This is a genomic window from Xanthobacter versatilis, from assembly GCF_043193975.1.
In the GTDB taxonomy this organism is placed as follows: Bacteria; Pseudomonadota; Alphaproteobacteria; order Rhizobiales; family Xanthobacteraceae; genus Xanthobacter; species Xanthobacter autotrophicus_E.
In genome coordinates, this window is record NZ_JBAFVB010000002.1 from 455,959 (window position 1) to 511,453 (window position 55,495).

Consider the following 55,495-nt stretch of genomic DNA (forward strand, 5'->3'; position numbering starts at 1 on the left):
CCGAAATATCGGCCTGTGCCTGCGCGCGTACCGCGCCGGCGGGGAGGAGGACAGCCAGAAGAAGGGCGAGAAGGGGAAGCGCGAGGATCCGCGCGAGGGCCGGCGGAACGGGAGGGCGCATCATGAAGGTATCCGCTCCAGCGCAGCCGGGCGGTGCCGGCAGCTCGCGACGGGAAGAGCGAGGCTCCCCCTCCCCGTTGCCGGGGAGAGGGAGGAGCGCCCCTTACGGGACGGTACGAGAGGCGTTCGAGATCAAAATGTTCAAAAAATCCACGCCCGCCCGGACGCAAAGCTCACGCGGATGCGCTCACTTGGCCGCCGAGAGGCAGACGTTCTTGACGGTGTCGAAGTTACCGCAGTTCAGCTTCACCCAATCGGCCACCAGGCTCTTGGAGCCTTCGAGGTAGCGCGACCAGGCTTCGCCGGGGATGAGGTCCTTGGTCTTCCACACCACGTCGAACTGGCCGTTGCCCTCGATCTCACCGATGAAGACGGGCTTGGTGATGTGGTGGTTGGGAAGCATCTCCGAGACGCCGCCGGTGAGGTTGGCCTGCTTGATGCCCGGCAGCGCGGCGATGACCTTGTCCTGGTCGGTCGTGCCGGCCTTCTCCACCGCCTTCACCCACATGTTGAAGCCGATATAGTGGGCCTCCATGGGATCATTGGTGACGCGCTTGGGATCCTTGGTGAAGGCGTGCCACTTGGCGATGAACTCCTTGTTCTCCGGCGTGTCGATGGACATGAAGTAGTTCCATGCCGCAAGGTGGCCGGCGAGGGGCTTGGTGTCGATGCCCGCCAGCTCTTCCTCGCCCACCGAGAAGGCGACGACCGGAATGTCCTTGGCGCTGATGCCCTGGTTGGACAGCTCCTTGTAGAACGGCACGTTGGCGTCACCGTTGATGGTGGAGACCACTGCCGTCTTCTTTCCCGCCGAGCCGAACTTCTTGATATCGGACACGATGGTCTGCCAGTCGGAATGGCCGAACGGCGTGTAGTTGATCATGATGTCCTCGGCCTTCACGCCGCGGGACTTCAGGTAGGCTTCCAGGATCTTGTTGGTGGTGCGGGGATAGACATAGTCGGTGCCCGCGAGCACCCAGCGCTCCACCTTCTCCTCGTTGGCGAGGTAGTCAACCGCAGGAATGGCCTGCTGGTTCGGTGCAGCACCGGTATAGAAGACGTTGCGCTCGCTCTCCTCGCCCTCATACTGCACCGGGTAGAAGAGGATGTTGTTGAGTTCCTTGAACACCGGCAGCACCGACTTGCGGCTGACCGAGGTCCAGCAGCCGAACACGGCAGCGACCTTGTCCTTGGTGATCAGCTCGCGCGCCTTTTCGGCGAACAGCGGCCAGTTGGAAGCGGGATCCACCACGACGGCCTCGAGCTTCTTGCCCAGGATGCCGCCCTTCTTGTTCTGCTCTTCGATGAGCATGAGCATCGCGTCCTTCAGCGTAGTCTCGCTGATGGCCATGGTGCCCGACAATGAATGCAGGATGCCGACTTTGATGGTCTCCTGCGCCTTCGCCACGCCCATTCCCATCGTACCGACGATGGCGGCGGCGGCGGCGAGCGCCCCGAAACCCTTGGTCGCCTGTCCCAGCAAACCGAGCATGCGCTCTCTCCCCTGTTGCGACGGCCCATCGGGCCTGCCAGGGGATCTGTCAGCAAGGCGCGTGCCAAGGCTTCTACGGTCTCGCGATCTGCCAGTTGCCTACGCGTCCGAGCGACGGAATCATGACCAAAGCTGGCGGGGCAGCCTCGAAAGAGGCGATACGTCCATAAACTAGGCACAGAACGATTGTGGCCCTGCATTCAATCTAGGCAAAAGCCGCATGACGGGTCCGGCCCGGCGCCAGATTCGACTCCGCCGCGACGCCGCACTCCGCAAAATTACGGAGTGCGCCACCGCACACAATCCATTTGATTTGCCTATTTTGAGGGCAGACATGAGCGCTCGGACCGCCCGGGCTTGGCGGCGCGGGTCCCGCGTTTCGTCAATGCGCTTCGCCCCCGCACCGTCATCCCACCCGTCACAGGAAGTGAAACAGGTAAAGCAGGATGATGACTGAAACAGGAACACCCATGATCCAAAGCAAGATCCCGCGCATGACCTTTCCCCTTCGTTAAGATCGACTTCGTGATCAAGTAACGTGGCTGCGGCATTTCGGGTTCCACGGGCTGGATGGAGGCCTTCATCAACCCCGGCACAGGGCGCCCCGATACCGGTCCCGTGACAGGCCTGCCGCAGCGGCGGACGGGGAGAGGCAATTTGGCGGGCTTGACTCGGCCGTCGCGCTCAGACTTCCGTGCCCTGAGCAGACTGGACGGGAGAGCGCGCGTGGATGATCTGATCTCGGGCTACAGGAGATTCCGTGAAGTGGCATGGCCGGAGCGCAAGCAGCTCTTCGAGCGGCTCGCGGCGCGGGGCCAGAAACCCGAGACCCTTGTCATTGCCTGTTCGGACAGCCGCGTCGATCCGCAGATGATCTTCGACGCCGGGCCGGGCCAGATGTTCGTGGTCCGCAACGTCGCCAATCTGGTGCCGCCGTTCCTGCCGGACACCAATTACCACGGCACGTCGGCGGCCATCGAATTCGCGGTGCGCGTGCTCAAGGTGCGGGACGTGATCGTGATGGGCCACGCCCAGTGCGGCGGCGTCCACGCCCTGCTGGAGGGTGCCCCGCCCGGCGCCGAGGACTTCGTGGCCGGCTGGATGAAGATCGCCGAGCCCGCCCGCCTCATGGCCGAGGATGCCAGCCTTCCCATCGACCAGCGCCAGCGCTTCTGCGAGCAGTGCTGCGTCAAGCTCTCCCTGGCGAACCTCGCCGGCTTTCCGTGGGTCGCGGAGCGCATCAGCGCCGGCGAGCTGCAGCTGCACGGCGCCTATTTCGGCGTTGCCACCGGCCAGCTGGAGCTGCTCGACGACGACGGCACCTTCAAGGCCGTCTGACCCGTCCACAAGCGAGTCGGGCTCGCGTCCGCGCGACGCCCAAGGAGGCTCGATGGACGCCCATATGTCATTTCGTTGAAGGACAGGTTCGCTACGTGGGCACGGACCCGGTCGAGGCGAGCGCCACCGGAACCGCAGCTGGGGCGGAGAGGCACGTATGAACATCGTCGCGACGCAGGATCTGGACAAGGCCACCATTGCAGCCCGCCTCGGGCATGAACATGTGGCCGACATCGTTGAATTCCTGAACGGCAAGACCGCCGAGGAAGCCACCGAGCTGGTCGGCCACATGCCCCTGCAATGGGCGGTGGAGGTGCTGGACCAGCCCCAGTTCCAGGACGCCTGCGAAGTCATCGAAGCGTTGCCTCAGGACAAGGCCGTCGCGCTGCTGGAAGGCATGTCCGCCGACCGCGCCTCCGATGTGCTGCGCTGGATCGAGGAGCCGTCCAAGAGCCGTCTGCGCGAAGCCCTGACGCCGGAAACCCGTCGCGGCATCGACCACCTGCTCACCTATCCCGATGGCTCCGCCGGCGCGCTCATGACCACCGAGTTCGTCAGCGTGCCCTCGAACTGGACCGTGGGGCAGACGCTGGCCCACATCCGCGAGGTGGAGCACAGCCGCGAGACCGTCTACGCCATCTATGTCCTGACCCCGGATACCAAACGTCTGGTCAACACCGTCTCTCTGCGCCGCCTGATTTTCGGCGCGCCGGAGGCGCCCATCGGGTCGGTGGCCAATCCCTACGCGCCGATCACCGTTCCTCCCACCATGGCGCAGGAGGAGGTTGCGCGGATCATCTCCAAGTACGACTTCCTTGCGGTACCGGTGGTCGACTCCACCGGCCACGTGCTCGGCATCGTGACGGTGGACGACGTGATCGACGCCATGATCGAGGAGCAGACCGAGGACGTGCAGCGCATGGGCGGCATGGAGGCCATCGACGCGCCCTATCTCGACATCTCCTTCTTCGAGATGATCAAGAAGCGCGGCGGCTGGCTGTGCGTGCTGTTCCTGTCGGAGATGCTCACCACCAGCGCCATGCAGGTCTATGCGGACGAGCTGGAGAAGGCCATCGTGCTCGCCCTGTTCATCCCACTCGTGATGAGCTCGGGCGGCAATTCCGGCTCGCAGGCCACCTCCCTCATCATCCGCGCGCTGGCCCTGCACGAGGTGCGCCTGCGGGACTGGTGGCGGGTGGCGCTGCGCGAGTTCCCCACCGGCCTCGTCCTCGGCGCCATCCTCGGCGTCATCGGCATCGTGCGCATCGTGGTCTGGCAGGAAGCCGGCATCTTCGATTATGGCGAGCACTGGAAGCTGCTTGCCGTCACCATCGGCGCCGCGCTGGTCGGCATCGTCACCTTTGGCTCCATGGCCGGCTCGCTGCTGCCGTTCGCCTTGAAACGGCTGGGTTTCGATCCGGCCTCGGCCTCGGCGCCGTTCATCGCCACCCTGGTGGATGTGACCGGCATCGTCATCTATTTCTCGGTGGCGTGGCTGTTCCTGCACGGCACCATCCTGTGACGACGGCGCTCAGTTTCGGCGCATGAACTCCATGAGCGCGCCGTAGCCGCCCTCCTCACCATCCGCGGCGGGTGCCTCATCGGGCTCCGCCGCCGCATCCGCCAGGTCCGAGGCCGTTACCTCGAAACCGCGCGAGGCGAGGAAGCCCACCGCATCCGCCGGATTGGAAAACCTGCCGACCGCGTCGGCCAGGACCGCACTCAGCGCGGTGTTGCCCGATGCATCGGCCTTCAGGCGATCCATGTGGGGATTGGTCATTTTAGTCTCCGTGTCCGCGGGGTCTCGAAGGCCAACCGTCCAGGTGCCCCGAGGGTTCCGAGCGCATCCTCACCCCCTGCCCGCGCGGCTGTCGCCGGATGCGGCCCATCCCTCTGCATCGCTCCCTCCTGTGCCGCCTCTTGCATCGGCGGGAGCGACGGCCCCATGGTGCCTGCCTGACCTTGGGTTGTCCTTCGTCTGGGCGGGAGTGGAAGCGCTTTCTTTCAGGCGGGAATCACCTTCTCCTTTTCGATGCGAACGTGTCGCGCCCCGGGCCGGTTCAGCCCGGGATTTTCTCCTGAGTGAAGCCCGTCCTTCATGGTCCAGCTTGCGTTCATCCTGGTGGGAGCCCGAGCCCTGCGTGACCGCTGGTGGGTGCTGCTGGTGCTCGCCCTCACCTTCATCGGTGTCGCCTGCCTGATCCTGCTGGATGCCATGGACGGCACCATGTCGGTGGCGACGCAGGTATTCGGCGGCGTGTTCGTGCTGGAGGGCCTGCTCAGCCTGCTCGCCGTCTTCGCCCTGCGCGGGGCGCAGAGCCGGGCGCTGTGCCTCGCACGCGCCGGCGCCCTTGTCTTCGTGGGCGTCTTCATCCTGGATTATCCGGACCGCAACGGCATGGCGCTGTCGCTGCTGTTCGGCGCTGCCTTCCTGATCGACGGCGTGGCGCGCATCGCCACCGCCCTGGTGGTGCGCTTCCGCCTGTGGCGGGCGACGGTTGCGGTGGGCGTCGTGGAGATCATGCTGGCGGCGATCATCGCCAGCCACTGGCCATTGTCCCACGAGATCAAGGTGCCGCTGTGCATCGCCCTCCTGCTGCTCATGTCCGGCTGGATCCTGATGCGCGCGAGCCTGATGCTGCGTGCCCATCTCGCCGAGGTGGCGATCCTCGCCCTGCCGCTGTTCGGCGGGCGCAACTGGTATGACAACGCGCCGGTGATCGTGGACGAGAACGGCCCGCTGCCGCCGTCCGACGGCCCCATGACGGTGCATGTCTGGACCCCCGTGGGCTCGGCGGACGTGCCCGGCCACCGGCCCCTCATCGACCGCTACATCGCCGCCGTGGACCGCACCGGCGCCATCTCCACCGGCCATACCGCGCTGGAGCTGAAGCCGGACCTCTATATCAGCCACTATCCGGCGGACGAGATCGAGCACCCGCCGGAGGAGTTCGCCCGCATCCTGCGCGCCACCGCCGAGAACGACGTGAAGGGCCGCTTCCAGCCCTCCTACGCCTATGAGGCGGCGAGCTGGTGCGAAGCCGACGCGCGGGTGGAATTCACCCGCTTCGACGCCCGGCGCCTGCGCGCCTTCTGGGCCGGCTACCGGCAGGACGACACCTATAACCTCACCAACCGCAACTGCTCGGTGGTGGTGGCGGCGGCCCTCGATTCCGCGCTCGAAGGCGTGCTCGCCTCGCGCATGCCGTGGCTGCGGGTCGCGACGCTTTTGGCCAATCCGGACGTATGGGCGGGTGCCTATATCCGCTCGCGCGCCGAGGCCATGAGTTGGACCCCGGGCCTGGTGCTCGACTACGCCAGCACCCTGAAGCGCATCATCGAGCCGGCCCCACCGCCGTTCGCGGCGCGGCTGAGGGACTTCGTGAAGCGCTTCAGCCGCCCCCATCCCGCCCCGGCCGGCACCGCCGCCGCGCGGACGAGCGTGAGCGAACCATGAGCGAGCAGGTCGCCCCGTCCACCACCACGGAAGCCCTCGCCGAGGGCCGGGCCAGCGTGCTCGCCCGCGGCGCGGTCATTGCCACCGCCATGGTGTTCGGCCTCACTTATTCGCTCACGGCGCCGCTCATCGCCTTCGACCTTGCCGCCCGCGGCCTCAGCGAAGGCATCATCGGGGCCAATGCGGCCATGCATGCGGTGGGCGTCCTGGTCACCGCCGTGGTGCTGCCCCGGCTGGTGGCGATGCTGGGGCCGCGCAAGCTCATCTTCCTCTCCATCGCCATTTCGGCGGTGGCGCTCATCGCCTTTCCGCTGCTGCCCATGCTGGCCGCGTGGTTCGTGCTGCGCCTGTTCCTCGGCATGGCGGCGGAAGCGCTGTTCGTGACCTCCGAGACCTGGATCAACGCCCTCTCCACCGAGGGCACCCGCGCCCGCTCCATGGCGGCCTATACCGCCGCGCTCTCGGTGGGGCTGGCGCTGGGGCCCATCATCCTCTCGCTGGTGGGCACGGCTGGGGCCCTGCCCTATGTGACCGGGGCCGGCATCGCGCTGCTCGCCGCGCTGTTCGTCGCCTCGCCACGCGTGGTCGCGCCCCATTTCGACGAGCCGACGGTGGGCAATCCTGTGCGCTTCGTGCGCCTCGCCCCGCTGGCCCTGAGCGCGACCCTGCTGAACGCCGCCATCGAGACCGCCGGCCTCTCCTTCCTCGCGCTCTACGCCGTGAGCCTGGGCTGGGGCGAGGAGCATGCCACCCGCCTCATGTCGGTGATGATGATCGGGGCCATCGTGCTCCAGCTGCCCATCGGCTGGCTGGGCGACAAGATGGACCGGCGCCACCTCGTCATAACGCTGGCGGCGCTTTCTGCTGTGGGCGCGGCAGTGTGGCCGCTCGCCCTTGGCAGTACGGTCGCCACCTATGCTTTGCTGTTCGCGTGGGGCGGCGCCTTCGTGGGCATCTACACCATCATGATCACGCTGGTGGGCAGCCGCTTCAAGGGCGGCGACCTGGTCGGCATCTATGCGGTGTCGGGCCTGTTCTGGGGACTGGGCGCGCTGGTGGGGCCGCTGGGTGCCGGCTTCGCCATGCAGGCCCACCCCCACGGCCTCGCCATCTTTGCAACGCTGGCCTGCGCCGGATTTGCCCTTGCCGCGTGGCGGCTGAAGGGGACGACCTGAGCCCTATCTCTTGGATTTCGTTTTTGTTTTCGTCGCGCTGGCGAAGGTCTCCACGAGGTCATTGAAGCCGAACCGCCCGCCGCTGCGCCCAACGGCGATGCCAGCTTTGCGGAAGATCTGGTTCCAGCCCCGGCGTGAGCCGAGGTCATTGTGGTCGCGACAGGCCGGCACCCGCGCGGTGATCAGCCAGGGACGCGGGCGCACGGGCTCATAATCCAGCAACAGCAGAAGCGGGGCACAGGCAAGGCGTGACAACGCCGCGTAAAGCCCATCGACGGCCTCCTCCAGCGCCTCGCCCTGCGGATCGTGCCCCGGCAGGCATTGGCGCACGAACAAAGTGGTGCCCTGCGCCGCCTCTCGCTCCATGCGCCCATGCAAGGCGTCGTATTTCGGCACAAGGCGGGCGGCGATCTCCGCTTCATCCAGCGCGAGAATGTCGGTTCCGGCGGGAAATTCGTGCAGATGCACGGTGCCGCTCAGACGGGAATAGAGTGCCGGCGCGCCATCGTAGTCGGCGACCTTGACGATCCGCTCCCGCGCGAACACCGCCCCCGCACCGGCCTCGAGCACCGGCGCTACGGCCGCGAGCGGGGTGATCCACCAATCAAACGGATAGGCCCGATCCGACCGCGCGAGACGCCGGAGCTGGAAGGCGGCCTCGCACAGGGCGCCCAGGCTGACGAGGCGATCCACACGAAACTTCGCCACACGAAACTTCAACTCGGGCCGGCTGAAGAGGCTCCACATGTGCGCGATCCTAAGGCCACTTCGCCAAACGCGGGGGGCACACCCGGCCGAAGGTCCCTTGTCCGGTCCACAGGGCAAGCGTGATTCGCATGATCGCGCAAGGCATCAGCGCGATTGGATTGAGGCGGCGAGGATCGATCGATGGGATGCGTGCGGATAAATCCCCTCCGGGACCGATTCGCGTGTCGCCCGCGTGATTCCTTGAACCGAAAAGGCTCACCCCCACCGAAGCGGCGGCTCAACGCGAAATCTAAGGGGGGATGACGTGGGTTGAACGACGGCGGAACCAGTGTTCCGAGCCAGTCGATCAGCTGGTCGGAGTGGCAGGATTTGAACCTGCGACCCCCACGTCCCGAACGTGGTGCGCTACCAGACTGCGCTACACTCCGATCCAGAGGCGCTGCGTATAGCGCCCCCTATTGCGCGGCGCAAGAGGCAGAGTGCGCCGGCCTCGCTTGAACGGTGGATGGCCCCATGCCATAGGAAGCGCGCCCCATGGAGCGTGCCTTTGCCCGCGCCATGGGGCATCAATGGCTTGAAGCATGTGGAGTTGGGTCAATGGCGACGGACGGTTTCGCGAGCGGTCTCCTGAAGGGCAAGCGCGGGCTGATTCTCGGTGTCGCCAATAATCGATCCATCGCCTACGGCATCGCCAAGTCCGCCCGTGCCCACGGCGCCGAGCTCGCCCTCACCTATCAGGGCGAAGCGTTGAAGAAGCGGGTGGAGCCGCTGGCGGCCGAGCTGGGCGGCCATCTGGTCGGCCATTGTGACGTGACCGAGCCGGAGACCCTGGACGCCGTCTTCGCCGAGACCGAACGGCTCTTCGGCACGCTGGATTTCGTGGTCCACTGCATCGCCTTCTCCAACAAGGACGAGCTGGACGGCCGCTATGTGGACACCTCGGCTGACAATTTCACCAAGACCATGTTCATCTCCTGCTACTCCTTCACCGCCGTGGCCCAGCGGGCGGAGAAGCTGATGACCAATGGCGGCTCCCTGCTCACCCTCACCTATTACGGTGCGGAAAAGTGGATGCCGCACTACAACGTCATGGGCGTTGCCAAGGCGGCGCTGGAGGCGAGCGTGCGCTACCTGGCCGCCGACCTCGGCCCCAAGGCGATCCGCGTCAACGCCATCTCCGCCGGCCCCATCAAGACGCTGGCGGCCTCGGGGATCGGTGATTTCCGCTACATCCTCAAGTGGAACGAGCTGAATTCCCCGCTGCGCCGCACCGTCACCACCGACGAGGTGGGCGACACCGGCGTCTATCTCGTGTCCGATTTGTCGCGCGGTGTGACCGGCGAAGTGCACCATGTGGACGCCGGATATCATATCGTCGGCATGAAGCACCCGGACGCGCCCGACCTCGCCCTCGTCCGCGAGTGAGATCGCAAACCCGCGCACCCGCGCGCCATCAGGAGAACCCCATGCCGGCGATCGTCCTTCGCGCCGCCCTGTCCGCCCTGGCGGTTTCGGCCGGCCTTGTGGCCTTCTCCGGCGAGGGTTTCGCGCAGAGCCCGCCGACGCTGCAGGAATACCCGCTTCGGGACCGCATCTTCGGCCCCGGCGGCGCGGTCTTCCCCGATTATGTGACGCCCAGCGAGTACGGCACCGCCTTCCTGGTCGGCGGCTCCGGCACCCGCAGCGCCCTGTTTGCGGCCGGCACGGCGGATTTCAACTGCCAGCAGACCCAGGTGCCCACCATCAGGGTGCTGTCGGCCCCGCCCGGCGGGCAGGTGTTTATCCGCTACGGCAGCTTCACCGCGCGCGCCATCGACGGCGGCGCCACCACGCTCTGCCTCGGCCGGCCGGCAAAGGGGCTGGTGGTCAGCTTCAAGGGCAAGGCCACGCCGGGATCGCAGATCGCGCTCCGGGTGACCTATCCCCCGCGCGGCGCCTGGTATGACCACGTCATTGCGGTACCCCCGCGGTGACCATCTTCAGGGCGGCGCGTCGACTTTTCGGTCCCAGCCGCGCGCCGGTACGCCTCCCATGAGCACCAACCGACGCTTCTTCCTGGTGCGCCACGGCGAGACCGACTGGAACGTGGTCGGTCGCCTGCAGGGCCGCCGCGACGTGCCCCTCAACGCCCTTGGCCGCATCCAGGCCGGACGTGTCGGCCGCGTGCTGCCCCAGCTCGCCGGCGACCCCAGGGCGTTGGCCTATGTCTCCAGCCCGCTGTCGCGGGCGGTGGAGACCATGCGCATCCTGCGCACCTGCCTCGATCTGCCCGCAAGCGAATTCCCCACCGACCCGCGCCTTGCCGAAATCTCGTTCGGCCAGTGGGAAGGCCAGACCTGGCCCGAACTGCGCCGCCGCGACCAGCTCAACGTGCGCAAGCGCGACCTCGACCCGTGGAATTTCACCCCGCCCGGCGGCGAAAGCTACGGCGACCTGTGCGAGCGGGTGAACGCGGCCTGTGACGAGATCGCGGATGACGCGGTCATCGTCACCCACGGCGGTGTCATCCGGGCGCTGCTGCACGTGAAGGCCGGCATGCCGGAAGGCGAGGCCGCCATCCTGCCGGTGCGCCAGGGCGCGATTTACGTGGTCACCCCCGGCGGCTTCGAAGTGGCGGACTAAAAGCTCCGCACGCACGGCTCCAGGCCCCCTCTCCTTTGGCATTTTTCTTGCTGCGTCAAACCGGTACGCCCGGCGGCGTTGTCGTGAACGCGACGCTCCCGCCTTTCCTTCATGCCTTTTTGACCCGAGCCCCGGGGGACCCTTTCATGACCGACATGGCCGAACTGCAAAAGCGGAAGATGCCGCTCAACCTCGCCATCGTGCACGTGGACCCCGACGCCTTCATCGCCAACTACATGGGCTGGCTCGAAATCACCAAGTTCATCACCGACCTGCGCGCCGGCGAGACCACCGTTCCGGCCGACGGCAAGACCCCCGCCCTGACCCCCGCCCAGCTCGCCAATGGCGGCGTGCACAATGTGGCCAACGACGCGGTCTTCGCCTTCTGCATGACGGCGGCGCTGAAAGGCGACAAAGCCGCTGTGGACAAGGTGGAAGCCGCCCTCATCGACATGATGGGCAAGGAATATCCGGGCAATTTCGCGCTCTGGCACTTCCGCACCCAGATCGACACGCCGATCACGCTGGAAGACTTCGTCGGCCAGGCCGGCAAGAAGATGCTTTTGGGCGACATCCCGCCGCCGCCGCTGCGCGCCAAGGAGAACTGGAGCGCGGGCCTGCGCTTCTTCGAGAAGGCGCGTAAGTCCAACTTCGTCCACGAGATCATGTACCCGCTGGCGATCTGGCATCGCGCCAAGTGGAACGAGACCCTGGAGAAGGGCATCGCCTTCCTCAAGCACATCGAGGACACCGTGCCGGTGCTGCGCGAGACCCTGGAAGAGAAGCGCAACGACCAGCCCTTCATCGCCAACATCCTGCTGAAGAATGCGTTCGGCGTGGATATGGAGCTGACCGAGGAATACGAGGGCTTCCTGCGCTCCCTCGCCCGGCGCGACTGAGGTCGCCTGCGCTGCCCTCGCCCCGGGCGGGCGAGGGTCGCTTTGGCGAGGGTCGTCAGGCTTCCCCGGCGGCCTTCTGCCGGTGGAGAACGTGGGGACGGGACACCAGCAGCTTGTCGATGCGCCGGCCGTCCATGTCCACGATCTCGAAGCGCCAGCCCAGCGCGGTGAACACGGCGCCTTCCTGTGGCAGTTCCTTGATGTGCGAGAGGGCGAAGCCCGCCACCGTGTGGTAGCCGTCGTCCACCGGGAAGCCCACGTCGAGCAGGTCGCGCAGTTCGTCGATGGGCGTTTCGCCGGCCACCAGATAGCTGCCGTCCTGCCGCTCGACCACGTTGCGGGCCTCGTTGTACTCGGGCGCATCCACCGAGCCGGTGATGGCGAGGAGCAGGTCGTAGCCGGTGACGACGCCGGCCATGTCGCCATACTCGTCCACCACGATGCCCATGGGCACCTCGGCGCCGCGCAGGATGCGCATGGCTTCCAGCGCTCCCACGTTCTCCACGATGAACGGCACCTGCTGGACGAACTGGCGGGGATCGGGCCGCTCGCCCTTCAGATAGGCATCCAGCACGCGCTTGGCCTGGATGACGCCGATGGTCTCCTCCGGCGAACCCTCGCAGGCGGGCAGGCGCGAATGGGGGGTGTCGAGGAGCACCTGGCGTACCTCTTCCGCATCCTTGGAAATGTCCACCCATTCCACGTCGGGACGCGGCGTCATGATGGCGGTGACGGGCCGGTCGGCGAGACGCATCACGCCGGCGATCATGCGCCGCTCGGCGGGATCGATGACACCGGCGGTCTCGGCCTCGGTGATGATGGCGCGGATCTCCTCATCGGTGACCGCGCTGGAGCTGGAGCCGCGCTCGCCCAGCAGCCGCAGCACCAGCCGCGTCGACTTGTCGAGCAGCCACACCGCCGGCAGCGACACCTTGGAGAGGGTGACCATCAGCGGCGCCAGGATGCAGGCCAGCGGCTCCGGATTCTGCAGGGCCAGCCGCTTCGGGATGAGCTCGCCGATCACCAGCGACACATAGGTAATGGCGGCCACCACCACCGTATAGCCGATGGGCTGGGCGAAGCTGTCCGGCATGCCGGAGTCGCGCAGGAATCCGCTGAAGGCTTCACCCAGGCTCGCACCGGAAAAGGCGCCGGCGAGAATACCGATAAGTGTAATGCCGATCTGGACCGTCGAGAGGAAGCGGCCGGGATCTTCCCCCAGCCTCAGCGCGGCAATCGCCCCGCGGCGGCCCTTGTCGGCGAAGGTCTTCAGCCGCGCCGGGCGCGACGAGACGATGGACAATTCCGCTGCGGCGAGAACGGCATTGAGCAACACCAGGAAAAGGACGATCAGGATTTCGAGCAAAGGCATGGCGGGGTAGAAAATTCTCCGTCGGCGCTCCTCATAGCACATCTGCGCATGCCTGTGTGACAGGCTGGCCACATTTGACGCCACGATTTCGCAAACACGGTTGTCCTGCGCCCTAAAGCAGGTTCCGCGCCGAACTTGGGCCGGACGGTGGACGCGATGAACCGAGACTTGAGTTTCCTCTCGCGTGATCCTCGTTTATTGAGCCGGGACGAGTGAGGGGTTTTGTCGCGTCATGTCGTTCAACACGTTCGGGCATCTGTTTCGGGTCACCACCTTCGGCGAAAGCCACGGGGCGGCCATCGGCTGCGTGGTGGACGGCTGCCCGCCCAACCTGCGCTTCACCCTTGAGGATGTGCAGGCCGCCCTCGACCGGCGGCGGCCCGGCCAGTCGCGCTTCACCACGCAGCGGCGCGAGCCGGACCAGGTGAAGGTGCTCTCCGGCACGCTGGAGCATCCCGAAGGCGGCCTCGTCACCACCGGCACGCCCATCGCGCTGCTGATCGAGAACGTGGACCAGCGCTCCAAGGATTATGCCGACATCGCCGGTGCCTACCGGCCGGGGCATGCGGATTTCACCTACGACATCAAGTACGGCATCCGCGACCATCGCGGCGGCGGGCGCTCCTCGGCACGGGAGACGGCGACGCGGGTCGCTGCCGGCGCCATCGCCGCCAAGGTTCTGCCGGGCGTCACCGTGCGCGGGGCAGTGGTGCGCATCGGCGAGATCGAGATCGACCGCAGCCGCTGGGACTGGAACGAGGTCCCCAACAACCCGTTCTTCTGCCCTGACCCCAAGACGGTGCCACTCTGGGAAGAGTATCTGGATGCAGTCCGCAAGGCCGGCTCCTCCATCGGCGCGGTGGTGGAACTGGTGGCGGAAGGCGTTCCGGCGGGCCTCGGCGCGCCGCTCTACGGCAAGCTCGACGCCGACCTCGCCAGCGCCCTGCTCGGCATCAACGCGGCCAAGGGTGTGGAGATCGGCGAGGGCTTCAACGCCGCCCAGCTCACCGGCGAGGAGAATGCCGACGAGATGCGCCTCGGCAACGAGGGCCGTCCGCAATTCCTCTCCAACCATGCCGGCGGCATCCTCGGCGGCATCGCCACCGGGGCGCCCATCGTGGCCCGGTTCGCGCTGAAGCCCACCTCCTCCATCCTCACCCCCCGCCAGACCGTGGACCGCACCGGCCAGGAGACGGAGATCTTCACCAAGGGCCGTCACGACCCCTGCGTCGGCATCCGCGCGGTGCCGGTGGGCGAGGCCATGATGTGGTGCGTGCTCGCCGACCATTTCCTGCGCCACCGCGGGCAGGTGGGCGAAAGCGTGGCCTGGCCATTCAAGGGGTGAGCGGCACCCTGTGCTGAAGCATGACTGTATAGGCCTTCAGACAGGTAGTATTTTCGGGGCGTGGGAACGTAATGGGCGCCCCTGCGTTCGGTCTGCATATGTCTTCTTTCGGGAGGTTAGGCGAATGCAGACCAACGTGCAGAACCCCAACATCAAGGAAACCTCCAGCCTCGTCGCCAGCGACATGGTGGTGGGGACCTCTGTCTACGATCCGCAGGACCAGAAGATCGGTTCGGTCGAGCGGCTGATTCTGGAAAAGAGCAGCGGCCGGGTGTCCTACGCCGTGCTCAGCTTCGGCGGCTTCCTCGGCATCGGCGAGGATTATTATCCCGTGCCGTGGCAGACCCTGACCTATGACGAAGCGGTCGGCGGCTTCCGGGTGAACCTCTCGCGCGAGCAGATCGAAAACGCGCCGAAATACAATCCGTCCGACGAATACGACTGGAGCCCGGACAACGGGCGGCGGGTGTCGGATTATTATGGCGTACCGCCCTTCAGCACGACCGCCATGTGATTACCCATCACTCAACGAGACGGAAAGGCTGCCTCCCCGGCAGCCTTTTTGCCAACCGCAAAATTCAGCGAACGTGAATGCTGAAATTTTTTCATTGTCACTGAATTTTCCCGCGTTATGCTGCCGGCATGAAGCTCGCGGAATGGCTTTCAGCGACCGGAACGAAGCGTAGCGCCTTTGCGAAGCAGGTGGGCATGTCGCCTGCCAGCGTCACGGCCCTGTGCAACGACGACCGCGCCTGGATTTCCCGCGAGACCGCCGAGAAGATCGCGCAGGCCACGGGACACGAGGTCACGCCGAACGATTTCCTCGGGCTTCCCGCGCCCAGTATCCGAGGTTTAGCCGTGACCGATAATACCCAGGCCCGCGTCCAGTCCGCCATCGAAGCGTTCGCGCGGGGAGAGATCGTGGTCGTCACCGACGACGATGATCGCGAGAACGAAGGCGATCTCATCCTCGCCGCTTCCCTCGCCACGCCGGAGAAGATGGCTTTCGTCATCCGCAACACCTCCGGCATCGTCTGCACGCCCCTGCCCCCGTCCGAGGCCAAGCGGCTGCGGCTCGATCCCATGGTGTCGAACAACGATGCGCCCATGGGCACCGCCTTCACCATCTCTATTGACGTGAAGCACGGCACCACCACAGGCATCTCGGCGGAAGAGCGCACCAACACCGTGCGGGCGCTGGCCAATCCCAACATGGGCGCGGCCGATTTCGTGCGGCCGGGCCACGTGTTCCCGCTCATTGCCAAGGAAGGCGGCGTGCTCATGCGCTCGGGCCACACCGAGGCGGCCGTGGACCTGTGCCGGCTCGCGGGCGTGCCGCCGGTGGGCGTCATCGCCGAGCTGGTGAACGACGACGGCACCGTGCAGCGCGGCCCGCAGGTCACCGCCTTTTCCGAGAAGCACGGCCTCACCCGCATCTCGGTGGCGGACCTCATCTCCTACCGGCAGGCCCGCGAGAAGCTGGTGACGCGTGCGGCGGAATTTCCCGTGCCCACCTGCGTCGGCGAGCTGCAGGGCTTTTCCTATGTGACGCCGTTTGATCCGGTGAACCACCTGGCGCTGGTCAAGGGCCGCATCGGCGACGGCGAGAAGGTGCTGGTGCGCCTGCACCGCGCCGATCCCATCGCCGACGCCTTCGGGGGCGGCAAGACCATCCAGCGGGCGCTGGAGCGCATCGAGGCGGAAGGCCGCGGCGTGCTGGTCTATCTGCGCGACGGCACCGCCGGCGTGCCCGCCGTCGCCATGGGCCATGGCGGGGAAAAGTCGTCCAGCGAGATCGAGCGTGACCGCCACTGGCGTGAGGTCGGCCTCGGCGCCCAGATCCTGCGCGACCTCGGCATCGTCTCGATTCGCCTGCTGGCCTCCAAGTCCCGCACCTATGTGGGCCTCGCCGGCTTCGGCATCGAGATTGTGGACACCGAGCCCCTCGACGCCTGAGTGCATGCGCCAATTTTGTGCAGCGCAGGTGCCGCTAAGCTGTTGTGACAGAACAACGACAGTTTTGCCTTGCGGGTGGAAGCGAGCAATCGCAACGCTTCCGCCCTAAATCGTGAGCGAAAAACAGGCGGCTAAACTCTTTTCGACCCCGATGGAAGGTGTCAGCATCCGTGTGACGTGATGCCGCGCTTTCCCATCGGGAGAGAAAACCATGTTTTCGCGCCGCTTCTGGTCCCGGTCCCCGGCTTCAGGCAGCCTCGTTCTGGGTCTCGCGTTTCTCGTCCTTGCCGGCATCGCGTCGGCCCGCGCCGGCAACAGCGGTATGGACGTGGATCTCGAACTCGTCCTCGCCGTGGACGTTTCCTATTCCATGGATACGGAAGAGCAGGCCCTCCAGCGCGAGGGCTATGCTTCGGCGGTAGTTTCCCGCGAATTCCTCGATGCCCTGCGCCTCGGCCCTTCGGGTCGCATCGCGGTGGAATACGTGGAATGGGCCGGCGACGGCGAGCAGAAGGTGGTGGTGGACTGGCGCATCATCGACGGCCCGCAGACCGCCAAGGCCTTCGCCGACGCGGTGCTGGGCGCGCCGCTGCGGCGGGTGTACCGAACCTCCATATCGAGCGCCCTTCTGTTCAGCGCCGACCAGTTCGACCTCAACGGCTACAAGGGCTTGCGGCGCGTCATCGACGTGTCCGGCGACGGCGTGAACAATCAGGGTCCGCCGGTGGCCCTGGCGCGCGATGCCGTGGTGCAGCGGGGCATCACCGTGAACGGCCTGCCGTTGCTGCTGAAGCGCGGCGCCTCCTCCGCCCTCGATGTGCCGGAGCTGGATGCCTATTATGAGGATTGCGTCATCGGCGGCCCGGGCGCTTTCGTCATTCCGGTGCAGCATACGGAAGAGTTTGCCCGCGCAATCAAGACCAAGCTGGTGATGGAGGTGGCCGGCGTGGTGCCGCCGCCCGGCCCCGGCCTCGTCCAGCGCGCGGCCGCGAAGGAACCACGGGTCTCGTGCACCATCGGCGAGAAGATCTGGATGGATCACTGGGCCAATTGAAAATGTTCAATCCATCGTGGCGAGCGGCACACGGCGCAGCGCGTCAAGGTCCGCCGCCCCGGTGGCGAAGCAGGCGATGCGCAGTTGGTCCGCCATCTGCGAAAAATGCTCCACCACCGCCTCGGTTGAGGTGATGGCAGCCTTGAGGGTGCCCGCCGCCTGACCCACGAGGTCGGCGCCGAGCCGGATGGCCTTGGCTGCATCCACCCCGTGCCGCACGCCACCGGAGGCGATGAGGGGAAGGTCCGGGCAGGCCGCCCGCACCTCGACTACCGCCTGGGCGGTGGGAATGCCCCAGTCGGCGAAGGCGGTGGCGACGGCGCGGCTGCGCCCGGTGCCGCGCTCGCCCTCCACCAGCGCCCAATTGGTGCCCCCCGCCCCGGCCACGTCCAGCGCCGCAACGCCGCAGTCCGCCAGCCGCCGCGCCACGGCGCCGGACAGGCCGAAGCCCACCTCCTTCACCACTACCGGCGCGGACAGGCTGGCGCAGAGCGAGCCGATGCGGTCAAGCACGCCGCGCCAGTCCCGGTCGCCGCCCTGCTGGATCGCCTCCTGCAACGGGTTGAGATGGATGACGAGGGCATCCGCCCCGATCATCTCCACCGCGCGACGAGCGGCATCCAGCCCCCCCGCGGCCAGAAGCTGGGCGGCACCGAGATTGGCGAACAGCGCGATGTCCGGCGCCCGCCGCCGCAGGTCCGCACCGAGGCCTCCGGCCGAACCGTCCTCGATTGCGATGCGCTGGGAGCCGACGCCCAGCGCGATGCCCAGCGCCTGCGCGGCCTCGGCCAGATGGGCATTGATGGATTCCGCCCGCGCCGGCCCACCGGTCATGGCGGAGATGAGGAAGGGCGCCTTCAGGGGGCGGCCGAGGAAGCGCGTCGAAAGGTCGATGGCGTCGAGGTCGAGTTCCGGCAACGCGCAATGGACGAAGCGCACCCGGTCGAAGCCCGCATCCAAGCGCGAGGCCACACGCCCGCCCGCGAGCACGATGTCGATATGGTCTTCCTTGCGCCGACCCGCGCCGCTTTCGTCCATCGACCCTCGCCGGCACCCGCCTTCAAAACCAGAACGCGTTTTGCCTGAAGCCGCGGCGGTGACGCCACACGCCGGCAGAATCTGTCGCGCGGCGTGCCGCGCGCTCTGGCATCCTTCCTTAAGGGGTGATCTAAAGTCGTTCAAGGCAACGTATTTTGGCAACCTATCTTGCCAGCAGGGGTACGCCCCAGCAGCACAGCTTAAGATGAGGGGCGTGGATGGGGCAGAAGGGCGGACGGGACCGGCGGACCTCGGAAGGTTCGCACGACGCGCTGCGGCCAGGCTCGTCCCACGGCGCGTCGCAAGGTGGTTCCACCCTGGTGCTGGCCGTGGCGGAGCCGGAGACCCGGGCACCGGAAGGTCGCGTGCAGGAGCTGGAAGAGCCGGCAACCGCCGCGTTCCCGCCGCGCTCGCGCGACCTATCCTTCCTGCGGGCGGTGATCGATCGCCGGCTCGGCCTGCTGGTGCCGCCGGCGGCCTCCCACCCGGCCGTGCTGCATGCCGCCATGCGGCACATCCTGCTCTCGCCCGGCAAACGGCTGCGACCCCTTCTCACCCTTGCCGCCGCGATCCAGCTCAATGCCTCCGAGCATGCGGTGCTGGATTTCGGCTGCGCGCTGGAGATGATCCACGCCTCCTCGCTGATCGTGGACGACCTGCCGTGCATGGACGACGCCGCCATGCGCCGCGCCCAGCCCACCACCCATGTGCAGTACGGCGAGGATGTCGCGGTGCTGGCCTCCATTGGCCTTTTGTCGCGCGCCTTCGGGGTGGCGGCGGCAGCGCCGGGGGTGAGCGAGCGTGCGCGCCTGGAAGCGGTCGCCATCCTCTCCATGGCGGTGGGCTCGCTGGGCCTGTGCGGCGGCCAGTATGACGACCTGCGCCCGAGCCCCGGCCGCAGCCTGTCCGCCACCGAGGACGTGAACCGCCGCAAGACCGGCGTGCTGTTCTCGGCCGCGGTGGAGATCGCCGGCCATGTGGCGGCGGCCGACGAGACTCAGATGGGTCACCTGAAGGCTCTGGCCGGCCATGTGGGGCGCGCCTACCAGATTCTCGACGATATCCTCGACGCCTCCGCCTCCTCCGCCAGCCTCGGCAAGGATGTGGGCAAGGACGCCCACAAGGCTACCGTCATCGCCTCCCTCGGTGCGCCGCGCGCGCGCAAGCTCCTGTCCGAGCACCTGGCCGGCGCCCTCGCCGCCTCCCAGGAGCTGGGCCCCAATACGGACGGTCAGGAACCCCTGCGGGATTTCATGACCGCCGCCTTCGGCGAACTGATGGGGCCGCTGGCGCCGTGAGCGCCGCGCCGCGATACGACCTCGAGGTGGTAGACCCGGCCCCGGCCCCCTCACCGGCCCCGCCCCTCGCCATCTCGGGCCTTCACGTGGGCTATGGCGCACGCGCGGTGCTGGCGGGCGTCGATCTGGTCGTGCCCGAAGGTACGGTGACGGCGCTGACCGGCCCCAATGGCGCGGGCAAGACCACCCTGGTGCGCGCGATTTGCGGCCGCATCGCACCCCGCGCCGGGACGGTGACGGTGTGCGGCGTTGCGGCGGCGGAAGGTGCCGCGCGCGCCCGCATCGGCCTCGCCCCGCAGGATATCGCGCTCTATCGCAGCCTGACCATTTCCGAAAATCTGGAGGTGTTTGCCAGCCTCGCCGGCGTGCCGGGGGCCGCTGTGCCCAGTTGCGTCGCCAACGTGATGGTGCGCACCGGCGTCGCCGATCGCCGCAACGAGCGCATCGACCGCTTGTCCGGCGGCTGGCAGCGCCGGGCGAACGTCGCCGCCGCCTTGGTGGGCGACCCGCGCCTGCTGGTGCTCGACGAGCCCACCGTGGGGGTGGACGCCCCCGCCCGTGCGGAACTGGCGGCTCTGGTGCGCAGCCTTGCGGGGGAAGGGCTCGGCATCCTCCTCGTCACCCACGATTTCACCTTCGCCGAGGACGTAGCCGACCGCGTCGCCATCCTGAAGGACGGGCGGGTGGCCTTGGAAGGCGAGCTCGGCGCGCTGGTCGCCGCGCACTTTCCCAACCAGCGCCGGGTGGAGGCGACCTTCGCCGCCCCGCCCACGCTTGCCGGCCGGCAGGTGCTCGCCGCCCATGGCCTTCACCCCTCGCCGGACGAAACCGCCTTCAGCGGCGTGGTGGCGGACACGCCGGCCGCGGCGGGCGATCTCATCGCGGCCCTGAAGGGGGCAGGGCTGGTGCCCCGCACCCTGTCGCTCCAGGCCGCCGGGCTCGATGCGCTCTACGCCTCCGTCACCCGGAAACCGTCCCCATGATGATCGCCATCGTCCGGGCCATGGTGCTGACACTGATGCGCGACCGCGGCGCTCTGCTGATGACCTTCGTTCTGCCGCCGGTGCTGTTCGTGTTGTTCGCGGCGGTGTTCGCCGGCACCGGCGGTGAGGCGTCCAGTATCAAGTTGGCGGCGGCGCGGACCACGGACGCCCCCGCAGCCCGGATGCTGCTCGATGCCCTCGCCCGCGCACCGGATGTCCACCTGACACCGGTGGCCCCCGAAGATGTGGCCTTGCGCGTGGCGGACGGGCGCGCCGACGTGGGCCTGATCGTACGCGGGGACGTAGCCGCCGCCACCGACAAGCCGCCGCTGGTGATCATCACCGACGCCGGCCGCAACGTGGCGGCAGCGCTGCTCGCCGCCCGCGTCCAGCGCGTATTCACCGAGGAATTGCCAGGCCTCGCCATGCGGCGGGTGGCAGGGCAGATGGAGGTGCTGGTGGGGCCGTTCTCCGCCGAGCAGAAAGCGCGGCTCGACGATTCGGTGTCGCGCGCACCGGAGCTGGTGGCCCAGGGCGGCGCCGATCTGATGGAGCGCCAGCCCCTCGCCAGCCGCCGGGCAGAGCCGGGGGTGAGCTATTATGCCGGCGCCATCGCCATGCTGTTCCTGCTGTTCGCGGCGGTGCAGGGGGCCGCGAGCCTGGTGGATGAACGCCGCTCGGGCGTGTTCGATCGCATCGTTATGAGCCGCGGCGGCGTACTGGCGCTGGTGGGCGGCAAGCTGTTCTTCCTGATCCTGCAGGGGCTGGCGCTCGCCGCCGTGCTGTTCGCGGTGGCGCAGATCGTCTACGGGGTGCACGTCATCCAGCATCTGGGCACCGTCGCGCTGGTGGCAACGGCGGCCTCGGCGGCGGCGGCGGGCATCGCCTTGCCGCTGGCGGCCGTGGCGCGCACCCGCCATCAGGCACAGACCCTCTCCACCTTCGCAGTGCTGCTGCTCTCAGCGGTTGGTGGCAGCATGGTGCCCCGCTTCCTGATGCCGGAATGGCTCCAGAACCTCGGCGTGCTGACGCCCACCGCCTGGGGCATCGAGGCGTTCCAGGGCGCGCTGTGGCGCGGCGACGGCCTCGGCGATCTCGCCTTGTCCCTCGCCATCCTGCTCGCCTATGGCGCGGTCGGGGCGGGCTTCACCCTGTGGCTGATCCGCCGGCAGGTGCGTCTGGCCTGACCCTCCGGGCCCAACCGCCCCCCTGCGACACGAAATCCTGAACGGCGAGAGCGCTTCCCTCCGGCGCGCGGGCGCTTTAGAACCGCGCCATGGCGATCCTCGACCTTGCCAACCCGGTCCGCTTCATGAGCCTGTCCGCCCGCATCCTGCCGTGGATCGCGGGGGCGGCGGTGGTGACGCTCGCCGTCGGTTTCTTCCTCGCCTTCCGCGCCCCGCCCGATTACCAGCAGGGCGAGACGGTGCGCATCATGTACATCCACGTGCCGTTCGCGTGGCTTGGCCTGTTCGGCTATTCCATGATGGCGGCCTCCTCCATCGGCATCCTGGTCTGGCGCCATCCGCTGGCGGACGTGGCCCACAAGGCCGCAGCGCCCGTGGGCGCCACCTTCACCGCTTTGTGCCTCGTCACCGGTGCGCTCTGGGGCCGGCCCATGTGGGGCACCTATTGGGTGTGGGACGCGCGCCTCACATCCATGCTGGTGCTGCTGCTGCTCTATCTGGGCCTGATGGCCCTGCGCGCTGCCATCGACGACCCCAACCGCGCCGGGCGCGCGGCGGCGGTGCTGACTTTGGTGGGCTTCATCAACGTGCCCATCGTGAAGTTCTCGGTGGACTGGTGGAACACCCTGCACCAGCCGGCCTCGGTGTTCCGCATGGGCGGCTCCACCATCGAATCGAGCCTGCTGTGGCCGTTGCTGGTCTGCGCCATCGGCTTCACTCTGCTGTTCGTGGCGCTGCACATGCTGGGCATGCGCACGGAAATTCTCCACCGCCGGGTGCAGGCGCTGGAAGCCCGCGCCGCCGCCGAGGCCATGGCCTGAGCCGGCGGGATGAGCGATCCGAAATGAGCCACTTCGTCTTCATCGCCGCCTCTTATGGCGTCACCACGCTGGGCCTCGGCCTGCTCGCCGCCTGGCTCCTCGCCGACTACGGCCGCCAGCGCCGGACGCTCGCCGATCTGGAGGCGCGCGGTATCGGCAAGAGGTCCCGCCGCGGGACGGGGGATGCGCCGGGAGACGCACCATGAGCACCCCCGACGAGATGCCCGCCCCGACGCGGCCCCGCCGTCGACTTTGGCTGGTGGCCCTGCCGCTGGTGCTGTTTTTGGCGCTGGCCGGCCTGTTCTTCTCGCGGCTCGAAACCGGAGGCGACCCCTCGCGCATCCCGTCCGCCCTGGTGGGCAAGGCGGCGCCCCGGATCGCGCTGCCACCGCTCGACGGCCTCAAGGGCCCCGGCGGCACGCCTTTGCCGGGCATTGATCTTGCGGCGCTTGCCGGCAAGCCGACACTGGTGAATGTCTGGGCCTCCTGGTGCGGCCCCTGCCGGGACGAGCATCCCGTGCTGATGCAGCTCGCCAAGGACGGCCGCTTCAACCTCGTGGGCATCAACTACAAGGACGCGCCGGAGAATGCCCGCCGCTTCCTCGGCCAATATGGCCTGCCCTATCAGGCGGTGGGCGTGGACCCCAAGGGCCGCGCCGCCATCGACTGGGGCGTCTATGGTGTGCCGGAGACCTTCGTGGTCGCCAGGGACGGCACCATCGCGCACAAATTCGTCGGCCCGCTGACGACCGAGGCGGTGAACACCACCCTCCTGCCGCTGATCGCCCGCCTGTCGGGAAACTGAGCGACAGCCACAAGGGTGACGCCGGCGGCTACTGGATTTAAGGATTCCGCCATGGCCTTTTCCCCCGACGAGATCGAACGCTACGCCCGCCACATCGTGCTGCACGACGTGGGCGGCCCCGGGCAGCAGAAGCTGAAGGCGGCCACCGTGCTGGTGGTGGGCGCAGGCGGCCTCGGCGCGCCGGTGCTGCTCTATCTGGCCGCGGCGGGGGTGGGGCGGCTGATCCTGGTCGAGGACGACGTGGTCTCCCTCTCCAACCTCCAGCGGCAAGTCATCCACCGCACCCAGGACGTGGGCCGGCCCAAGACCGACAGTGCCAGCGACGCCATCGCCGCCCTCAACCCCCATGTGGAACTGGTGACCCACGCCGTAAGGCTCGACGCCGGCAACGCCCTGGACCTCATCGCCCAGGCGGACGTGGTGGTGGACGGCTCGGACAATTTCGCCACCCGCTATCTGGTGTCGGACGCCTGCGTGCTGGCGAAAAAACCGCTGGTGACGGCGGCGCTCGGCGCCTTCGACGCTACGGTGACCACCCTGCGCGCCCACGAAACGGCGCCGGACGGCACCCCCAACCCCACCTATCGCTGCCTGTTTCCCGAGCCGCCGCCGGCGGGCACGGTGCCGGCCTGCGCGGAAGCGGGTGTGCTGGGAGCACTGGCCGGGATCGCCGGATCACTGGCCGCGCTGGAGGCAATCCGCGCCGTGGTCGGCTTCGGCGAGGGGCTGGTGGGGCGCCTGCTGATGATCGACGCCCGCGCCATGCGCTTCGAGACCCTGAGCTATGGGTGGGACCCGGATAACCCCCTGACCGGTACCGGCGAGCGCATCACCAACCTGTCGGCGCATGTGCGGACCCGTTAAGGGGGAGCCTCGCCCGCCATGAACGCACTCTACATCAGCTCTCGTATTTTATGAGCCATACGCTCCATTAGGCTCGACCAGTCTCCTGCTATCTGCTGCCGGAACAGACGGAGGCTCGGAAAGAAGACGGTTTCCTCGCCCTCACATCCCCACCGCCAATCGGGTATGGCCCGCAGGGCGACGAAGGTGAGAAGGCCGCAGGCGCCCGCCAGATTCGCGAGCGCGGTGTCTGTGGTGACGACCAGGTCGAGGGTCTGCATCAGGCCGACCGTGTCGATAAAGATGCCGTCCGCGTTAAAGCCCGCGTCAGGCCGCACGATCGCGCCTGCAAATGGCACCTGGTCCAACTGCTCGCTGCCTGCTCCGTGCTGAAGCGACACAAGGCTCACGCCCGGAATCTCGGCCAGCGGGGCGAAATGCGCCAGGGGCATCGAGCGTCCCACATCCACGTTACGCGACGGATTGCCCTGCCAGTTGATGCCTATGTTGAAAGCGCCATCGCGGCGCAGGTGGCGCCATCTGGAAACCCGGTCCTGCGGCGCGGTGAGATAGGGTGCGGAGGGCCACTGGGCCGGGTCGGGGGACACAAGATGCGGCAGGCTGCCGATGGGAGCCCAGCGCAGGCCCTGCATCGACTGGTCTATTCCCGATAGATCGGAGACGACCGGCACCCGGCCGTCGAGGGCTCGAAGCAAGGGGACGAGACCCGGCCTCGTGAGCAGGACGGTGCTGATCCCGCGATCCGCCAGAAGGCGCAGAAGGCGGCCGAAGAAGATCACGTCCCCTATCCCCTGCTCGCCCAGTACAACCAGCATTTCCGGCGTTTCCCGTCCGTCCCAGCGCGTGAAGGGAAGCGGGTTGAAGGGCGGCGGCAGTATCCCTTCGCGATGCTCGTATCCCGCCCAGCCCTCCAGCCACTGTTCCTGGGCAAGTTTTTCCTGCGCATTCGCATACAAGACATAGGACGGACGAGGATCGACTTCCAAGGCACGCCCGAGGGCCTTGCGCATGTCTGCCCGGCGGCCGTCATCCGCCATCAGACGGGCGCGCGACACGTGCGCGGATGCCAGTCGCGGATCGAGCGCGAGCGCAGCTTCCACATCGGCCATGGCACCGGAAGCATCGTCCTGCGCCCGGCGAATTTCCGCGCGAAGCTGGAAAAGCAGCGCTGATTTCGGGTCGAGAACAACGGCGCGGTCGCAGGCGCTGCGCGCTGCGGGCAGGTCCTCAAGAAGATGCAGGACGGAAATCAGGCGCACGTGGAATGCGGTGTTCTGAGGCGCGAGGTCGACAGCCTTCTCCAGGCTGACACGCGCCTCGGCCCACTTGCCCAGTCCCAGCAGCGCCTGCCCGCGCAGATATTCGGCATCCGCAAGCCCGGGGGCCAGGCGAAGCGCGGCATCGGCCGCGGCTATGACATCCCTGGGGCGCTCAAGTTCCAGCAAGGTCCCCGCCAGGTTGACGAGATGCAGCGGCTGCCAGGGCTGCAGGGCGACAAGCGCTTCGCTGTCGCGCAGCGCCTCCTCCAGCCGGCTGAGGCGCGCAAGGGCGCCGGCACGGTTGGAGAGCGCTTCGATGGACCGGACATCCGCCGCCAGGACGGCGTCGTAGCAGGCCACGCCCTCCGCATATCGGCCGAGGGCGCACAACGCGTTGCCAGCGAGGAAGTGGGCCTCCAGGGGCGCGCCCTCAAGGCTGAGAGCAACCTGGAAGGCGGCAAGCGCCTTCTCCCAGTTGCCCAGGCCCTGGTGGCTGGCACCAAGCAGGATCGCCGCATGGGGATTGCGCGGGTGAGCGTCCCGAAGGCGACGCGCCGCAATCACGGCCTCCTTGGGCCGTCCCACTTGCAGCAGCTCGAAAATCAACAGGCGCTGGATATCGAATGAGGCGGAATGCGCTTTCGCAAGCCGGCGATAGATCGCGAGCGCCTGTTCGAAATGCCCCATCCGGTGCAGGTCGGCCGCGCGAGCGAGCGCGCTTGAGACTTCGGGAGACATGCGATGACAGACCCTCCCTCAACGTGAGATGAGATCCATGGTCACTTGTCCTGATTCACCCCGATGCCCGGTCTCCGCGACCGCACAACTGAGCTGTCGGCGCGTGTGCGGACAGTGGGGGTGTGATCAGCCCGCCAGCTGATGGACGAGCAGGGTGTTGTAATTGCTGATCCAACCCGGGATCAGGAGGGCATAAACAAGTGCCCAGATACCTACAAAGGCCAGCAGAATAAAGCCCACGCCCACCACAGACAGGGCGGCACCGGAGATCGTGAGAAGCAAAATGGCAACGGCTGAGCCGGTGCGCTTGTATAAAACCGATGACCGCCGAGACCGCCCAGAAAAAACCATAGCAAATAGGCGATTACGGCTGACTTCTTGTTGGCTTCATAAAGCATCAACGCGCGCGCATCACTGCCGCGCGACGCAAATCGGACGGGGTCCATAAAACGCCTCCCCCAATACAGCTCAAGGTAGAGCGGGAAGAGGCGCCGTGTCCAGACCTTGTCTCCTAGATCCAAGAACTTCGTTCAGGGACCCCAGAGGGGGCACACTAATCGCGGGTATGGGCTTAACCGCACCCCAATCAGGCGCCCCCGCCCTCACAGCATGGCGGGAAGCACGCGGTCCGGCGGGCGGTGGCCATCCATGAAGGTCTTGATGTTGACGATGACCTTCTCACCCATGTCCACGCGGCCTTCCAGCGTGGCGGAGCCCAGGTGCGGCAGCAGCACCACCTTGCCCTGCTTGGCGAGGCGGATGAGCTTCGGATTCACCGCCGGCTCATGCTCGAACACGTCGAGGCCGGCACCGGCCAGCTCGCCTGCCTCAAGCTGGCGGGTCAGGGCGTTCTCGTCGATCACCTCGCCGCGGGCGGTGTTCACAACATAGGCCTCGGGCTTGAGCAGCTTGAGCCGCCGCGCCGAGAGCAGATGGTAGGTGGCCGGCGTGTGCGGGCAGTTGATGGACACGATGTCCATGCGCGCCAGCATCTGGTCGAGGCTGTCCCAATAGGTGGCGTCCAGCATCTCCTCGATGCCGGTGGGGAGGCGGCGGCGGTTGTGGTAGTGGATCTGCAGGCCGAAGGCCTTGGCGCGGCGCGCGACCGCCTGGCCGATGCGGCCCATGCCGATGATGCCGAGGCGCTTGCCCCAGATGCGCCGGCCCAGCATCCATGTGGGCGACCAGCCGAGCCATTCGTCCTTGTCCGCGATCACCGCCTGCGCACCCTCGGCCAACCGGCGAGGCACGGCGAGGATCAGCGCCATGGTCATGTCGGCCGTGTCCTCGGTGAGGACGCCCGGCGTGTTGGTGACCGTGATGCCGCGATTGAGCGCGCTCGCCACGTCGATGTGATCGACGCCGTTGGAGAAGGAGGCAATCAGCCGCAGGTTTTCCCCAGCCTGCGACAGGACCGCCGAATCGATGCGGTCGGTCAGGGTGGGAACCAGCACGTCGGCAATCCGGACGGCCTCCACGAGCGCGGCCTGATCCATGGGCACGTCGTCGAGGTTCAATTGCGCGTCGAACAACTCGCGCATCCGGGTTTCAACCGAGTCCGGCAGCTTGCGCGTGACGACGACGAGGGGTTTGCGACGCACCATCGTTACTCCCCATTCCCCATTTCTTAACGCTTCTGGTCCCGTCTATCAGACAGACAGGGAAACACAAGGCGCCCTGCACCGCGTGCCCTTGACGCGCCCGGTAGAGCGGCGCACTCCCCCGTTTCGAGAGCAATACGAAAGGACGAGCCCGTCATGCGCACGATGCGACCTCATCTGATGCGAAGCCTCAAGGCCCTTGCATTGGCGCTGGCGGTCACCGGGGGCGCCGGGCTCCAGCCCATCACTGCGCGGCCCGCCATGGCCGCCGAGGATGGCACCTCCGGTCTGCCGGTGCCGCGCTTCGTCTCGCTCAAGGCGGACAAGGTAAATGTGCGCAACGGCCCCAACAAGGACCACGACGTGTCGTGGGTGTTCAACCGCGCCGGCCTGCCGGTGGAAGTGACCGCCGAGTTCGAGACCTGGCGCCGCATCCGCGATGCTGATGGAGCGGAAGGCTGGGTCTACCATTCCATGCTGTCGCTGCGCCGCACCGCCCTGGTTGCGCCCTGGCTGAAGGGCGAGACCGTGCCCATGCGCGATGCCCCCAATACCGACGCCAAGGTGGTGGCGCGGCTGGAGCCCAGCGTGCTCGGCGTGGTGAAGACCTGCGACGGCAAGTTCTGCCGGCTCATCGGCGACGGCTTCGACGGCTATGTGCAGCAGTCGCAGCTGTTCGGCATCTACCCCAACGAAAAGGTGGAGTGACACCAGCGCGGCCCGGTAGCGCCGGACCGCACTTGGCATGAAGCCAGCGTGGCGCCTGAGCCCCCTCGGCACCAGTCCAAGACCGGTGCCCGTGCGATCAGCCCTGGGTCTCAGGGATGTTCAGGACCAGCCCGTCCAGCGCCGCCGTCAGCTTGATCTGGCAGGACAGGCGGGAGCTCGGCCGCACGTCGGTGGCGAAATCCAGCATGCCTTCCTCCATCTCGGAGGGCTCGCCGACCTTGTCCGCCCAGGCCTCGTCCACATAGACATGGCAGGTGGCGCAGGCGCAGGCGCCGCCGCACTCGGCGACGATGCCCGGCACGCCGTTGCGCACCGCTGTCTCCATGGCGGTGGCGCCCTCGGGGCCCTCGACCTGATGGGCCGTGCCGTTGTATTCGATGAAGGTGATGGCAACCATGAATGAGCCGCTTGCTGCTCGCCTGCCGGAACCGGCCGTGGCGGAATGAGGACGTCGCGTGGTGACGCGATGCCTATAGCTGCAAGCGCGGGGCCACACCAGCTTTGCCCGGTCCCCATGGCCGCTCGGACGTGGCGTTAACGATATCTTCATTATTGTGGCCGGGCCGGTTCAATCCGCAGCGCACCATAGCTAGGATAAGGAACGGTAAACCATTTCCGTCCGGCCCCGTCGGATAGAAAGGGTGTGTGTACTGGACACGGCGCCGCGGCGGGAACACCCCGCGCGCGCCGTCGAAGGCAGAGGCGACAGCGACATGAAGCAACCCAAGAAGATCCAGGACCCGACCGAGGCGGCTCTGTCGGCTATCCAGGAAGCTCTGACGCTGGAGCTCGACAATGCCGAAGCGGGCCCCCTGACCAAGGGACCTGAAAGGGGATCCGAGCCCGCCTTTCCCCAGGATCGCTCCGTCGGGGAGCGCGCCGCCGCGGGTGAGCGGGGGCTACCGCCCGCGCCGCCCCGCGACGGCCGGCCGATCAACCGCAGGCCCCGGCCGCCGGAAGGCGAAGCCATGCGGCCCGACGCTCCCCGCCCCGAGGGTCGGCGCGACGGCCCGCAGCGCGCGCGCATCGACGCCGAGCGGCGCGCCGCCAACGACGACCGCCAGACCATCGGCCAGCTGCTGGGCCAGCTCCAGAAGCGCTCGGCGGCCACGCCCTACTACTGGGCGGCCGGCGCCTCGGCCTTGTGGATCATCGCCGGCATCGCCTTCGCCTTCGCCTACCACCGTGCCCTGGTGGCCAGCTCCAACGGCGTGGAATCGCTGTTCGGCTCCCCGGCCCTGCTCGGCATCTTCGCCAGCATCCTTCTGCCGCCGCTGGCCTTCTTCGGCCTTGCAAGCGTGTTGCGCCGGTCGCTGGAGCTGCAGGGCATCGCCCGTTCCATGACCGAGGTGGCCCTGCGCCTCGCCCAGCCGGAATCCATCGCCACAGAGACGGTGGTCACCGTGGGCCAGGCGGTGCGCCGCGAGGTGGCGGCCATGGGTGACGGCGTCGATCGCGCCATTTCCCGCGCCGGCGAGCTGGAAGCCATGGTGCGCGCGGAGGTGTCCATCCTCGAGCGCGCCTATGAGGAGAACGAGGCTCGCATCCGCTCCCTCATCGACGAGCTGCGGAACGAGCGCCACAACATCCAGATCGAGACCGAGCGCCTGCGTGAGGGCATCGTGAGCGCCGAGGCGGTGCTGTCCAACGAAGTGAAGGACGTGGCCTCGCGCATCCACGGCACCATGATGGAGGCCAGCGAGCAGGTCACCGAGATCCTGGGCCAGAAGGGCGAGCACATCACCGCCGCCCTCGCCCGCGTCGGCGACAGCATGATCGACGGCCTCACCGCCAAGGGCGGCGAGCTGATCGACCGGCTCCAGCTCACCGGCTCCGACATCCGCCAGGACCTGTCGGAATCCGGCGACCTGCTGGTGCACACCCTGAAGTCCCGCACCGACGACCTCTCCACCAACCTGTTGTCCACCACCTCCGACGTGGCCCAGCTCATCGACCGGTGGGGCGAGGACATCACCGCCAACATCGACCGCCTGAAGCACGGCATCGGCGAGACGCTGGCCGACAACTCGAACCGCTTCGCCGAAGACATCGACCAGCGCGTGTCGCAGGTGAATACCGCCCTGCGCGCCACCAGCGAAAACGCGGTGCAGGACTTCTCCATCCGCGGCGGCGAGCTGATCAAGAAGTTCGAGGAGACCGGCGAGCGCGTGGCCCAGACCCTCTCCGTGCGCGGCACCGACCTGGCCGACCGCATCGAGACCACCGGCAACCGCATCTATGACGCCGTGGCCGTGCGCGGCGAGGACCTGCAGCAGCGCCTCGCTGAGACCGGCGAACGCATCACCGCGTCCCTCGACCGGTCCAGCACCCAGGTGGTGGCTGCCTTCGTCGACAAGGGCAACGAGATCAGCTCCTCGCTCAACATCGCCGGCTCGGACATGACCGAGCGCCTGTCCCGCGTCGCCGGCGAGGTGACGCAGGCCATCGGCGCGCGCGGCTCCAAGGTCAACGAGGCCTTCCGCGAGACCGCCGACATGCTGGTCGCCACCATCGGGGTCAAGGGCGACGCCATCAAGGAGATGCTCACCGCCCGCCTCAAGGCGATCGAGGAGACCATCACGGTGGGCGGCGCCGACCTCGCCGAGCGCCTGCACCACGACGGCTCGGCCATCGCCCGGACCATGCAGGAAGGCGTGCGCGCCTTCGACACCACCATGAAGGTGCACGCGCCCGAGCTGGTGGAGCAGATCGCCCACCGCGTCGCCGCGGTGAACGAGAACCTCAAGCACGCCACCTCCACCCTGGACGAGCGCCTGTCGGCCACCACCGACAACGTCGCCACCATCATGGACCAGCGCATCTCGCGCATCGAGCAGACCCTGGACCAGCGCTCCCAGAGCCTCACCGAGACCCTGGCCACGCGCACGGTCACCTTCGCCCGCACCATCGCCGAGGGCACCAAGTCCGCCACCGAATCCCTCGACAAGTCGGTGGAGACGCTGGAGACCTTCTTCGCCTCGCGGTCCAAGGCGCTGGGCGACGTGCTCACCGAGCGCGCCGAAGTGGTCAACCGCAACATCGGCACCCGGGCCTCGGAGATCGCCTCGGTGCTCGACGGCCGCGTCCACCGCATCGAGGAACTGGTGCTCGGCCGCCTGGACGGCGTCGCCACCTCTCTCGAAGTGCGCGGCGGCGCCCTCGCCGACACCCTGGTCGGCCGCATCGAGACCGTCTCCGGCACCCTGCGCGCCGAGGCCTCCGAGGTGGAGCGCTCGCTCTCGTCCCTGTCCCAGAACGTCAGCCGCACCCTCACCGAGCACTCGGAGAAGGTGGCCGACGCCCTCGGCACCCGCCTCACCGAGATCGCCCATCTCATTGACGATAAGAACGGCACCTTCCTGTCGGCGCTGGAGCGCACCAGCCAGCGCGCGGTGGCGGAAATCACCGCCACCAACACCTCGCTCAAGAGCGACGTGGGTTCCATCATCGAGCGCCTGGCCGAGGCCAACGCCACCTTCCATGGCGCCATGTCCACGGCGGTGAACAACCTCGACGCCTTCTCCGGTTCGTTCGCCCGCCAGGTGGAGGGCTTCGGCGCCACCGTGGACGGCATCAGCCAGAACGCCGATGCCACCGCCTACCGCTTCCAGGGCCAGGTCGATGCCCTGCGCGAGGTGTCCAACGGCGCCCTGGCGCAGATGGCCTCGCTCGCGGAGCGGCTGGAGCAGAACCGCCAGCTCATGGACGAGGCCGCCCGCACCCTCGGCACCGCCCAGGACCAGGTGGACTCCACCCTCGCCGCCCGCCGTGGCGACATGGACCAGCTGTCCCAGTCCCTGGTGCAGCGCATCGCCGACGTGGACGCCCGTGTCAGCGCCTTCCATGCCATGCTGGACCAGACCTTCAGCGCGGCGCAGGAGCGCGCCCGCCAGATCGCCAGCGTGGTCTCGGAAGCCACCTCCGGCTCCACCCAGGCGGTGGAGAACCAGCTCTCGCTGGTGCGCACCGCCGCCGACCAGGAACGCGAGCGCACCGCCGCCGCCCTGCGCGAGACCTATGCCGCCGCCCTCGCCGACGTGCAGACCCTGTTCGGCGAGACCGGCAACCGCTTCACCGAGGTGGCCGGCGACCTCAAGCGCGTGGCCGAGGACGTGCAGCAGGCCATCACCCTCGCCCGCGAGGAGATGAAGCGCGGCATCCTGGAGCTGCCCGCCGAGACCGAGGCGAGCGCCGCCACCATGCGCCGTGCCGTGGCCGAGCAGATCAAGGCTTTGGCCGAGCTGAACGAGATCGTGGCCCGCCAGGGCCAGGCCCTCGACGTGGTGGAGACCTCCGCCCGCACCGCGACGCAGGACGCCGCCCGCGCCTCCGCCGTCCGCGAGGCGTCCCGCGAGACCTCCCGCAGCCGCTCCGAAGGCGGCCTGCTGCAGAGCGAGCTGCGCCGCTCGGCGCCGCCCGCCGCGCCCCGCCGTGCCGAGCCGGTGGAGCGGCCCGCGCCGCGCCCTGCACCGGTCCGCGAGAGCGTGTCCCGCGAGACCCAGGGCGAGGAGCAGGAAGGCTGGCTCACCGAGCTGCTCGCCCGCGCCTCCGACAGCCTGAACGACGAGGACCGGCCCGCCGCCCGCGCGCCCCAGGCCCCGGCCGCGAACACGGTCTCCCTCGACACCCTCTCCGCGGACATCGCCCGCATGGTGGACCACCAGGCGGCCGGCGAAATGTGGGATCGCCATAACAAGGGCGAGAACCACGTGTTCTCGCGCCGCCTCTACACGGCCCAGGGCCAGCAGGCGTTCGACACCTTGAAGCGCCGTTACCGCGCAGATGCGGAATTCCGTGAGACCGTGGACCGCTACGTGACCGAGTTCGAGCGGCTGCTCGAGCAGGTCTCCGGCGACGACCGCGGCAGTGCCCTCGCCAAGACCTACCTCACGTCCGACACGGGCAAGGTCTACACCATGCTCGCCCACGCCGCGGGCCGGCTGGACTGAAAATGATGCGGTGCAGCACGCCGGGGCTTCCCTCCGGCGTGCTGCACCGCTATCCATCGGGTCCCGGCCTCCCTGTGCGGGAGCCATCCCTCGGCCAGACACTGTTTCGGTCGGGTTGTGATGCAACCGGATCGGCAAGACTGTCTTTTCGCCCATAGAGAGCGGGGTCAGCACGGGGGACATGAGCCCGGGCTGATCGCGCGCCAGCGACCGGAGCCTGTGCCATGAAGACCTATATCTGTGCGGCCTACGCCGGCGGACAGGGCAAGACCACGCTCGCGCAAATGGTGTTTTCCGCGCTCAGGAAGCGCGACCTCGCCTACAAGCTGGTGGCCGCCGACTTCACTGACGGCACGGGCCATTCCAAGATCGGCAAGTTCTTCCCGTCCAAGGTGCTGGAGCTGGGCATCGGCTCGGCCCTGGGGTCCAGCAAGTCCGAGAACGACGCCAACGCCCCGCTGCGCTACTGGGACCGTTTCGGCGGCCTGCTGCTGACCGGCGGCGCGGTGCTGGACCTCGGCGCCAACGTGGTGCCGCAGCTGGTGCAGTGGGCACACCACCGGCGCGTCACCCACATTATGCAGCAGCGCAACTCGCCGGAGATCGACCTCATCGTCATCACCAAGCCGGAGACGCACTCCATCGAGAACGTCTCCACCCTCATCGAGGACGTGGTGGTGGGCGGCGCCCTGCCTGTCGCCAATATCATCGTGGTGAAGAACGAGGTGGGCGGCTCCTTCGAGGGGCAGAGCCTCTCCCGCATCGAGAAGGCCGCCGCCGGGCGCAGCCTGAGCTTCGTCAGCATCCCGCGCTGCACCTCGGAACTGTGGCCCCACCTGGAGCGCACCTTCACCCCCGTGGAGGAGGCGCTGGCCGCCACCGAGAACGACCTCGCCGAGAAGTTCGGCATCGAGATCTGGTCCGCCTATGCCGGCCTCATGGACCTTAAGACCTGGTCCGACGAGGTCTATGCCCAGCTCGGCCGGGTCGGCATCTGAGCCCCCGGCACCGGCTGAAAGCCTGAGGGTGCGCAACCTCATCACCGACGTGCCCGGCCTCCGCGTCGGCAATGCCACCGATCCGCACATCGGCACCGGCGTCACGGTGGTGCTGTGCGACGCGCCGGCGGTGGCGGCGGTGGACGTGCGCGGCGGCGGACCGGGCACGCGGGAAACCGATCTGCTGGATCCCGCCGCAACGGTGGAGCGGGTGGATGCCATCACCCTGTCCGGCGGCTCCGCCTTCGGGCTCGATGCCGCCTCCGGGGTCATGGCGGGACTTGCCGCGCGCGGCCGGGGCTTTGCCGTGGGCACGGCCAAGGTGCCCATCGTGCCGGGCGCCATCCTGTTCGACCTGCTGAACGGCGGCGACAAGGGCTGGGAAGCCCACCCACCCTACACCCAGCTCGGCCGCGACGCACTGGAGGCGGTGGACCTCGACTTCACCCTCGGCTCCGTGGGTGCCGGCACCGGCTGCACCACTGCCACGGTGAAAGGCGGGCTCGGCTCGGCGTCGGCCGTTGCCGCGTCCGGCCATGTGGTGGGCGCCGTGGTGGCGGTGAACGCGGCGGGCAGCCCCCTGTTCGGCGACGGCCCGCAGTTTCGCGCCGCGCCCTATGAGCGGAACGGTGAATTCGGCGGCCTCGGCCTGCCCCCAGCCCTGTCGCAGGCGCTGGCGGACGAGGTGACCCATCCGCACCTGAAGGGCGGCATCTCGCGCTTTTCCACCACCATCGCCGTGGTGGCTACCGACGCGACCCTCACCACGGTGCAGGCCCGCCGGCTCGCCATCATGGCGCAGAACGGGCTGGCGCTGTCGCTGTATCCGGTGCACACGCCGCTGGACGGCGACGTGGTGTTCGCGCTCTCCACCGAGAAGCGCCCGCTGGAGGTCCCCCTGCCCGATCTCGCACGGCTGGGCGCGCTGGCCTCGGTGGTGCTGGCACGGGCGGTGGCTCGGGCGATCTTCGCCGCCACGCGCCTGCCCTTCCCCGATTGCCAGAAGACGTGGCACGATCATTTCGCGCCCTAGAGCCTTTCCCCGTTTCATCGAATCGGGAAGACACTCCAGGCTATAGAGTTGAAGCGTTTTCCATTCGCGAACCGGTTTCCACTTCGCTCGAAAACGCTCTAAGGACCCGACATGACCACCCCTGCCCCCCGCCACATCCCCGCGCACGCCCCCGGTCCTTTGCCAGGTGCCGAGCCGAAGCCGGCGCGCCTCGGCGGCCCGCTTGCGGTCATCTTCTGGTGCTGCTGCGGCATCACGGCGCTGCCGCTGGCGGGCCTGTTCACGCTGATCGCGGAATTCGGCGTCGCGGGAGCCAGGTCCGCATTGTTCGATTCCTTCGCCGGGCCGGGGCTACAGCAGCAGGTGCTGCGGTTCGGCCTGGTGCCGCAGGTCCTGCTGTTCGCCTGGGCGGCGACGGTGGTGGTGCTGACGGTGGCGAAGGCGCGCATCGCCATCACCTTGCTGCCCTGGATGCTGGTCGCCGTGGTGGCCGCCTCGGCCTACGGCCAGTTCGCCATCCGCGATGCGATCTCGCCCGACGGAGCGGACCTCGGCGCCTTCGCGGCGCTCATGCCGGGGCTGCTGGCGCAGGCAGTCGGCGCGGCCACCTTCTTCGGCTATTTCCGCGAGGGCCGGCGGCCGCAGGCCTATTACATCCGGGGATAGGGCTCTAGGCGCCCCGCGGCCGCTGGGGCGGGACCTCCTCGTCCGGCTCCGGTCGGGCGCGACGGCGGCGAGCGGGTTCCGCCGCCGCACGGGCAGCAAGCCCTGAAGCCCAGCCGGAAGCCGCATGGAGCGCCGCCCGCGCCGCATGGCGCGAGGCCGAGGTTGCAGCCGCCATCCCCCTTCGGGGCAGCGCGGTGGGGGCCGCTAGAACGGCGGGCGCCGGCATGGGCGGAAGCGCCCGCGCGTCGTCCACATGCTCGTCCGGGAGCAGGTCCGGTGCCGGAACCACATCTGCCGGATCGGGCGCGAGGGAGGATGCCATCTTGTCCATATGCAGCCGAGCCGCCAGCCGCACATGCCAATAGCCGGCGAAGCGCGCCACCCGGCCGGCCCAGCCGGACAACGGCGTTGAGGCGAACGGCTGAAGCAAGGCGATGCGGTCGTCCTTTTCGGCGATGGCGCCGGAGATGAGGCGGCCAGCGAGGAAGCCGTGGCTCAGGGCATCACCGGCGGCGGCAAGTGCATACCAGACGCCCCGTTCCCCCTCGTGCACCAGCGGCATGCCGGCTGGCTCCGGCAGCATCCGGCCGGAAGCCTCGTCCGAAAGGCTCGGCCCCACCGGGTAGAGTTCGGCGGCATGGCGGCGCAGCACCCGGGCCGCGCCCACCCGCGTCATCACCCGCGTGGCGGTGGCGGCCGCAAGGGTCAGCCGGCCGGCATCGAAATGATAGCGCAGGCCGGTGAGCCCGGTTTCCTCGACCATGCCCGCATAGGGCACCTCGACCGCGGGCAGGCGGAAGCCGCCGTAGACCCATGGCGCGCGCGGCAGCACCGCCACCTTCGGACCGAGCCGGGCGAAGGCCTCCGGCCCGGTGATGACCACCTGGAAGGCGCGGACCCGCCAGCGCGCGGCCGTCAGATATTTCCGCAAGCCCTTGAGGTCTGCCGCGAGCGCTCCGTCCACCGGGATCACGCGCACGCCCGCCGCCAGCACCTCGGCCTCCAGCGCCACCTTCAGGGTGTTGGGAGAAACACGCTCCGCCGGAACCACGCCGAGGCCGGCGGTGAAGGTGGAGGTGCCGAGCAGCGCTGCGAGATCCTGCGCGCCCACCAGCACCGTGGTGTCGGGCGCCAGTTCCTGCCTCAGCTCATGTTCACGAAACAACGCCTCAGCCGCATGGGGGCGGGCCACCGACAGCCGGCCGCGCGGCCCCACCGCGACACCGGCCTTGTGGGCGAAGGCCAGCGCCCGCTCGCTCGCCTGGGTGGAAAGGATGAGCAGTTCCTGCGCATCGTGCTGCCCCACGCGTTCCACCAGCGCGGCGGTGGGCATGGCGAAGCCGGGGCTCAAAATACCGTCGAGGGGGAGCGGCCGCGCCCCGGTGAAGTTGAGCAGGATGACCTCCCGCCCCCGCCGGGCCAGATCGATGGCAATGGCCAGCCCCGCCACGTCGTCCCCGACGACGCAGATATCGCAATCATAGGTGCGCTTCAGCGCCGCGTCCGACCGCTCCCGGTCGGTAACATCCTGCGCCGCCGCGCGGGACGAGGCCGTATCGATCATGAAGACTATCCGCCAGGCACCGGCCCATGCTGATGCCTTCCGCTTGAGAAACCGTTTATTTGCGGCACTCTCGTGACATTTCGCGCGGCGCCCCGGCGCTGGTATCGGGCGGGGCGTGACGCTGCGGCGCGGGCATTCTGGTTGCACTGCACACAGTCCGTCGGTCATAAGAAGCGGCATTTCATTGATTGGTTCAAAAGCTCATGCGCCGTCTGATTTTGCTGCGCCACGCCAAGTCCGACTGGCCGGACGGCATTGTCGACCCTGAGCGCCCGCTGGCTCCGCGGGGTCGCGCGGCGGCGCCGCGCATCGGCGCCTATATCGCCCATGAGCAGTTGGTGGCCGATCGCGTGCTGGTCTCGCCGGCGCGCCGCACCCGCGAGACCTGGGACCTGGTGGCCGCCCAGCTGCCGCCGGTGAAGGTGGTGGCAAGCGAGCCGCGGGTCTACGACGCCTCCGCCGCGCGGCTCCTGTCGGTGGTGCGCGAGCAGCCGAGGGAAGCCCACAGCCTCATGCTTGTGGGCCACAATCCCGGCCTCAGCGACCTTGCCGAGCTGCTTGTATCGTCGGGGTCGGCATCCCATTTGTCGAAGATGTCCGAGAAATTCCCCACCGGCGCCCTCGCCGTCATCGATCTTCCCGTGGACGACTGGTGCGAGGTGGCGCCGGGTACTGCGCGGCTCGACCGCTTCGTCACTCCGCGCGAGCTCTCCGGAACCGACTGAGCATGGTGCGCGTCACCGACGCCATGGACGAGGCGCGAATTGCGCTGCGGACCCTGGCCGACCGGGTGGAGGGCATCGCCCATCCCACCCTGCGCCTCGGCGTCACCGGCCTGTCGCGGGCCGGCAAGACCATCTTCACCACCGCCCTTATCCATGCGCTGACCCGTGGCGGCCGGCTCCCGGTGTTCGAGGCGCTGCAGTCCGGCCGCATCGCCCGCGCCGAGCTGCAGCCACAGCCGGACGACGCGGTGCCGCGCTTCGCCTATGAGGACCATCTGAAGACGCTTGGCGAGGCGCGCCAATGGCCCTCCTCCACCACCCGGGTCAGCGAGCTGCGCCTCTCCATCCGCTACGCCACGAAGCGCGGCAGCCTGCGCACCCTGACCCTCGATCTGGTGGACTATCCCGGCGAGTGGCTGCTGGACCTGCCGCTGCTCGACATGAGCTATGCCGACTTCGCCCGCCAGAGCCTCGCCTTGGCGCGGGCGCCGGCGCGTGCCGAGGTGGCCGCCCCCTGGCTCGCGGCGGTAGCCACGGCTCCGGCGGACGGGCGCGAGGATGAGGCGAAGGCGCGCGAGGTGGCGGGGCTGTTCACCCAATACCTCTCCGCCTGCCGCAGTGAAAAGCTGGCCATGAGCCTTCTGCCGCCGGGCCGCTTCCTCATGCCCGGCGACCTTGAGGGCTCGCCGGCCCTCACCTTCGCCCCCCTCGACGTGGGCGACACCGCACCGAAGGCGGGGAGCCTCGGGGCGATGATGGAGCGCCGCTTCGAGGCCTACAAGAATGCGGTGGTGCGGCCGTTCTTCCGCACCCATTTCGCCCGGCTCGACCGGCAGATCGTGCTGGTGGACACGCTGGCCGCGCTCAATGCCGGGCCGGCGGCGCTGGCCGATCTGGAACGGGCGCTGGACGGCATCCTCGCCGCCTTCCGCACCGGGCGGAACAGCCTGGTTAGCAACCTGTTCCGGCCGCGCATCGAGAAGGTGCTGTTCGCCGCCACCAAGGCCGACCACCTCCACCGCTCCAGCCACGACCGGCTGGAGGCGATCCTCGCCCGCCTCGTGGAACGTGCCCGGACCCGAGCGCACGACCAGGGCGCGGCGCTGGACGTGGTGGCGCTCGCCGCCATCCGCGCCACCCGCGAGGCCCGGGTGCGGCGCGACGGGCATGAGCTCGATGCCATCGTCGGCACGCCGGAGGCCGGGCAGGAAGCGGGCGGCCACCGCTTCGACGGCACAGAGGAGATGGCGGTTTTCCCCGGCGACCTGCCGGCGGATCCCGATGCGCTGTTCGATTCGTCCGGGGCCGGTTTTCGCGGGCTCGCCACGGCGGTGGAGGGGGATGCGGACTTCCGCTTCCTGCGCTTCCGCCCGCCGGCCGGGATCGGCGACGGCCCCATCCCGCACATCCGCCTCGACCGGGCGCTGCACTTCCTGTTGGGCGACCGGCTGGCGTAAAGGCCGAGGCCTGCCCGGCGCCTACGCGAGGCGCGGCCTCAGGCCATCAGGATTGCAGTCGTCAGAACTTGGCCTCAGAACTTGGCCGAGGCCCAGCGCACCATCTGCACCAGCACCTGTTCCTGCGCCGAATCCAGCGCCGCGGTTGCCACCGGGCCCGCGGTGGAGGCGGCCGGCACCGCCGCCTTGAACACCTGCGCCGCGAGGATGCGACCGCTCTGGGTGCCGATGAGCTTGGCCGACAGTTCCACCACCGCCACCGGCCCCTGGTCGGTGATGCGCAGGGCGAAGGTGCGGATGTCGATGACCAGTTGGTAGTCCGCATTCACCCCGTCGCCAGGACGGGCGACGCGGCGCAGCTTGCTAGCATTCTCGAAGGCCTGGATGGTGCGTGCCTGCAGCAGCGCCGGGAGGGTGTCGCTCCACTGGGCGTCGGACAGATAGGCCACCTGGCCCGGCCCCGGTTCCACCATCACCTTGTCGGTGTTGAGCACGGCAAGCGCCGTGGGCGCCACCACCACCATCTGCCCGTTGCCGCTGCCCCCTGCCGTGAAGCCGCTGGGGGCGGAGAGGTTGTAGGTGGGGGTCGGCGTGGAGCCGCATCCCGCCAGCGCGAGGGTGAGGACCGCGCCGGACAGGAGGGCGGCGAGCCGGGGCACGGCATGGGCGATGGACGCGAGACGGCGAGCGAAACGGCGAGCGAAATGGCTCCTGCGAACGAAAGTCATGGTCGGCTCATCGCCCGTATTTCGGAATGGAATTGCCGCCGCCGAAGATGAACTGCTGCGGGTTGCGCTCGATGTTGCGGAGCACGCGGTCGATTTCGTTGAGGGTGCGGCGGCCGTCGGTCGCCAATGCCTCATATTGCTTGAGGCCCGGCCCGGTGAAGCGGCTGACCTGCTCGGTCAGCAGCGCCGTGCGCTGGTCCAGATTGTCCGCGAGCTTGCGCACCGAGGTGGCGGCGTCGGTGGCCTGCACCAGCAGGCCGTCCTTGTCCTCGGTGGCCTTCTGCAGGTTCACCACCACCCGGTCGACCTTCTCGGCCACGCCGTTGAGCTGCTTGACCAGCGCGTTCGACTGCTCGATCAGGCTTGCCACGTCCTCGGACTTCGACGCCACGGCCTTGGAGAAGGTATCGATATTGGCGATGATGTTCTTGATGTCCTGCGGATTGATGGCGTCCAGCACCACCTCGATCTTGCGGGCCACGCCCTGCGCCGAATTGATGAGACCGGACATGCCCGCGCCGCCGTCCGCGGTGATGCGCGGAACGCCGTTCGGCCCGAGCGGGAGGGGCGGCGCGCCGGGATGGCCGCCGTGGATGGAGACCACCACGATGCCCGTCAGCCCCTGGGATTCGAGGCCCGCCGTGGCATCCGACAATACCGGCACGTCATTGTTGATGGCGACGCGCGCCAGCACCTGCCCCGGCTGGCCTGGCACAAGGCCCAGGCCGGTCACCTGCCCCACGGGGATACCATTGAAGAGCACGTTGTTGCCCTGACGCAGACCCGCCACCGAGCCGTCGAAGAGGACCTCATAAGCCTTGCGCGCGCTGGAATCCTGCGGTCCGGCGAACCAATACACAAAGCCGAACGCCGCGGCGAGGACCGCGAGCGTGAAGGCTCCGATAATGGTGTAGTTGGCCCGTGTTTCCATACCTGATCCCGGCTCCGTTCCGACCTAACCCCGCCGTTCGGTCCGCCCCCTCATCCTTGTGTCATCGGCGCGCAGACTGCACCGCCCGAGCCCGCGTGCCATGGAAATAGGCCCGCAGCCAGGGGTGTTGTTGCGCCATCATGTCTTCGATGGTGCCCTGCGCGATCACCTTGCCATCCGCCAGCGCGGCGATGCGATCGCACACGGTATGCAGACTGTCGAGATCGTGGGTTACCATGAAAACCGTAAGCCCCAAAGTCTGTTGCAACGTACGGATAAGCTCGTCGAACTCGCCGGCGCCGATGGGATCGAGGCCGGAGGTGGGCTCATCCAGGAACAGGATTTCGGGGTCGAGGGCCAGCGAGCGGGCGAGCGCGGCGCGCTTGATCATGCCGCCGGACAACTCCGAGGGCAGCTTCTCCGCCACGTCGTACTTCAGACCCACCATCTCGATCTTGGTATAGGCGATCTCGTCCAGAAGGCGCTGGGACAGATGAAGATTCTCCCGCAGGGGAAACTGGATGTTCTGCTTCACCGTGAGCGATGAGAACAGTGCGCCCTGCTGGAACAGCACGCCCCAGCGCCGCTCCAGCGCCGAGCGCTCCCGCTCGGAGAGATCGTCCAGATTCTGGCCGAATACCTCCACCGTCCCCGACTGCTTGGGCACGAGGCCGAGGATGGTGCGCGTGAGCACCGACTTGCCGCCGCCCGAGGTGCCGACGAATCCCAAAATCTCGCCGCGATACACGTCGAGGTCGAGGTGATTGAGAATCACCCGGTCACCGAAGCCCACCACGATATCGTGGACGGAGATGATCGCTTCCCGGCTCTGTGCCGCCTCGGCGGTGGTGGAGGTGCGCGCGTCCATGCCGCCTCACATGTCGATCGCGGCGAAGAACATGGCGAAGACGCCGTCCATCACGATGACGAGGAAGATGGCCTTCACCACCGATGCGGTGGTGTGGGCGCCCAGTGATTCCGCGCTGCCCCCCACCCGCAGGCCTTCCAGGCACGCGACGATGCCGATGGTCGCGGCCATGAACGGGGCCTTGATCATGCCCACGTTGAACTGGTCCATGTCGATGGCGCCCTTGAGGCGATCCAGGAACACGTCGGGCGTGATGCCGCCATAGCCCCAGGACACCAGCCCGGCCCCGAGCAGGGACGACATGGAGCCGATGAAGGTCAGCAGCGGCAAGGCGATGATGAGCGCCAGAAGGCGCGGCACCACCAGCACCTCCACCGGGTCGAAGCCCATGACCCGCAGGGCGTCGATCTCCTCGCGCATGCGCATGGAGCCAAGCTCGGCGGTGTAGGCGCTGCCGGAGCGGCCCGCGATCATGATGGCGACGATGAGCACGCCCAACTCGCGCAGCACCAGCACGCCCACCATGTCCACCACATAGATGTCGGCACCGAAGCGGCGGAAATTGAAGATGCCCTGCTGGGCCAGGATGCAGCCGATGAGGAAGGTGATGAGCACGATGATCGGCACCGCCCGCAGGCCGACCCGATCCATCTGGTTCACCATGGCGGTGAAGCGGAAGCTGCGCGGGCGCAGCAGCACCCGCCCCATGGCGGCCACCGATGCCCCGACGAAATTCAGCAGCGCCGCGGCATCGGCGGCCACATTCACCGTCTCGTGGCCCAAGCGCTCCAGGATCGCCTCGTGCCGGCGGGCCGGCGGGGGCTGCTCCTGCCCCATCCGGCCCATTTCCTCGATGAGCACCTTGTAGCGGGGCGCCAGCCCCTTCACCTGCGGCTCGACGCCGGTGCCCTTCCAGGACCGCTTCAGCCGCTCGAACAGGAGGGCGCCGAAGGTGTCCATGCGTTCGACGGCGGAAAGGTCGATCTCGATGCCCTTGGGATTGGCGTAGGAACGGGCGGTGTCGTCCACCGCCTGTTCCAGCTCGTCGGCATATTCGGATGTCCATGCGCCGCGCCCGGCCACGGTGAGCCGGTCGTCCTGGCTATGCACGGAAATCAGGGAGGCGTGGGGCAACGCTTGGTCTCCATGGGCGCGCCGCGAAACGGAACGGCGCCGGCCTGTCCTTGTTGCCGGAGGCACCGGGCGATCCGGCCCGGATTGACCGAGCCGATGCCCCAACCTCCGACCGCCTGTCGCCCCGCATATGGGTGACGCGTGTCCCGACGAACACGCAATCGCCCACTTACTCTTTCAGTTCCACCCGCCGCGATGCGATACGCAGCCGGTCCTGCGCCCGTGGAGGCACATTCCAGCGACCACACGAACGATAGGTTAGCCATACAGACAAGACGCCTGCGCGTCGAGATCACCAAGGACACACCCCGGCATCATCCGCTCCGGCACCCGCGAAGCGATGGCCGGAATCGGATATTAAGCTTAATCCATGGCCCAACTCGCCCTCAGCATCGAGCGATTCCCCATCGCCGGCACCTTCACCATCGCCCGCGGCTCCAAGACGGAAGCGGTGGTGGTGGAGGCGCGCCTCACCCACAACGGCGCAACCGGGCGCGGCGAATGCGTGCCCTATGCGCGGTACGGCGAGACGGTGGAAGGCGTCGCCGCCGCCATCGCGGCCCTCGGCCCCGACATCGCGACGGGCCTCGATCGCGAGGCCCTGCAATATCGTCTGCCACCGGGCGCCGCCCGCAATGCCCTCGATTGCGCCTTCTGGGACCTCGAAGCCAAGCTTTCGGGCATGCGGGTGGAGGAGCGCGCCGGCCTTGCCGCGCTCCACCCCTTGACCACAGCCTTCACACTGAGCCTCGATACGCCCGAGGCCATGGCGCAGGCGGCGGCCGCCGCAACGGCGGACGGGCGGCCGCTACTCAAGCTGAAGCTGGGCGCCCCCGGCGACCGCGCCCGGCTCCGGGCCATCCGCGCGGCGGCGCCCGAGGCCCGGCTCATCGTGGACGCCAACGAAGGCTGGAGCCCGGCCGACCTGCCGGTATTGCTGGATGCCTGCGCCGCCGTCGGCGTCGAGCTGGTGGAACAGCCCCTGCCCGCCGCCGACGACCGCATGCTGGCGCGCATCGAGCGCGCGGTGCCGGTCTGCGCCGACGAGAGCGTCCACGACCGCGCTGGCCTTGCCACCCTGCGCGAACGCTATGACGCGGTGAACATCAAGCTCGACAAGGCCGGCGGCTTCACCGAGGCGCTGGCGCTGGCCGAGGCGGCCGAAGGGCTCGGCTTCGGCGTGATGGTGGGCTGCATGCTGGCCTCCTCCCTCGCCATGGCCCCTGCCCTGCTGGTGGCGCAGCGGGCGCAGGTGGTGGACCTCGACGGCCCGCTTCTGCTCGCCCGCGACCGCACGCCGGGGCTGCGATACGAGGGCGCCGTGGTCTATCCGCCCGAGCCGGAGCTGTGGGGCTGAAGCCGGGCGGCGAGGAGCGCGGCGAGCGCCCCCGCCAGCCCGATGGCGCTGGAAACCAGGAAGGCCAGCGGCCCGAAGGCGGCCCACAGCGGGCCTGACGCGACGTTCGCGGATGACATCAGGATGCTGCCGATCCAGGCGGCGGCGGTCTGGCCGGTGCCCGAGCGGTGCTCGCTCACGCTGCGACTCACGAGTTCCACCATGGCGAGGAAGGTGGCGGCGAAGGTGAAGGCGTGCAGCAGTTGCAGCAGCACCAGCACGGCCAGCGGCGGCTCGCTCGCCATGACGGCGAAGCGCACCACTGCCGTGATCCCGCCCACCGCGATGAGCGCATGGGGTCCGAAGCGGACCACGAGGCGGGTGCCGAAGCGGAACAGCGCCATTTCCGCCGCCACCCCCACCGCCCACAGCACGCCGATGGCAGTGAACGAATAGCCCTGGGCCTTCCAGCTCACGGATGCGAAGGCATAGAGCGTGGCATGGCTCGCCTGCACCAGCGCCGCCGCCACGATCCCGCCGAGTACCCCCAGCCGCGCCCGCCGCCCGCTCACCGGCGCCGGCCGGGGCTCCGGACGTGGCAGTTCGGGCAGGGCGAGGGTGGCGAGCACATAGGCGAGCTGGCCCGCCAGCATCATCAGCACCACGGAACCGGCACCGAGCATGCCGACGAGCGCGCCGCCCACAAGATTGGCGACGAGGAACGAGGCGGAGCCCCATTGCCGCGCCTTGCCATAGTCTGCCTGCCCGGCCCGCGCCTGCCGGGACGCATAGGAATCCAGCAACGACAGGCTCGGCATCCACGCGAGGGCGGTGAAGGCCAGCACGACGAGGATGACGAGAAAGTCCGCAGAGAGGGCGAGCAGCACCATGCCGCAGGCCGTCGCCACCGCCAGCGCGACCAGCAACGCCTTGGGCCGGCCGAGCCGGTCGGAGAGCAGGCCCAGCAGGGGCATCGATACGAGGCGTGCCAGCATGGGCACCGCCAGGGCCACGCCGATGGCCTCGGGTCCCAGCTCGCGATGCTGGAACCACAGGGGCAGATAGGGCAGCTGGATGCCCATGGCGAGGAAGAACGCCGCATAGGCGCCGCCGAGCCGCAGCTTCAGCGCCGGACGTCCGTCGACCTCCCTCACCTGATTCGCCACCGCCAGGCTCAGGCGGCGAGGCAGCGGATGAAGGTCTCGGGCTCCACATTGCCGCCGGAGAGCACGATAACCGCCGTGCCACCGGAGACGCCGAGCCGGCCTTCCAGCAGGCAGGCCAGCGCCACCGCGCCGCCGGGCTCCACCACCAGCTTCAGCTCCAGGAAGGCGAAGGCCACCGCCCGCGCCACTTCGGCGTCGGTGACGGATGCGCCCTCGCCCACCAGCGGGCGGGTGATCTCGAAGGTCAGCGCGCCGGGGGTCGGGGCCAGCAGGGCGTCGCAGAACGAGCCGGACGGCTCAGGATTGCGCTCGCGCACGCCGGAGCGGAACGAGCGGGCATGGTCGTCGAAGCCGGCGGGCTCGCAGGCCACCACCCGCGCGCCGGGCGCTTGCGCCTTCACCGCCAGCGCAATGCCGGCGACGAGGCCGCCACCGGAGACATTGGCCGCCACCAGATCCGGGACAAGGCCCAGCGCGGCGAGGTCCTGCACGATCTCCAGGCCCACCGTGCCCTGCCCGGCGATGACATGGGGGTCGTCATAGGGCGGAACCACGATGGCGCCGCGCTCCTGCGCGATGGCGCGGGCGATGGCATCGCGGTCCTCGGTGCGGCGGTCGTAGCCCACCACCTCGGCGCCGAGGGCCCGGGTGCGGTCGCGCTTCAGGGCCGGGGCGTCGTGGGGCATGACGATCACCGCCGGCATGCCCAGCAGCCGGGCGGACGCTGCAACCCCTTGCGCGTGGTTGCCCGACGAGCAGGCGACCACGCCGGCCGCCCGCGCCGCCTCAGGGATCTGCACCATGCGGTTATAGGCGCCACGGAACTTGAAGGAGCCGGTGCGCTGGAGCGTCTCCGGCTTCAGGAACACGCGCGCGCCGGTGCGCTCGCTGAGGATCGGGGAAAATACGAGGGGCGTGCGCACGGCCACGCCGGCGATGCGGCGGGCGGCGGCCTCCACGTCAGCGACGCAGGGAATCGGGACGGGACTGGAGATGGTTGTGGCGCTCATGCGCCGGACGCTATCCGACGCCGGCGGCGAAGGCGATAGCGGCGCGCGATGGGACCTATGTCGTGGGCGATGAGCACATTATCGATGAACTGCCGCGCGCTTTCGCGCCACGTATAGCGAAGCGCGAATCGCCGAGCCGCCGCCGGCGACAGCTCCAGCGCCTTCAGGCAGGCGGTGCGCAGGTCGTTGTCGAGGACGCCCACCGGCTCGGTGGCATCCTCCAGCACGTCGGTGGGGCCGGTCACGGGATAGGCGGCCACAGGCAGGCCGCTCGCCAGCGCCTCCAGCAGCACGATGCCGAAGGTGTCGGTGCGCGAGGGGAAGCAGAACACGTCGCAGGCGGCGTAGACCTGCGCCAGGTCCTCGCCCTCCTTCGGCCCGAGGAAATGGGCCGCGGGAAACCGCTCCTTCAGGCTGTTGAGTGCCGGGCCGCCGCCCACCACCACCTTGGAGCCGGGCAGGTCCAGCTCCAGGAACGCCTCGATATTCTTCTCCACCGCCACCCGGCCGACGAACAGATAGACTGGGCGGGGCAGGTTCAGCGTCGCCTCGGGACGGGGGCGGAACAGCTCCGCATCCACCCCGCGCGACCAGCGCATCAGCCGCTTGAAGCCCCGCGCCTCAAGGTCGCGCTCCAGCGTCGCGGTGGAGACCATGACGCCACCGCCCGCATTGTGGAACGAGCGCAGCCAGGCATAGGTCAGCCGCTCCGGCACCGGGGCGCGGGCGGAAAGATATTCCGGAAACTTGGTGTGGTACGAGGTGGTGAAGGTCCGCCGCGAGGCGATGCACGCCCGCCGCACCAGGATGCCGATGGGACCTTCCGTAGCGATATGCACGAAATCCGGCTGCATGGCCTCGATCCGCCGCATGATCATGCGCGGGGTGGCCAACGCCAGGCGGATCTCGTTGTAGCTGGGCATGGGAATGGACCTGAACCCCTGCGGGCTCAGGAATTCCAGTTCTGCACCGAGGGCGGCCGCTTCATTTGCGGTGTACTCCAGGGAGCGCACCACACCGTTGATCTGTGGATGCCACGCATCGGTGGCCACAAGAACCCGCATCAAGCCGCCGCGCGCGCCCCCTCGACCATGTCCTGCTGCTCCGCCGGGGCCTTCTGGAGGTTCCGCGTCCAGCAGATGATCTCCAGGTGGCCGTCTTCATATTCGGCGATGGCGGTGCAGCTTTCCACCCAGTCGCCGCAATTCACATAGCTGACGCCGAACTGGTCGTGAATGACCGCGTGGTGGATATGACCGCAGATGACGCCGTCCACCCCGTTGCGCTTGGCCTCGTCGGCCACCGCTTCCTCGAACTTGCCGATGTAGTTGACGGCGTTCTTCACCTTCAGCTTCGCCCACTGGCTCAGCGACCAGTAGGTGAGGCCCAGCCGGCGACGCACCTTGTTCACATAGGTGTTGGTGGTCAGTGCGGCGGAATAGGCCCAGTCGCCGAGGAAGGCGAGCCACTTGGCGTGCCGCACCACCACGTCGAACACGTCGCCATGGATGACGAGGTAGCGCTTGCCGTCCGCGGCCTCGTGGATGGCGGTTTCCACCACCTCGATGCCGCCGAAATGGGTGCCGTAATAATCGCGCAGGAATTCATCGTGGTTGCCGGGCAGATAGACCATGCGCGTGCCCTTGCGGCCCTTGCGCAGCAGCTTCTGCACCACGTCGTTGTGCTTCTGCGGCCAGTACCAGGAGGACTTCAGCCGCCAGCCGTCCACGATATCGCCCACCAAATAGATGGTGTCGGCGTCGTGGTACTTGAGGAAGTCGATGAGGAGATCCGCCTGGCAGCCCTTGGTGCCGAGATGGACATCGGAAATGAAAAGGGCGCGGAAGCGGCGCGCTTGGGGACTGTCGCTCACGCAATCACCTCCCGCCTTGACCTGCCGCTGGGGAACTTCCCTCACCGGGCAGGCGACTTGCGACGGCCTTTCGACGTCGAAGTCTCGACAACTGACCTTGCGCCTTCGAAGCGCAGTCCGGACTTAGCCGGAGTCTCGTTTCCTTTTTATGACGCTTGCGCGAAAAACGGAAGCGCAAACGCTCATCGTTACGGCATGGTCAGAAAAACAGCAGTAATACACTGGCAGCTACAGAGGCGGCTAAAAGTCCATTGACGCGTCGACGCAGCTTTTCGTCTGAAAGCAGCTGCGACAACGCGACGCCGAACATCGCCCAAAGCGCCAGCGATGGCAGCGCCGTCAGCGAGAATACCAGCGCAACGGTCAGAACCTGCGCCAGGACATCTCGCGCCGGGTCGACGAAAGTCGGAATGACGCTCAGGGCCACCGTCCAGGCCTTCGGATTGACCCACTGGAAAGCGGCCGACCCGAAGAAGGAGGGTGCCGACTCTGCCCCGCCTTCCCCAGCGTCCGGTGCGTCGGCATGGAGCAGGCTCCAGGCGAGGTAGAGCAGATAGGCGGCACCGGCCAGCTTGAGCGCCAGATGCAGGGCCGGCACTGCCACGAACAGGCGGCCGAGCCCGAGGCCGATGGCCAGGACCAGCAGCGGAAATCCCACCGCCACCCCCAGCATTTGCGGCACGGTCCGCCGGAAGCCGAAGCGCGACCCGGACGCCGCAGCGATCAGGTTGTTGGGTCCGGGCGTGACGCCGGCCACGAAACAGAACAGGACGAGGGGCAGGATCTGGTCAATCATCGGCAGGGTTCGGAGCATGGCATGCATTTTCTTGGAACCCCACCATTGACCAATGCCCCCGTCCGCGCCAGCGTGCGCGCCCGGCGAGCGACCGCGCGCCGCACGCGCTTGACATCCAATGATACCACTAGGGAGTTCCACCGATGAAGCTGGTCCGCTTCGGGGAAAAAGGGCAGGAAAAGCCGGGTCTAATCGATTCAACCGGTAAGGTGCGCGACCTGTCCTCGGTCATCCCCGACCTCGCCGGCGAGGCGCTCTCGCCCGCCAGCCTCACCAAGATCGCGGCGGTCGATCCGGCCTCCCTGCCGCTCGCTCCCGAGGGCGTACGCCTCGGCTCCTGCGTGGCACGGCCGGGTAATTTTGTCGCCGTGGGCCTCAATTTCGCGGACCATGCCGCCGAGACCAACAATCCCATCCCGGACGAGCCGGTGCTGTTCAACAAGGCGCCGAACTGCGTTGTCGGTCCCGATGACGACGTGATGATCCCCAAGGGCTCGCTGAAGCTCGACTGGGAAGTGGAGCTGGCCTTCGTCATCGGCACCCGCGCCCGCTATGTGGAGGAGAAGGACGCCCTCGACCACGTGGCCGGCTATTTCATCTGCAACGACGTGTCCGAGCGCCATTTCCAGATCGAGCGCGGCGGCCAGTGGGCCAAGGGCAAGGGCAGCGAGACCTTCGGACCGCTCGGCCCCTGGCTGGTGACCAAGGACGAGATCCCCGACACCTCGGATCTCGCCATGTGGCTCGAGGTCAACGGCGAGAAGGTGCAGAACGGCTCGACGAAGACCATGATCTTCCGCATCCCGTTCCTGGTGCACTACATCAGCCAGTTCATGGTGCTGGAGCCCGGCGACGTCATCACCACCGGCACCCCGCCCGGCGTCGGCCTCGGCTTCAAGCCCCCGCGTTTCCTGAAGGCAGGCGACGTGATGCGCGTGGGCATCGCCGGCCTCGGCGTGCAGCAGCAGACCGTGGTCCCGTTCCAGCTGTGAGATTCCGGGCCGGGGATGATCGTTCCCGGCCCCCTCACTGCAGCGTGGCGTTGGCCAGCCAGGTCTTCACCGCGTCGAGGGCCTCGCCGCGCTTGCCGGTGCGGTGATGGGCTTCCTGGAAGACCGCCAGTTGCACGTCGGCGCTGGTGCCCGCCTCGGCGATGGTGCGCACGTACAGGAGGGCATCGAGACAGCCGAGGGCCTCCGCATCCTCCCCCACCAGATGGACGAGCCCGTCCACCGCATCGCGCACCGAAACCGCGCGGCGCTGGGCCAGATCCACAAACGAACCGTGGATGCCATAGCGCTGGGCGCGCCACTTGTTCTCGTCGGCGATGGCCCGGTCCACCGTGCCCACATCCTTGTTGTGGTGCCGATTGCGCACCAGGAAGCGCACCAGCGCGCGATACAGCGCCGCGATCGCCACGGTGTCCTCGATGCGGGTGCAACTGTCGGGCGCGCGCAGCTCCAGCGTGGGCAGCTGGCGCGAGGGGCGGATGGCCCACCACACATAGCTCGAATCAGTGATGGCCCGCGCCTCCACCATGGCGTCGATGTAGCGCTCATAGGCGGCGGCGGTCTCGAACATCTCGGGCAGGCCGGTGCGGGGCAGCTCGTCAAAGGCCGCCAGCCGATAGCCCATGAGCCCAGTCTGCTTGGCCCCCCAGAACGGGGACGAGGTGGAGAGGGCGATGAAATGGGGGATGTAGGGCACCATGCGGCGCATCACGTCCACCCGCTCGTCGGGGTCGGGCAATTCCACATGCACGTGCAGACCGCACACCATGCTGCGCTCGCCCAGCATCTTCAGGTCGTTCATGACGCCGTCGAAGCGGTTGGCCCTGGTGGCGCGCACCCCGTCCCAGGTGGCGGTGGGATGGGTGCCGGCAGCGATGAGCCCCAACCCGTGCTCCGCCGCCACGTCCGCCACGGTTCGGCGCAGGCCCTTGAGCTGGTCGAGCGCGCTGCCTGCGCCGGTGGACGGGCGGGTTGCAAGCTCCAGCTGGGATTGCAGCATCTCAACCGAGACGCTGTCGCCCAGAATGTCCTTCAGCTGGTCGAAAAAGCCCGAGGGCATGCGCCTTTGGACCGAATTCGTCTGCGCGTCCACGACGAAGAACTCTTCTTCGATTCCGAAGCTGTAGTCGTGCGACACGCAGGCCTCCCGCATAAATTGCCCAGAGGGCGAGCCAGTAAGGCCCATCCAACGGCCAAGTTCCGGACAGACTGACGCGAAAGGCGACGAAAATGCGGCACGACGAGAAGGCCGTCGTCTATCCTACTCTTTCAATATCTTAATGTATCTCAACCTATTACGAATCACTTGTTTATAAGTGTTTCAGCATGTGTGACGAATTCTTCCAAGATGAATGGGAACAAAACGGCCATTCGGGCGTTTACAGCGCCACTCAGCCACCCCGCGCCGCCCCCACCAAGGCCAGGGCGGCCACCGCCGCCGTATCCGCCCGCAGAATGCGCGGGCCGAGGGAGAGCGTGACCGCGCGCGGGGCGATAAGGGCGCGCTCGTCCGGGCTGAAGCCGCCTTCCGGGCCGATCAGCACGCTCACCGGCCCGGAAGGGGCCGTGCGCAGGGCATGGATGGGATCATGGTCGGCCGCCGCCTCGTCGCAGAAGACGAGCACCCGCTCGGCCGGCAGCGCGTCGAGCCATTGGGCAAGCGGGCGCGGCTCGGCGACTTGCGGCAGGCTGAGAATGCCGCATTGCTCGGCCGCCTCCACGGCGTTGGCCGCCATGCGATCGAGATTGATGCGCGACACCTGGGTGTAGCGGGTGATGACCGGGGAAAGCACGCCGGCGCCCATCTCCACCGCTTTCTGCACCATGTAGTCGAGGCGGGCGTGCTTCAGGGGCGCGAAGGCATATTCCAGCGTCGGCGCCTCCGGTTGCGGGCGCACTTGAGCGCTCACCTCGAAGCGCACGTCGCGCTTGCCGCCAGCGACACGGGTGGCGCGCCACTCGCCATCGCGCCCATTGAACAGCAGCAGGTCCTGGCCCACGGCCAGCCGGATCACGTTGGCGACGTAATGGCCCTGCTCAGGCGCGAGCAGGACGGACGCGTCCGGCCCGAGCTCTGCGTCCACGTAGAGGCGCTGAGCGCGGAAATCATGATCGGGCATGGGGGTCCTCCTCCGGTGCGGGAGGGACACCACGACAGGCCGGCACTTGGCAAGCTCGACCGCGAGCGGACAGCCGGGCGATGGCAGATGGGCGATGACTCATACGAGCCAAGCGGCGCGAGGGAACAGGCGGGGCCCAAGAGGACCACCGCCTGCCCGCCCCCCAGCCCCAAAGGACAAGGTAGCTCGCCCTGACCGGCACAACCCTTGATGGCTGAAGCGCGACGGTTCCTCATCCCCCAAATGCGGGATGAGGTATCATCGCACGTGCGATAAGGCCGCCCCGATTACTTCTTGCTGCCATCGGCGTTGAACTGGGCGAGGAAGGCGATGAGGTCCTTGCGCTCGTCATCGTTCTTGACGCCGGCGAAGGCCATCTTGCCCTTGGGGGCGAGCACCTTGGGGTTGCTGATGTAGTTGTCCAGGGTGGCCTCGTCCCACACCTTGCCGGCGGCGGCGCCGTCCTTGATGTCGGCGGAATAGGCATAGCCCTCGAAGTGGGCCCACTTGGCGCCGACGATCCCGTTCAGGGGCGGGCCGACCTTCACCTTAGCGTCGGGGCCGATGGCGTGGCACGCCATGCACTTCTTGAAGGTGGTCTCGCCCTTCGCAACATCGGGATCCGCAAAGGCCGAGCCGGTAGCGGCAAGCATGAGAACCGAAGCCATAATGAGACGCATGAAGCTTTCCTCCCTCGACAGTCGCGACCGGCGATATTATTCACATATACGAATATATGAAAATACCCGCATCGCCCAAACCCTTGCTGCAGCGCACAAAAATCCTCCGTTGGAGGCAGCGCCGCGCCTCCTTAGCATGACTCCAGCAAACCCTCCGATGCGACCTTGAGACTAAGCGGGAGCCGTCGTGACCATCATTGTGAAGATCGGCGGCAGCCTGACGCGGGGCACGGCGCCGCACCGCCTGCTGGCGCGCCTTGCCGGCGAACCGGGGCTGGTGGTGGTGCCCGGCGGTGGGGCGCTGGCCGATCAGGTCCGCGCCGTTCAGCCGCAGTGGAACCTGTCCGACGGCGCCGCCCACCGCATGGCCCTGCTCGCCATGGAGCAGATGGCTCACGCCATGGCTGACCTCGAACCCCGCCTGCTGCCCGCCCGCACGCTCGCCGAGCTGACGCAAGCGGCAGCCCGGGGCGCCGCCCTGTGGTTCCCGGCAACCATGACGTTGGGCCATGCCGGCATAGCCGAAAGCTGGGACGTGACCTCGGACAGCCTCGCCCTGTGGCTTGCGATCGAGCTCAAGGCGGATCGGCTGGTGCTGGTGAAGGCGCCGGGCGCGCCCCTCCCCCCCTCCTCCGGCGACCGCGTGGCCGAGATCGCGGCCTGGTCGGCGGCGGGAGTGGTGGATGCGGCCTTTGCGACCATGGCGGTCCGGTTTACAGGCGATATTCTCGCCGTCCCCGCCGACGATGGGGACCGGCTCGACGCCGCCTTGGGCACCAGGGCGGGTGCCACCGAGTGGAACGAGGAAGCCAAGGAAGGTTCGCGTCCGTCATGACCGCCAAAGCGCCCCGCGCGAAAAAGCCCCGCTGGGCCTGGGCCCTTACCGGCTCCGGGCACTATTTCACGGAGAGCATCGAGATCATCCGCGCGCTTGAGGACGTGGACCTGTTCATCTCGGACGCGGCCGACGAAGTGCTGCGCATGTACAAGCAGGACAAGGAGCCGCTGCCGGCGCAGACCCAGGTGTTCCGCGACAACAGCGCCTCCTCCGCCTCCATCGGCCGCTTCTACCACGGCGAGTACCACACCCTCGTGGTGTCCCCGGCCTCGTCCAACACGGTGGCGAAGGCGGTGCATGGCATCTCCGACACCCTCGTCACCAACTGCTTCGCCCAGGCCGGCAAGTGCCGGGTGCCGGCCATCGTGTTCGCCTGCGACAGCCTGCCGGAGATGATCACCATGGCCCCGGAAGGCCCGGTGCCGGTCTATCCGCGCCGCATCGATCTTGAAAACACGCGCCTGCTCAAGGAGTTCGAGGCGACCACTGTGGCCGAGACCCTGGACGAGCTGCGCGACGCCATCGCCCGCCGCCGGGCGGAACTCGCCGCGCTCTTCCCCGCGCCGGCGGCCTGAGATGGCCGAGCGCGTCGCCCTCGTCACCGGGTCGCTGGCCGAGCCGCGCATCCGCCGCATCGCGGAGGAGATCGCGGACGAGGCGCTGGACCCGGTGGTGGTCAATGTGGGCGTGAAGGTTGCGGCCCTGATGACAGCGGAGATCGTGGAACGGCGCCTCAAGCTGCCGGAGCGCATCGACCGCGTGCTCATGCCCGG

Annotated in this window: 55 protein-coding genes and 1 tRNA gene (2 of these 56 running past the window's edge); 31 read left to right on the plus strand and 25 right to left on the minus strand. The window is 68.1% G+C overall.

From position 1 onward, the window contains the following. Together urtB and urtA are read right to left on the minus strand one after the other, a co-directional pair. Positions 1-124, minus strand: the 5' end (the start) of a protein-coding gene (gene urtB, locus V5F66_RS05730) for an urea ABC transporter permease subunit UrtB (RefSeq protein ID WP_394005500.1). Its footprint begins 1,514 nt before the window's first position; only the first 124 of its 1,638 coding nucleotides appear in the window; the start codon lies at positions 122-124; the stop codon falls past the left edge of the window. A gap of 183 nt (positions 125-307) precedes the next feature. Beyond that, entirely contained in the window at positions 308-1,540 is a 1,233-nt protein-coding gene (gene urtA, locus V5F66_RS05735) for an urea ABC transporter substrate-binding protein (protein ID WP_394006119.1), read from the minus strand. 798 nt (positions 1,541-2,338) lie between these two features. Here urtA and V5F66_RS05740 point away from each other — a divergent pair. Continuing rightward, a complete protein-coding gene (locus V5F66_RS05740; protein ID WP_041576034.1) occupies positions 2,339-2,950 on the plus strand; it encodes a carbonic anhydrase in 612 nt (203 codons plus the stop codon). A 157-nt stretch (positions 2,951-3,107) separates the two neighbouring features. Then, positions 3,108-4,472: a magnesium transporter gene (gene mgtE, locus V5F66_RS05745; RefSeq protein ID WP_012116115.1), complete on the plus strand. Its 1,365-nt coding sequence runs from the start codon at positions 3,108-3,110 to the stop codon at positions 4,470-4,472. Positions 4,473-4,481: 9 nt separating this feature from the next. Here the strand turns inward: mgtE and V5F66_RS05750 are convergent, their stop codons facing one another. After that, the gene (locus V5F66_RS05750) at positions 4,482-4,730 is read right to left on the minus strand and encodes a hypothetical protein (protein WP_394093439.1); all 249 of its coding nucleotides are present in this window, start codon (positions 4,728-4,730) and stop codon (positions 4,482-4,484) included. 318 nt (positions 4,731-5,048) lie between these two features. On the opposite strand from V5F66_RS05750, the gene V5F66_RS05755 reads away from it, so the two are divergent. Continuing rightward, positions 5,049-6,407 carry an HdeD family acid-resistance protein gene (locus tag V5F66_RS05755; protein WP_012116113.1) on the plus strand — a complete coding sequence of 453 codons (1,359 nt, stop codon included), beginning with the start codon at positions 5,049-5,051 and terminating at the stop codon, positions 6,405-6,407. Further along, a complete protein-coding gene (locus V5F66_RS05760) occupies positions 6,404-7,582 on the plus strand; it encodes an MFS transporter (RefSeq protein ID WP_394093440.1) in 1,179 nt (392 codons plus the stop codon). Before V5F66_RS05755 ends, V5F66_RS05760 begins: the two co-directional genes overlap by 4 nt. Before the next feature lie 3 nt (positions 7,583-7,585). Here the strand turns inward: V5F66_RS05760 and V5F66_RS05765 are convergent, their stop codons facing one another. Together V5F66_RS05765 and V5F66_RS05770 are read right to left on the minus strand one after the other, a co-directional pair. After that, positions 7,586-8,290, minus strand: a complete 705-nt coding sequence (locus V5F66_RS05765) for a DUF1796 family putative cysteine peptidase (RefSeq protein ID WP_394093441.1) — start codon at positions 8,288-8,290, stop codon at positions 7,586-7,588. A 351-nt stretch (positions 8,291-8,641) separates the two neighbouring features. Next, a tRNA-Pro gene (locus tag V5F66_RS05770) sits at positions 8,642-8,718 on the minus strand. 169 nt (positions 8,719-8,887) lie between these two features. Between V5F66_RS05770 and fabI the strand changes: the two genes are divergently transcribed. The 4 genes from fabI to V5F66_RS05790 all read left to right on the plus strand — a co-directional run bounded on the left by fabI (position 8,888) and on the right by V5F66_RS05790 (position 11,811). Beyond that, on the plus strand, positions 8,888-9,715 hold the full coding sequence (gene fabI, locus V5F66_RS05775; protein WP_012116111.1) for an enoyl-ACP reductase FabI: 828 nt from the start codon (positions 8,888-8,890) through the stop codon (positions 9,713-9,715). Between the two features lie 41 nt (positions 9,716-9,756). After that, positions 9,757-10,263, plus strand: a complete 507-nt coding sequence (locus tag V5F66_RS05780; protein ID WP_394051189.1) for a hypothetical protein — start codon at positions 9,757-9,759, stop codon at positions 10,261-10,263. Positions 10,264-10,321: 58 nt separating this feature from the next. Then, positions 10,322-10,912 (plus strand): histidine phosphatase family protein, encoded by a 591-nt coding sequence (locus tag V5F66_RS05785; RefSeq protein WP_012116109.1) that lies wholly within the window; start codon positions 10,322-10,324, stop codon positions 10,910-10,912. A 146-nt stretch (positions 10,913-11,058) separates the two neighbouring features. Next, the gene (locus tag V5F66_RS05790) at positions 11,059-11,811 is read left to right on the plus strand and encodes a hypothetical protein (RefSeq protein ID WP_012116108.1); all 753 of its coding nucleotides are present in this window, start codon (positions 11,059-11,061) and stop codon (positions 11,809-11,811) included. A 55-nt stretch (positions 11,812-11,866) separates the two neighbouring features. On the opposite strand, the gene V5F66_RS05795 is transcribed toward V5F66_RS05790, so the two are convergent. Then, positions 11,867-13,183 carry a hemolysin family protein gene (locus V5F66_RS05795; protein WP_041576032.1) on the minus strand — a complete coding sequence of 439 codons (1,317 nt, stop codon included), beginning with the start codon at positions 13,181-13,183 and terminating at the stop codon, positions 11,867-11,869. Positions 13,184-13,415: 232 nt separating this feature from the next. On the opposite strand from V5F66_RS05795, the gene aroC reads away from it, so the two are divergent. The 4 genes from aroC (at position 13,416) to V5F66_RS05815 (ending at position 17,538) form a co-directional block, all read left to right on the plus strand. After that, positions 13,416-14,528 (plus strand): chorismate synthase, encoded by a 1,113-nt coding sequence (gene aroC, locus V5F66_RS05800; protein ID WP_012116106.1) that lies wholly within the window; start codon positions 13,416-13,418, stop codon positions 14,526-14,528. A gap of 124 nt (positions 14,529-14,652) precedes the next feature. Continuing rightward, positions 14,653-15,042, plus strand: coding sequence for a PRC-barrel domain-containing protein (locus V5F66_RS05805; protein ID WP_394093442.1), 390 nt, complete (start codon positions 14,653-14,655; stop codon positions 15,040-15,042). A gap of 128 nt (positions 15,043-15,170) precedes the next feature. Then, positions 15,171-16,484: a 3,4-dihydroxy-2-butanone-4-phosphate synthase gene (ribB, locus tag V5F66_RS05810; RefSeq protein ID WP_012116104.1), complete on the plus strand. Its 1,314-nt coding sequence runs from the start codon at positions 15,171-15,173 to the stop codon at positions 16,482-16,484. 211 nt (positions 16,485-16,695) lie between these two features. Beyond that, positions 16,696-17,538, plus strand: a complete 843-nt coding sequence (locus V5F66_RS05815; protein WP_012116103.1) for a DUF1194 domain-containing protein — start codon at positions 16,696-16,698, stop codon at positions 17,536-17,538. A 6-nt stretch (positions 17,539-17,544) separates the two neighbouring features. Here V5F66_RS05815 and fni read toward each other — a convergent pair whose 3' ends face one another. After that, positions 17,545-18,576, minus strand: coding sequence for a type 2 isopentenyl-diphosphate Delta-isomerase (gene fni / locus V5F66_RS05820; protein WP_394093443.1), 1,032 nt, complete (start codon positions 18,574-18,576; stop codon positions 17,545-17,547). Between the two features lie 218 nt (positions 18,577-18,794). On the opposite strand from fni, the gene V5F66_RS05825 reads away from it, so the two are divergent. From V5F66_RS05825 to V5F66_RS05855, 7 genes are all read left to right on the plus strand, one after another. After that, positions 18,795-19,874 carry a polyprenyl synthetase family protein gene (locus tag V5F66_RS05825; RefSeq protein ID WP_394093444.1) on the plus strand — a complete coding sequence of 360 codons (1,080 nt, stop codon included), beginning with the start codon at positions 18,795-18,797 and terminating at the stop codon, positions 19,872-19,874. Further along, a complete protein-coding gene (locus V5F66_RS05830; protein ID WP_394093445.1) occupies positions 19,871-20,857 on the plus strand; it encodes an ABC transporter ATP-binding protein in 987 nt (328 codons plus the stop codon). The genes V5F66_RS05825 and V5F66_RS05830 overlap by 4 nt, the downstream gene beginning before the upstream one ends. Next, positions 20,854-22,044, plus strand: coding sequence for an ABC transporter permease (locus V5F66_RS05835; protein WP_394093446.1), 1,191 nt, complete (start codon positions 20,854-20,856; stop codon positions 22,042-22,044). The genes V5F66_RS05830 and V5F66_RS05835 overlap by 4 nt, the downstream gene beginning before the upstream one ends. Before the next feature lie 89 nt (positions 22,045-22,133). After that, positions 22,134-22,865 carry a heme ABC transporter permease gene (locus tag V5F66_RS05840; protein WP_012116098.1) on the plus strand — a complete coding sequence of 244 codons (732 nt, stop codon included), beginning with the start codon at positions 22,134-22,136 and terminating at the stop codon, positions 22,863-22,865. A 23-nt stretch (positions 22,866-22,888) separates the two neighbouring features. After that, the gene (gene ccmD / locus V5F66_RS05845; protein ID WP_049776025.1) at positions 22,889-23,071 is read left to right on the plus strand and encodes a heme exporter protein CcmD; all 183 of its coding nucleotides are present in this window, start codon (positions 22,889-22,891) and stop codon (positions 23,069-23,071) included. Continuing rightward, positions 23,068-23,670: a DsbE family thiol:disulfide interchange protein gene (locus tag V5F66_RS05850; RefSeq protein ID WP_394051197.1), complete on the plus strand. Its 603-nt coding sequence runs from the start codon at positions 23,068-23,070 to the stop codon at positions 23,668-23,670. Before ccmD ends, V5F66_RS05850 begins: the two co-directional genes overlap by 4 nt. A gap of 51 nt (positions 23,671-23,721) precedes the next feature. Then, the gene (locus V5F66_RS05855; RefSeq protein WP_394051199.1) at positions 23,722-24,534 is read left to right on the plus strand and encodes a HesA/MoeB/ThiF family protein; all 813 of its coding nucleotides are present in this window, start codon (positions 23,722-23,724) and stop codon (positions 24,532-24,534) included. A gap of 29 nt (positions 24,535-24,563) precedes the next feature. On the opposite strand, the gene V5F66_RS05860 is transcribed toward V5F66_RS05855, so the two are convergent. From V5F66_RS05860 to V5F66_RS05875, 4 genes are all read right to left on the minus strand, one after another. Further along, complete coding sequence (locus V5F66_RS05860; RefSeq protein ID WP_394093447.1) at positions 24,564-26,531, minus strand: tetratricopeptide repeat protein; 1,968 nt, start codon at positions 26,529-26,531, stop codon at positions 24,564-24,566. 126 nt (positions 26,532-26,657) lie between these two features. Further along, a complete protein-coding gene (locus tag V5F66_RS05865; RefSeq protein ID WP_394093568.1) occupies positions 26,658-26,813 on the minus strand; it encodes a hypothetical protein in 156 nt (51 codons plus the stop codon). After that, complete coding sequence (locus tag V5F66_RS05870; protein ID WP_394093448.1) at positions 26,744-26,977, minus strand: NINE protein; 234 nt, start codon at positions 26,975-26,977, stop codon at positions 26,744-26,746. The genes V5F66_RS05865 and V5F66_RS05870 overlap by 70 nt, the downstream gene beginning before the upstream one ends. A gap of 156 nt (positions 26,978-27,133) precedes the next feature. Then, the gene (locus V5F66_RS05875) at positions 27,134-28,135 is read right to left on the minus strand and encodes a 2-hydroxyacid dehydrogenase (protein WP_394093449.1); all 1,002 of its coding nucleotides are present in this window, start codon (positions 28,133-28,135) and stop codon (positions 27,134-27,136) included. A 177-nt stretch (positions 28,136-28,312) separates the two neighbouring features. On the opposite strand from V5F66_RS05875, the gene V5F66_RS05880 reads away from it, so the two are divergent. After that, positions 28,313-28,840, plus strand: a complete 528-nt coding sequence (locus V5F66_RS05880; RefSeq protein WP_394005486.1) for an SH3 domain-containing protein — start codon at positions 28,313-28,315, stop codon at positions 28,838-28,840. Positions 28,841-28,937: 97 nt separating this feature from the next. On the opposite strand, the gene V5F66_RS05885 is transcribed toward V5F66_RS05880, so the two are convergent. Next, positions 28,938-29,258: a 2Fe-2S iron-sulfur cluster-binding protein gene (locus V5F66_RS05885; RefSeq protein WP_012116092.1), complete on the minus strand. Its 321-nt coding sequence runs from the start codon at positions 29,256-29,258 to the stop codon at positions 28,938-28,940. A gap of 316 nt (positions 29,259-29,574) precedes the next feature. Here V5F66_RS05885 and V5F66_RS05890 point away from each other — a divergent pair, with 316 nt between their 5' ends. From V5F66_RS05890 to V5F66_RS05905, 4 genes are all read left to right on the plus strand, one after another. Continuing rightward, on the plus strand, positions 29,575-33,810 hold the full coding sequence (locus V5F66_RS05890; RefSeq protein WP_012116091.1) for an apolipoprotein A-IV repeat region-like domain-containing protein: 4,236 nt from the start codon (positions 29,575-29,577) through the stop codon (positions 33,808-33,810). A 224-nt stretch (positions 33,811-34,034) separates the two neighbouring features. Further along, positions 34,035-34,808 (plus strand): hypothetical protein, encoded by a 774-nt coding sequence (locus V5F66_RS05895; protein WP_012116090.1) that lies wholly within the window; start codon positions 34,035-34,037, stop codon positions 34,806-34,808. A gap of 28 nt (positions 34,809-34,836) precedes the next feature. Beyond that, a complete protein-coding gene (locus V5F66_RS05900) occupies positions 34,837-35,841 on the plus strand; it encodes a P1 family peptidase (RefSeq protein ID WP_394002508.1) in 1,005 nt (334 codons plus the stop codon). 111 nt (positions 35,842-35,952) lie between these two features. Then, positions 35,953-36,486 (plus strand): hypothetical protein, encoded by a 534-nt coding sequence (locus tag V5F66_RS05905; RefSeq protein WP_012116088.1) that lies wholly within the window; start codon positions 35,953-35,955, stop codon positions 36,484-36,486. A gap of 4 nt (positions 36,487-36,490) precedes the next feature. Here V5F66_RS05905 and V5F66_RS05910 read toward each other — a convergent pair whose 3' ends face one another. Next, positions 36,491-38,050 (minus strand): FAD-dependent oxidoreductase, encoded by a 1,560-nt coding sequence (locus V5F66_RS05910; RefSeq protein WP_394093450.1) that lies wholly within the window; start codon positions 38,048-38,050, stop codon positions 36,491-36,493. Between the two features lie 203 nt (positions 38,051-38,253). Here V5F66_RS05910 and V5F66_RS05915 point away from each other — a divergent pair, with 203 nt between their 5' ends. After that, a complete protein-coding gene (locus V5F66_RS05915) occupies positions 38,254-38,775 on the plus strand; it encodes a SixA phosphatase family protein (RefSeq protein WP_012116086.1) in 522 nt (173 codons plus the stop codon). 2 nt (positions 38,776-38,777) lie between these two features. Next, positions 38,778-40,232, plus strand: a complete 1,455-nt coding sequence (locus tag V5F66_RS05920) for a YcjX family GTP-binding protein (protein WP_394093451.1) — start codon at positions 38,778-38,780, stop codon at positions 40,230-40,232. 74 nt (positions 40,233-40,306) lie between these two features. Here the strand turns inward: V5F66_RS05920 and V5F66_RS05925 are convergent, their stop codons facing one another. The 4 genes from V5F66_RS05925 to V5F66_RS05940 form a co-directional block, all read right to left on the minus strand. Beyond that, positions 40,307-40,960, minus strand: coding sequence for an ABC-type transport auxiliary lipoprotein family protein (locus V5F66_RS05925; RefSeq protein ID WP_394093452.1), 654 nt, complete (start codon positions 40,958-40,960; stop codon positions 40,307-40,309). Positions 40,961-40,967: 7 nt separating this feature from the next. Further along, on the minus strand, positions 40,968-41,891 hold the full coding sequence (locus V5F66_RS05930) for an MlaD family protein (RefSeq protein ID WP_394005479.1): 924 nt from the start codon (positions 41,889-41,891) through the stop codon (positions 40,968-40,970). Positions 41,892-41,952: 61 nt separating this feature from the next. Continuing rightward, positions 41,953-42,759: an ABC transporter ATP-binding protein gene (locus V5F66_RS05935; RefSeq protein WP_012116082.1), complete on the minus strand. Its 807-nt coding sequence runs from the start codon at positions 42,757-42,759 to the stop codon at positions 41,953-41,955. A gap of 6 nt (positions 42,760-42,765) precedes the next feature. Further along, the gene (locus V5F66_RS05940; RefSeq protein ID WP_394093453.1) at positions 42,766-43,893 is read right to left on the minus strand and encodes an MlaE family lipid ABC transporter permease subunit; all 1,128 of its coding nucleotides are present in this window, start codon (positions 43,891-43,893) and stop codon (positions 42,766-42,768) included. 370 nt (positions 43,894-44,263) lie between these two features. Here V5F66_RS05940 and dgcA point away from each other — a divergent pair, with 370 nt between their 5' ends. Beyond that, positions 44,264-45,250 (plus strand): N-acetyl-D-Glu racemase DgcA, encoded by a 987-nt coding sequence (gene dgcA / locus V5F66_RS05945; protein WP_394002516.1) that lies wholly within the window; start codon positions 44,264-44,266, stop codon positions 45,248-45,250. Here the strand turns inward: dgcA and V5F66_RS05950 are convergent. The 5 genes from V5F66_RS05950 to V5F66_RS05970 all read right to left on the minus strand — a co-directional run bounded on the left by V5F66_RS05950 (position 45,220) and on the right by V5F66_RS05970 (position 50,092). Next, positions 45,220-46,383 (minus strand): MFS transporter, encoded by a 1,164-nt coding sequence (locus V5F66_RS05950; RefSeq protein ID WP_394051218.1) that lies wholly within the window; start codon positions 46,381-46,383, stop codon positions 45,220-45,222. The genes dgcA and V5F66_RS05950 overlap by 31 nt on opposite strands. 20 nt (positions 46,384-46,403) lie before the next feature. Continuing rightward, positions 46,404-47,405 (minus strand): threonine ammonia-lyase, encoded by a 1,002-nt coding sequence (locus V5F66_RS05955; protein ID WP_012116078.1) that lies wholly within the window; start codon positions 47,403-47,405, stop codon positions 46,404-46,406. Next, complete coding sequence (locus V5F66_RS05960) at positions 47,402-48,469, minus strand: glycosyltransferase family 4 protein (RefSeq protein WP_012116077.1); 1,068 nt, start codon at positions 48,467-48,469, stop codon at positions 47,402-47,404. Before V5F66_RS05960 ends, V5F66_RS05955 begins: the two co-directional genes overlap by 4 nt. Continuing rightward, a complete protein-coding gene (locus tag V5F66_RS05965; RefSeq protein WP_012116076.1) occupies positions 48,469-49,278 on the minus strand; it encodes a UDP-2,3-diacylglucosamine diphosphatase in 810 nt (269 codons plus the stop codon). Before V5F66_RS05965 ends, V5F66_RS05960 begins: the two co-directional genes overlap by 1 nt. A 199-nt stretch (positions 49,279-49,477) precedes the next feature. Next, positions 49,478-50,092 carry a LysE family translocator gene (locus V5F66_RS05970; protein WP_394093454.1) on the minus strand — a complete coding sequence of 205 codons (615 nt, stop codon included), beginning with the start codon at positions 50,090-50,092 and terminating at the stop codon, positions 49,478-49,480. A gap of 125 nt (positions 50,093-50,217) precedes the next feature. Between V5F66_RS05970 and V5F66_RS05975 the strand changes: the two genes are divergently transcribed. Next, on the plus strand, positions 50,218-51,066 hold the full coding sequence (locus tag V5F66_RS05975) for a fumarylacetoacetate hydrolase family protein (RefSeq protein ID WP_394002525.1): 849 nt from the start codon (positions 50,218-50,220) through the stop codon (positions 51,064-51,066). A gap of 34 nt (positions 51,067-51,100) precedes the next feature. On the opposite strand, the gene V5F66_RS05980 is transcribed toward V5F66_RS05975, so the two are convergent. From V5F66_RS05980 to V5F66_RS05990, 3 genes are all read right to left on the minus strand, one after another. Continuing rightward, entirely contained in the window at positions 51,101-52,270 is a 1,170-nt protein-coding gene (locus tag V5F66_RS05980; protein WP_394093455.1) for a carboxylate-amine ligase, read from the minus strand. Positions 52,271-52,475: 205 nt separating this feature from the next. After that, positions 52,476-53,204: a 16S rRNA (uracil(1498)-N(3))-methyltransferase gene (locus V5F66_RS05985; protein ID WP_394093456.1), complete on the minus strand. Its 729-nt coding sequence runs from the start codon at positions 53,202-53,204 to the stop codon at positions 52,476-52,478. A 287-nt stretch (positions 53,205-53,491) separates the two neighbouring features. Further along, complete coding sequence (locus V5F66_RS05990; protein WP_012116071.1) at positions 53,492-53,884, minus strand: c-type cytochrome; 393 nt, start codon at positions 53,882-53,884, stop codon at positions 53,492-53,494. A 187-nt stretch (positions 53,885-54,071) separates the two neighbouring features. Here V5F66_RS05990 and V5F66_RS05995 point away from each other — a divergent pair, with 187 nt between their 5' ends. The 3 genes in view from V5F66_RS05995 to V5F66_RS06005 are tightly spaced (at most 1 nt apart) and all read left to right on the plus strand, a layout consistent with a single transcriptional unit that may run on beyond the window. Beyond that, positions 54,072-54,719, plus strand: coding sequence for an amino acid kinase family protein (locus tag V5F66_RS05995; RefSeq protein WP_394093457.1), 648 nt, complete (start codon positions 54,072-54,074; stop codon positions 54,717-54,719). Beyond that, complete coding sequence (locus V5F66_RS06000; RefSeq protein WP_394093458.1) at positions 54,716-55,297, plus strand: flavoprotein; 582 nt, start codon at positions 54,716-54,718, stop codon at positions 55,295-55,297. The genes V5F66_RS05995 and V5F66_RS06000 overlap by 4 nt, the downstream gene beginning before the upstream one ends. Before the next feature lies 1 nt (position 55,298). Then, a protein-coding gene (locus V5F66_RS06005; protein ID WP_394093459.1) for a DUF6513 domain-containing protein crosses the window boundary here: on the plus strand, positions 55,299-55,495 show its beginning. 1,222 nt of this gene lie beyond the right edge of the window; 197 of the gene's 1,419 nt are visible here — the first part of the coding sequence; its start codon is at positions 55,299-55,301; the stop codon falls past the right edge of the window.

Bases quoted from the DNA above. Each gene is read 5' to 3' on its own strand.
- V5F66_RS05960 (WP_012116077.1), bottom strand. From the start codon at position 48,469: ATGCGGGTTCTTGTGGCCACCGATGCGTGGCATCCACAGATCAACGGT.
- V5F66_RS05990 (WP_012116071.1), bottom strand. From the start codon at position 53,884: ATGCGTCTCATTATGGCTTCGGTTCTCATGCTTGCCGCTACCGGCTCG.
- V5F66_RS05975 (WP_394002525.1), top strand. From the start codon at position 50,218: ATGAAGCTGGTCCGCTTCGGGGAAAAAGGGCAGGAAAAGCCGGGTCTA.
- V5F66_RS06000 (WP_394093458.1), top strand. From the start codon at position 54,716: ATGACCGCCAAAGCGCCCCGCGCGAAAAAGCCCCGCTGGGCCTGGGCC.
- V5F66_RS05755 (WP_012116113.1), top strand. From the start codon at position 5,049: ATGGTCCAGCTTGCGTTCATCCTGGTGGGAGCCCGAGCCCTGCGTGAC.
- fni (WP_394093443.1), bottom strand. From the start codon at position 18,576: ATGGACGAAAGCGGCGCGGGTCGGCGCAAGGAAGACCATATCGACATC.
- V5F66_RS05850 (WP_394051197.1), top strand. From the start codon at position 23,068: ATGAGCACCCCCGACGAGATGCCCGCCCCGACGCGGCCCCGCCGTCGA.
- V5F66_RS05935 (WP_012116082.1), bottom strand. From the start codon at position 42,759: ATGGACGCGCGCACCTCCACCACCGCCGAGGCGGCACAGAGCCGGGAA.
- V5F66_RS05880 (WP_394005486.1), top strand. From the start codon at position 28,313: ATGCGAAGCCTCAAGGCCCTTGCATTGGCGCTGGCGGTCACCGGGGGC.
- dgcA (WP_394002516.1), top strand. From the start codon at position 44,264: ATGGCCCAACTCGCCCTCAGCATCGAGCGATTCCCCATCGCCGGCACC.
- V5F66_RS05910 (WP_394093450.1), bottom strand. From the start codon at position 38,050: ATGATCGATACGGCCTCGTCCCGCGCGGCGGCGCAGGATGTTACCGAC.
- V5F66_RS05825 (WP_394093444.1), top strand. From the start codon at position 18,795: ATGGGGCAGAAGGGCGGACGGGACCGGCGGACCTCGGAAGGTTCGCAC.
- V5F66_RS05855 (WP_394051199.1), top strand. From the start codon at position 23,722: ATGGCCTTTTCCCCCGACGAGATCGAACGCTACGCCCGCCACATCGTG.
- V5F66_RS05870 (WP_394093448.1), bottom strand. From the start codon at position 26,977: ATGGACCCCGTCCGATTTGCGTCGCGCGGCAGTGATGCGCGCGCGTTG.
- V5F66_RS05760 (WP_394093440.1), top strand. From the start codon at position 6,404: ATGAGCGAGCAGGTCGCCCCGTCCACCACCACGGAAGCCCTCGCCGAG.
- V5F66_RS05875 (WP_394093449.1), bottom strand. From the start codon at position 28,135: ATGGTGCGTCGCAAACCCCTCGTCGTCGTCACGCGCAAGCTGCCGGAC.
- V5F66_RS05920 (WP_394093451.1), top strand. From the start codon at position 38,778: ATGGTGCGCGTCACCGACGCCATGGACGAGGCGCGAATTGCGCTGCGG.
- V5F66_RS05885 (WP_012116092.1), bottom strand. From the start codon at position 29,258: ATGGTTGCCATCACCTTCATCGAATACAACGGCACGGCCCATCAGGTC.
- V5F66_RS05980 (WP_394093455.1), bottom strand. From the start codon at position 52,270: ATGGGCCTTACTGGCTCGCCCTCTGGGCAATTTATGCGGGAGGCCTGC.
- V5F66_RS05835 (WP_394093446.1), top strand. From the start codon at position 20,854: ATGATGATCGCCATCGTCCGGGCCATGGTGCTGACACTGATGCGCGAC.
- fabI (WP_012116111.1), top strand. From the start codon at position 8,888: ATGGCGACGGACGGTTTCGCGAGCGGTCTCCTGAAGGGCAAGCGCGGG.
- urtA (WP_394006119.1), bottom strand. From the start codon at position 1,540: ATGGGAATGGGCGTGGCGAAGGCGCAGGAGACCATCAAAGTCGGCATC.
- aroC (WP_012116106.1), top strand. From the start codon at position 13,416: ATGTCGTTCAACACGTTCGGGCATCTGTTTCGGGTCACCACCTTCGGC.
- V5F66_RS05985 (WP_394093456.1), bottom strand. From the start codon at position 53,204: ATGCCCGATCATGATTTCCGCGCTCAGCGCCTCTACGTGGACGCAGAG.
- V5F66_RS05795 (WP_041576032.1), bottom strand. From the start codon at position 13,183: ATGCCTTTGCTCGAAATCCTGATCGTCCTTTTCCTGGTGTTGCTCAAT.
- V5F66_RS05750 (WP_394093439.1), bottom strand. From the start codon at position 4,730: ATGACCAATCCCCACATGGATCGCCTGAAGGCCGATGCATCGGGCAAC.
- V5F66_RS05930 (WP_394005479.1), bottom strand. From the start codon at position 41,891: ATGGAAACACGGGCCAACTACACCATTATCGGAGCCTTCACGCTCGCG.
- V5F66_RS05780 (WP_394051189.1), top strand. From the start codon at position 9,757: ATGCCGGCGATCGTCCTTCGCGCCGCCCTGTCCGCCCTGGCGGTTTCG.
- V5F66_RS05970 (WP_394093454.1), bottom strand. From the start codon at position 50,092: ATGCTCCGAACCCTGCCGATGATTGACCAGATCCTGCCCCTCGTCCTG.
- V5F66_RS05915 (WP_012116086.1), top strand. From the start codon at position 38,254: ATGCGCCGTCTGATTTTGCTGCGCCACGCCAAGTCCGACTGGCCGGAC.
- V5F66_RS05815 (WP_012116103.1), top strand. From the start codon at position 16,696: ATGTTTTCGCGCCGCTTCTGGTCCCGGTCCCCGGCTTCAGGCAGCCTC.
- ribB (WP_012116104.1), top strand. From the start codon at position 15,171: ATGAAGCTCGCGGAATGGCTTTCAGCGACCGGAACGAAGCGTAGCGCC.
- V5F66_RS05925 (WP_394093452.1), bottom strand. From the start codon at position 40,960: ATGACTTTCGTTCGCAGGAGCCATTTCGCTCGCCGTTTCGCTCGCCGT.
- V5F66_RS05860 (WP_394093447.1), bottom strand. From the start codon at position 26,531: ATGTCTCCCGAAGTCTCAAGCGCGCTCGCTCGCGCGGCCGACCTGCAC.
- V5F66_RS05790 (WP_012116108.1), top strand. From the start codon at position 11,059: ATGACCGACATGGCCGAACTGCAAAAGCGGAAGATGCCGCTCAACCTC.
- mgtE (WP_012116115.1), top strand. From the start codon at position 3,108: ATGAACATCGTCGCGACGCAGGATCTGGACAAGGCCACCATTGCAGCC.
- V5F66_RS05890 (WP_012116091.1), top strand. From the start codon at position 29,575: ATGAAGCAACCCAAGAAGATCCAGGACCCGACCGAGGCGGCTCTGTCG.
- V5F66_RS05905 (WP_012116088.1), top strand. From the start codon at position 35,953: ATGACCACCCCTGCCCCCCGCCACATCCCCGCGCACGCCCCCGGTCCT.
- V5F66_RS05785 (WP_012116109.1), top strand. From the start codon at position 10,322: ATGAGCACCAACCGACGCTTCTTCCTGGTGCGCCACGGCGAGACCGAC.
- V5F66_RS05955 (WP_012116078.1), bottom strand. From the start codon at position 47,405: ATGAGCGCCACAACCATCTCCAGTCCCGTCCCGATTCCCTGCGTCGCT.
- ccmD (WP_049776025.1), top strand. From the start codon at position 22,889: ATGAGCCACTTCGTCTTCATCGCCGCCTCTTATGGCGTCACCACGCTG.
- V5F66_RS05895 (WP_012116090.1), top strand. From the start codon at position 34,035: ATGAAGACCTATATCTGTGCGGCCTACGCCGGCGGACAGGGCAAGACC.
- V5F66_RS05840 (WP_012116098.1), top strand. From the start codon at position 22,134: ATGGCGATCCTCGACCTTGCCAACCCGGTCCGCTTCATGAGCCTGTCC.
- V5F66_RS05805 (WP_394093442.1), top strand. From the start codon at position 14,653: ATGCAGACCAACGTGCAGAACCCCAACATCAAGGAAACCTCCAGCCTC.